Source organism: Dietzia sp. NPDC055343, assembly GCF_053645265.1.
Genome location: NZ_JBSHMJ010000030.1, coordinates 1 through 43,316, shown reverse-complemented (window position 1 = coordinate 43,316; position 43,316 = coordinate 1). Strand labels below are relative to the sequence as shown.

Annotated in this window: 39 protein-coding genes; 11 read left to right on the top strand and 28 right to left on the bottom strand. The window is 71.3% G+C overall.

What is annotated here, in order from left to right:
- The 3 genes from ACWIE7_RS14055 to ACWIE7_RS14045 all read right to left on the bottom strand — a co-directional run.
- On the bottom strand, positions 1–204 hold a 204-nt coding region (locus tag ACWIE7_RS14055), incomplete at its 3' end, for a hypothetical protein (protein WP_454069569.1).
- A gap of 462 nt (positions 205–666) precedes the next feature.
- The gene (gene holA, locus ACWIE7_RS14050) at positions 667–1,644 is read right to left on the bottom strand and encodes a DNA polymerase III subunit delta (protein WP_454057133.1); all 978 of its coding nucleotides are present in this window, start codon (positions 1,642–1,644) and stop codon (positions 667–669) included.
- Positions 1,645–1,800: 156 nt separating this feature from the next.
- On the bottom strand, positions 1,801–2,730 hold the full coding sequence (locus ACWIE7_RS14045) for an SDR family NAD(P)-dependent oxidoreductase (protein ID WP_452099392.1): 930 nt from the start codon (positions 2,728–2,730) through the stop codon (positions 1,801–1,803).
- A 202-nt stretch (positions 2,731–2,932) separates the two neighbouring features.
- Here ACWIE7_RS14045 and ACWIE7_RS14040 point away from each other — a divergent pair, with 202 nt between their 5' ends.
- Together ACWIE7_RS14040 and ACWIE7_RS14035 are read left to right on the top strand one after the other, a co-directional pair.
- A complete protein-coding gene (locus ACWIE7_RS14040; protein ID WP_454069567.1) occupies positions 2,933–3,079 on the top strand; it encodes a hypothetical protein in 147 nt (48 codons plus the stop codon).
- Between the two features lie 12 nt (positions 3,080–3,091).
- Positions 3,092–4,588: a RecQ family ATP-dependent DNA helicase gene (locus ACWIE7_RS14035; RefSeq protein WP_454069573.1), complete on the top strand. Its 1,497-nt coding sequence runs from the start codon at positions 3,092–3,094 to the stop codon at positions 4,586–4,588.
- Here ACWIE7_RS14035 and ACWIE7_RS14030 read toward each other — a convergent pair.
- The 11 genes from ACWIE7_RS14030 to ACWIE7_RS13980 form a co-directional block, all read right to left on the bottom strand.
- A complete protein-coding gene (locus tag ACWIE7_RS14030) occupies positions 4,575–6,041 on the bottom strand; it encodes a ComEC/Rec2 family competence protein (protein WP_454069565.1) in 1,467 nt (488 codons plus the stop codon). The two genes, ACWIE7_RS14035 and ACWIE7_RS14030, sit on opposite strands and share 14 nt — an antisense overlap.
- Before the next feature lie 7 nt (positions 6,042–6,048).
- Positions 6,049–7,137, bottom strand: coding sequence for a helix-hairpin-helix domain-containing protein (locus ACWIE7_RS14025; protein WP_454057137.1), 1,089 nt, complete (start codon positions 7,135–7,137; stop codon positions 6,049–6,051).
- Positions 7,138–7,188: 51 nt separating this feature from the next.
- Entirely contained in the window at positions 7,189–8,019 is an 831-nt protein-coding gene (locus ACWIE7_RS14020) for a DegV family protein (protein ID WP_452099388.1), read from the bottom strand.
- Positions 8,016–8,714: a histidine phosphatase family protein gene (locus ACWIE7_RS14015; protein ID WP_452099387.1), complete on the bottom strand. Its 699-nt coding sequence runs from the start codon at positions 8,712–8,714 to the stop codon at positions 8,016–8,018. Before ACWIE7_RS14015 ends, ACWIE7_RS14020 begins: the two co-directional genes overlap by 4 nt.
- A 6-nt stretch (positions 8,715–8,720) precedes the next feature.
- Positions 8,721–9,170, bottom strand: a complete 450-nt coding sequence (gene rsfS / locus ACWIE7_RS14010) for a ribosome silencing factor (protein WP_454069563.1) — start codon at positions 9,168–9,170, stop codon at positions 8,721–8,723.
- The gene (gene nadD / locus ACWIE7_RS14005) at positions 9,167–9,883 is read right to left on the bottom strand and encodes a nicotinate-nucleotide adenylyltransferase (RefSeq protein ID WP_230929576.1); all 717 of its coding nucleotides are present in this window, start codon (positions 9,881–9,883) and stop codon (positions 9,167–9,169) included. The genes rsfS and nadD overlap by 4 nt, the downstream gene beginning before the upstream one ends.
- 60 nt (positions 9,884–9,943) lie before the next feature.
- Positions 9,944–11,389 carry a vWA domain-containing protein gene (locus tag ACWIE7_RS14000; RefSeq protein ID WP_452099386.1) on the bottom strand — a complete coding sequence of 482 codons (1,446 nt, stop codon included), beginning with the start codon at positions 11,387–11,389 and terminating at the stop codon, positions 9,944–9,946.
- Between the two features lie 35 nt (positions 11,390–11,424).
- Positions 11,425–12,306: an AAA family ATPase gene (locus tag ACWIE7_RS13995; RefSeq protein WP_230929578.1), complete on the bottom strand. Its 882-nt coding sequence runs from the start codon at positions 12,304–12,306 to the stop codon at positions 11,425–11,427.
- Between the two features lie 66 nt (positions 12,307–12,372).
- On the bottom strand, positions 12,373–13,677 hold the full coding sequence (locus ACWIE7_RS13990; RefSeq protein WP_454069561.1) for a glutamate-5-semialdehyde dehydrogenase: 1,305 nt from the start codon (positions 13,675–13,677) through the stop codon (positions 12,373–12,375).
- A 53-nt stretch (positions 13,678–13,730) separates the two neighbouring features.
- A complete protein-coding gene (locus tag ACWIE7_RS13985) occupies positions 13,731–15,020 on the bottom strand; it encodes a DUF222 domain-containing protein (RefSeq protein ID WP_454069559.1) in 1,290 nt (429 codons plus the stop codon).
- Positions 15,021–15,103: 83 nt separating this feature from the next.
- Complete coding sequence (locus ACWIE7_RS13980) at positions 15,104–15,715, bottom strand: class I SAM-dependent DNA methyltransferase (RefSeq protein ID WP_454069557.1); 612 nt, start codon at positions 15,713–15,715, stop codon at positions 15,104–15,106.
- 128 nt (positions 15,716–15,843) lie between these two features.
- Here ACWIE7_RS13980 and ACWIE7_RS13975 point away from each other — a divergent pair, with 128 nt between their 5' ends.
- The 3 genes from ACWIE7_RS13975 (at position 15,844) to ACWIE7_RS13965 (ending at position 19,800) form a co-directional block, all read left to right on the top strand.
- A complete protein-coding gene (locus tag ACWIE7_RS13975; protein WP_454069555.1) occupies positions 15,844–18,027 on the top strand; it encodes a RecQ family ATP-dependent DNA helicase in 2,184 nt (727 codons plus the stop codon).
- A 106-nt stretch (positions 18,028–18,133) separates the two neighbouring features.
- The gene (locus ACWIE7_RS13970) at positions 18,134–18,526 is read left to right on the top strand and encodes a YciI family protein (protein ID WP_454069553.1); all 393 of its coding nucleotides are present in this window, start codon (positions 18,134–18,136) and stop codon (positions 18,524–18,526) included.
- Positions 18,523–19,800 (top strand): RNA polymerase sigma factor, encoded by a 1,278-nt coding sequence (locus ACWIE7_RS13965; RefSeq protein ID WP_454069551.1) that lies wholly within the window; start codon positions 18,523–18,525, stop codon positions 19,798–19,800. The genes ACWIE7_RS13970 and ACWIE7_RS13965 overlap by 4 nt, the downstream gene beginning before the upstream one ends.
- Before the next feature lie 146 nt (positions 19,801–19,946).
- Here the strand turns inward: ACWIE7_RS13965 and ACWIE7_RS13960 are convergent, their stop codons facing one another.
- Together ACWIE7_RS13960 and ACWIE7_RS13955 are read right to left on the bottom strand one after the other, a co-directional pair.
- Positions 19,947–21,767, bottom strand: coding sequence for an FAD-binding dehydrogenase (locus ACWIE7_RS13960; RefSeq protein WP_454069549.1), 1,821 nt, complete (start codon positions 21,765–21,767; stop codon positions 19,947–19,949).
- Positions 21,768–21,784: 17 nt separating this feature from the next.
- On the bottom strand, positions 21,785–22,516 hold the full coding sequence (locus ACWIE7_RS13955; protein ID WP_454069547.1) for an AAA family ATPase: 732 nt from the start codon (positions 22,514–22,516) through the stop codon (positions 21,785–21,787).
- Positions 22,517–22,539: 23 nt separating this feature from the next.
- Here ACWIE7_RS13955 and ACWIE7_RS13950 point away from each other — a divergent pair, with 23 nt between their 5' ends.
- The 3 genes from ACWIE7_RS13950 to ACWIE7_RS13940 are packed head-to-tail and all read left to right on the top strand — an operon-like array spanning position 22,540 to position 24,880.
- Positions 22,540–23,340 (top strand): MBL fold metallo-hydrolase, encoded by an 801-nt coding sequence (locus ACWIE7_RS13950; protein WP_454058839.1) that lies wholly within the window; start codon positions 22,540–22,542, stop codon positions 23,338–23,340.
- Positions 23,340–24,233, top strand: coding sequence for a Sir2 family NAD-dependent protein deacetylase (locus ACWIE7_RS13945; RefSeq protein ID WP_454069571.1), 894 nt, complete (start codon positions 23,340–23,342; stop codon positions 24,231–24,233). The genes ACWIE7_RS13950 and ACWIE7_RS13945 overlap by 1 nt, the downstream gene beginning before the upstream one ends.
- 23 nt (positions 24,234–24,256) lie before the next feature.
- Positions 24,257–24,880, top strand: coding sequence for a carbonic anhydrase (locus tag ACWIE7_RS13940; protein WP_452099374.1), 624 nt, complete (start codon positions 24,257–24,259; stop codon positions 24,878–24,880).
- A 2-nt stretch (positions 24,881–24,882) separates the two neighbouring features.
- On the opposite strand, the gene proB is transcribed toward ACWIE7_RS13940, so the two are convergent.
- The 12 genes from proB to ACWIE7_RS13880 form a co-directional block, all read right to left on the bottom strand.
- On the bottom strand, positions 24,883–25,995 hold the full coding sequence (gene proB, locus ACWIE7_RS13935) for a glutamate 5-kinase (protein ID WP_454058838.1): 1,113 nt from the start codon (positions 25,993–25,995) through the stop codon (positions 24,883–24,885).
- Positions 25,992–27,452 (bottom strand): GTPase ObgE, encoded by a 1,461-nt coding sequence (gene obgE, locus ACWIE7_RS13930; protein ID WP_454069545.1) that lies wholly within the window; start codon positions 27,450–27,452, stop codon positions 25,992–25,994. The genes proB and obgE overlap by 4 nt, the downstream gene beginning before the upstream one ends.
- A gap of 152 nt (positions 27,453–27,604) precedes the next feature.
- Positions 27,605–27,868, bottom strand: coding sequence for a 50S ribosomal protein L27 (gene rpmA / locus ACWIE7_RS13925; RefSeq protein WP_182633316.1), 264 nt, complete (start codon positions 27,866–27,868; stop codon positions 27,605–27,607).
- A gap of 66 nt (positions 27,869–27,934) precedes the next feature.
- Positions 27,935–28,240, bottom strand: a complete 306-nt coding sequence (rplU, locus tag ACWIE7_RS13920) for a 50S ribosomal protein L21 (RefSeq protein ID WP_230929591.1) — start codon at positions 28,238–28,240, stop codon at positions 27,935–27,937.
- A gap of 239 nt (positions 28,241–28,479) precedes the next feature.
- Positions 28,480–32,103 carry an Rne/Rng family ribonuclease gene (locus tag ACWIE7_RS13915; RefSeq protein WP_454069544.1) on the bottom strand — a complete coding sequence of 1,208 codons (3,624 nt, stop codon included), beginning with the start codon at positions 32,101–32,103 and terminating at the stop codon, positions 28,480–28,482.
- A 334-nt stretch (positions 32,104–32,437) separates the two neighbouring features.
- Complete coding sequence (gene ndk, locus ACWIE7_RS13910) at positions 32,438–32,851, bottom strand: nucleoside-diphosphate kinase (RefSeq protein WP_454069542.1); 414 nt, start codon at positions 32,849–32,851, stop codon at positions 32,438–32,440.
- Between the two features lie 30 nt (positions 32,852–32,881).
- A complete protein-coding gene (locus tag ACWIE7_RS13905) occupies positions 32,882–33,319 on the bottom strand; it encodes a DUF4233 domain-containing protein (RefSeq protein ID WP_452099369.1) in 438 nt (145 codons plus the stop codon).
- Complete coding sequence (gene folC, locus ACWIE7_RS13900; protein ID WP_452099368.1) at positions 33,316–34,914, bottom strand: bifunctional tetrahydrofolate synthase/dihydrofolate synthase; 1,599 nt, start codon at positions 34,912–34,914, stop codon at positions 33,316–33,318. Before folC ends, ACWIE7_RS13905 begins: the two co-directional genes overlap by 4 nt.
- A complete protein-coding gene (locus ACWIE7_RS13895) occupies positions 34,911–37,622 on the bottom strand; it encodes a valine--tRNA ligase (protein ID WP_452099367.1) in 2,712 nt (903 codons plus the stop codon). Before ACWIE7_RS13895 ends, folC begins: the two co-directional genes overlap by 4 nt.
- A 99-nt stretch (positions 37,623–37,721) precedes the next feature.
- The gene (locus tag ACWIE7_RS13890) at positions 37,722–38,714 is read right to left on the bottom strand and encodes a malate dehydrogenase (RefSeq protein WP_452099366.1); all 993 of its coding nucleotides are present in this window, start codon (positions 38,712–38,714) and stop codon (positions 37,722–37,724) included.
- Positions 38,715–38,819: 105 nt separating this feature from the next.
- Positions 38,820–39,449, bottom strand: coding sequence for a 3-oxoacid CoA-transferase subunit B (locus ACWIE7_RS13885; RefSeq protein ID WP_454069540.1), 630 nt, complete (start codon positions 39,447–39,449; stop codon positions 38,820–38,822).
- The gene (locus ACWIE7_RS13880; RefSeq protein WP_454058834.1) at positions 39,446–40,213 is read right to left on the bottom strand and encodes a CoA transferase subunit A; all 768 of its coding nucleotides are present in this window, start codon (positions 40,211–40,213) and stop codon (positions 39,446–39,448) included. The genes ACWIE7_RS13885 and ACWIE7_RS13880 overlap by 4 nt, the downstream gene beginning before the upstream one ends.
- Before the next feature lie 106 nt (positions 40,214–40,319).
- Between ACWIE7_RS13880 and pcaD the strand changes: the two genes are divergently transcribed.
- From pcaD to ACWIE7_RS13865, 3 genes are all read left to right on the top strand, one after another.
- On the top strand, positions 40,320–41,111 hold the full coding sequence (gene pcaD / locus ACWIE7_RS13875) for a 3-oxoadipate enol-lactonase (RefSeq protein WP_452099363.1): 792 nt from the start codon (positions 40,320–40,322) through the stop codon (positions 41,109–41,111).
- Entirely contained in the window at positions 41,108–41,965 is an 858-nt protein-coding gene (locus tag ACWIE7_RS13870) for an IclR family transcriptional regulator (RefSeq protein WP_452099362.1), read from the top strand. Before pcaD ends, ACWIE7_RS13870 begins: the two co-directional genes overlap by 4 nt.
- Before the next feature lie 66 nt (positions 41,966–42,031).
- A complete protein-coding gene (locus tag ACWIE7_RS13865; protein ID WP_454058832.1) occupies positions 42,032–43,243 on the top strand; it encodes an acetyl-CoA C-acetyltransferase in 1,212 nt (403 codons plus the stop codon).
- Positions 43,244–43,316: the final 73 nt, after the last annotated feature.

The following is a 43,316-nucleotide window of genomic DNA, read 5'->3' as shown; positions in this document are numbered from 1 at the left end:
GTGAACTTCCGCGGCGATACCCACCCCGAGGGCGATCGCCGCGCCCGCGGTGATCGTCGACGCGAATGCCTGCCCATAACGATCGAGCAGCCGTGTATACAGCCCGAACGTGCCCCCAAAGGCGGCGACGGACAGAAAGAAGATCGCGAGCACAGCCCAGAACCACCAGCTCCCGCTCATCGCCACCGTCAGTGGAGTGGTCACCCCGGGCAGAATGCGAGGAAGGACCAGATAACCGGCGCCGGCCCAGAGAAGTACGGTGAGAGCTGCGCGCACCCACGCGTCGGCCGGCATCCGGCCAGGTTCGGCCCCCGGCTTGTGGGTGGTGATGAGAGAACCGCGTGCCCGGGTCGAGAAGACCGGGCCATCGATCCACCAATTCTCCGGCCAGTACCCGGCAGCACTCCCCCGGGGGTTCCGGTTTCGCGATGGGTACGTCCATTGCAGCCTCCCGGTTCAGGCACCCGCCGGGTACCGACGTGCGCACTCGCACCGGCGGTGTGCGGCTGCATCGGTCGGGCGACGGCGCGTGCCGGGCAGGAGACCATTATTCATCCCCCGCACGGCGAATGGGGGCGTTTATGACGTCGCCGGTCCGTGTGCCGGGCGCCGGAGTGAGCCGCCGGCCCGCGTGCTGGCAGCCGGCCGGACGACATACCCGGGCCGTCAGGCGGAGCCGGCCAGCGTGCCGACCTGACGCACCGCCCGTTCCAGGGCGTACGAGGTGTCCTCGGCCATGCCCTTGACCTCGCCGTTGAGCCGCGAGACCACCTGCAGTGCGGTGCCCAGGGTGTCGATGGACCAGAACCGGGTCTGCGCCTGGACCTTCTTGACCTTCCACGGGGGCAGTCCCTGCCGCGCGAGATCCCCTGGGGCGACCCCCCGCTGGGTGCCGACCAGAGCGATGGAGTTCACCGCATCGGCCAGCGCGTCGGCCAGCACGACGTGCGGGACCCCGGTGTGCATCGCCCACTCCAGTGCTTCGATGGCCCCCGCCACGTCGCCGACCACGGCCCGCTCGGCCACGGTGAAGCCGCTGACCCCTACTACGCCGGAGTGGTACCGGCGAACGGCCTCGACGTCCACCTTGCCGCCGGTGTCGGCCACCAACTGGTCACATGCGGAGGCGAGCGAGCGCAGGTCCGTGCCGACCGCCTCGACGAGCGCCTCACACGCCTCCGGGGCCACGCGCACATTCAATCCGCGGAACTCCGACCGGACGAAACCCATCACCTCGGTGTGCCGGGTGATCTTGCCCGCCGCGTGTTCCTCGGCACCGGCCTTGCGCAGGTCCGCCGCCAGGGTCTTGGCCCTGCCCCCACCGGTGTGCTGCACGATCAGCACTGTCTCCGCCGGCAGGTCCCGGGCCGCGTCCAGCACCGCGGCGACGGCGTCCTTACCCAGCTCCGCGGCCCCGGTGATCACCACGATCCGGGCCTCACCGAACAGCGACGGGGAGAGCAGTTCGAACAACTGGGCCGCCGTGACCTCCGGGCCACCGAGCCGGGAGACCACGGGCGGGTCCTCCCCCGCAGGTGTAGCTGCCCGGACCACCGAGACGACCCCCATCGTGGCGCGCTCGGTGAGGAACTCATCCTCGCCGAGCACGAGATGAAGTGGAGCCGGTGCGGGGCCTGCCGCCATGGGGAGAACTCCTCGTCGTCGTCGTGATCGTTGTCGTCGTCGCCGACGTCACCAGTGCCGTCGTCGTCCCCGACATCACCAGTGCCGTGGTCGTCCCCGACATCGTGCCACGTCGCACCGACAGGCCCGCGGCCCCGTCGCACGCGAGCCGGCACCTCACGGCCGGCGCTCGGCGTCCTCCATCACCATCCGCTCGCGGGTGTCACCGTGGAGGGTGGTGCCCCCGGCGACCGGCTCGTGGAGGGCTCCGGAGGTGTCCGGAACCGCGGAGCCCTTCTCGATCTCTGACTCGGAGAGCGTGCCGGAGAACCTCTCGGTCAGTTCGCGGAACAGCCGGTGCGAGGCCTTCGCTGAGCGCGCTTTGGGGCCGACCGGCCGCTCCTGCTGCGGGTCGGTGCAGGCGTCGACGATCGCCTCCACCACGATGTCGGGGTCGTCCAACGCGGCCAACCGTGGCGCGTGTCCGGTGTAGTTGCCGACGTGCTCCCACCACGGCGTGTCGGCGGCCCACGGCAGGATCGTGCTGACCTTGATCGACTCACCCAGCCCGGCCAACCGCAACTCCTCGTTGAGCGAACGGCCCAGGCTGGAGATCCCCGCCTTCACGGCGGCGTAGCTGGCCTGATAGGCCAGCGGCACCTCCCCGGCGACCGACCCGACGTTGATGAGCACCCCCTCGCCACGCGCACAGAAGCGGCGCAGGGCCACGTGCGACCCGGACAGCATGCCCTTGAAGGTCACGTCGACGAGCCGGGTGTGGTCGGCGAGCGGAACCTCCCAGAACAGGCCCATGACGCCGACGCCGGCGTTGTTGATCCACACGTCGATGTGGCCGGTGAGTTCCTCGGCGCGCACGGCGAGCCGCTCGACGGCGTCCGCATCGCTGACGTCCGTGGGCACGGCCAGTGCGCTACCGCCGACCTCGGTGATCTGCGCGACCACCTCGTCGAGCAACGCGGAACGTCGGGCGGCGACGACGACGTGGGCGCCCCGCGCACCGAGCGCCAGTGACGCGCCGCGGCCGAATCCGCTCGATGCGCCCGTGATGACGATGGTCCGTCCCGCCAGGCTTCCCCGAGTGCCCACGACGCCCCCTCCCTGTCGGACCCCCGCGGGCCCGGATGTGCGCATCATGGTCCACCGCGGACGTCGACCGTGCATCCGGTACGCCCACACCCCGAGCGGCCGGGGTGTGCGCGGTGGGAGCCCCGGGGCTGTGCGCCTACGCTCGGCGGTCCGGGACCATCCCACTGCGGGTCGCCCGGCCGCGAACCGAGAGGACAGACACGTGACGACGACCCAGGGCGAGGCCACCGATCCCGGTGAGATGGCACGCCGCGTCTTCGGGTGGGACGGGTTGCGCCCGCCGCAGGCCGGGGCGATCGAGGCGGCGATCGCCGGCCGGGACGTGCTGGCGGTCTTGCCCACCGGGTAGGGGAAATCGGCGATCTATCAACTCGCCGGGATGATGGCAGAGGGGTCCTGTGTGGTGGTCTCGCCTCTCATCGCGTTGCAGACCGACCAGTGCGAAGGCCTGAACTCGCTCGCGGACCGCGCGCCCACCCGGTCGATGGCGATCAACTCCTCGCTCGGGGCCCGCCAGCAGGCTGATGCGTGGGACGAGGTCGTGGCCGGTCGCGTCGACTTCCTCTTCCTCACCCCCGAACAGCTGGCCAAACGGGAGGTCCTCGACCGGGTCCGTGAGGCCGGGCCGAGTTTTCTCGCGGTCGACGAGGCCCACTGCGTCTCCGCCTGGGGACACGATTTCCGGCCTGACTACCTGCGGCTGGGCGCCGCGCGGCACCGTATGGGGTCGCCGACCGTCATCGCCCTCACGGCGACCGCGTCGACGCCGGTGCGCGAGGAGATCGTCGACAGGCTCGCCATACCCGACGCCCTGGTGCTGGCCGGCGGGTTCGACCGGTCCGAGCTCCACCTGGCGGTGCGGCGTCATGTCGAAGACGACGACAAACAGGACGCGGTCGTGGAGCGGGCAGTCGAGTTGGCCGGCCCCGGCCTGGTCTACGCCGCGACGCGCCGGTCCACCGAGGAGTACGCCGAGCAGATCGCCGCACTCTCGACCGAGGCGGGCCGGCCGCTGAGCGTCCGCGCCTACCACGCCGGGCAGAAGGCGGCGGTGCGCGAGGAGACGCTGGGCGACTTCGTGGACGGTGGGCTCGAGGTGGTGGTGGCGACCAGTGCGTTCGGCATGGGGATCGACAAGGAGGACGTGCGGTTCGTCCTGCACGCGGACATCCCCGACTCACTCGACACCTACTACCAGGAGGTGGGGCGGGCCGGCCGGGACCGGGATCCGGCCACGATCGAGCTGCACTACCGCAGCGAGGACCTGGGCCTGCGCAGCTTCTTCTCCTCGCACAACGCGGACGAGGAGGTCATCAGGTCGGTTTTGGCCCACCTGCGCCGCGCCGATGGCCCGGTGCGGCTGACCCATCTGAAGAAGGCCCTCGACGTCGGTGCGAAGCGTGTCACGGGCGCGGTCAACCTCCTGGAGGCGGCGGGCGTGCTGACCTCCGGTCGCCGGGGGGTGGCGTTCGCGGAGGACGTGAAGACCGGGGTCGCGGTGCGCCGGGCGGAGGAGACGTCGGACACGCTCGAGCGCATCGAGCGCTCACGGATCGAGATGATGCGCGGCTACGCCGAGACCGACGGGTGTCGACGCCAGTTCCTGCTCGGCTACTTCGGCGAGGAACTCGCCGAACCGTGCGGGAACTGCGACACCTGCGACGCCGGCACAGCCGTCGACATCACCCACGACGCGGACGACTTCCCCCTGCAGTCCGCGGTGGTCCACCGAGAGTGGGGTTCCGGAATCGTCATGAGCGTCGACGACGACCGGCTCACCGTGTTCTTCGCCGAGCAGGGCTACCGCACGCTGTCACTGGACCGGGTCCGCGAGCAGGATCTGCTCACCCGGGCGTGACCGTCGGCGAGCCCGGCAGCCCCGCCGCGACGCCGGCGACCGTGTCGAGCCACCACAGGGCCGGTGCGCACGCCGCCGCGAGCAGCACCGCACCGTCCTCCCACACCGGCCCCACCGCGGCCGCCAGGGTTCCCAACACCGTCACCATCGGCACCGCCGGCGCCACGGCGATGTTCGCCGGCAGCGCCCACGGGCCGGTCTCCAGACCGGACGCGGCGAGCACCGGCAAGGTCGCCACGTGCGCCACGACGCACACCGCCAGCACATCCGCGACCCGACCCGGCATCCACGTCCGGCGGATCCGCTCCGCCACCGGGCGCGCCGCGAGCACGAGCGCCGCGGTGGCCGCCACCGACAGCACGAACCCCGCGCCGGTGGCGGTCACGGGGTCGAGCATCGCCACCAGCAGCACGATCGCCGCCAACGCCGCGAGCGGCCGGCCGGAGCGGTGGGCGGCCAGGGCAGCCAGGCCGATCGCCCCGGTCCCGGCCGCGCGCAGCACCGCGGGCTCCGGCCCGACCACCGCCACGAATGCCGCCAGCGCCAACCCGGCGGCCACGATGCGACCACGCCGACCCACCCCGACTCCCGCGGCCACGAGCAGCACCGCCCCCACGACGTAGGTCGTGTTGGCCCCGGACACCGCCGCCAGGTGGGACAGCCCGGCCGCGCGGAAGTCGTCCCTCGTCTCGGTGGACACGCCGCCCTCGTCGCCCAGGACGAACGAGGGCAACAGGCCGACCGACTCGCCCTCCAGGGCTCGCGCAGACACCTGCCGCATCCGTTGGCGCACCGCCGCCGGGATCCGCCCCGCCGCGCCCGGCTGCCCGATCACCGTCGGCGGGGTCAGGGCCCGCAGCGCCGGTGGATCGCCCGACGACAGTGGCTCGAGCACCGCCACCGAGACCCGCACCCGGGTGCCGGGCGGCAGCCCGCGCCAGCCCTCGCGGGCGAGCAGCACCACGTCGAGATCGGCCTGCCTCGCCGACCGGCCCGACCCCGTCACCTCGACCCGCACCGGCACCATCACGCCCCCGGAACGCACCGGCCGGTCGAACCCGGTCACCTCGGCCTCGATCCCGGTCCGTTCCCCCACCGCCGCCGGCAACGGGTGGGCCGCCAACGCGTGTGCCCGGGCCGCCTGCACCCCGGCCGCGACCGCCCCCACAGCGCAGACGACCGTCAGCACCCCCAGCGCAGGATGGTCCGGGCCGCGCTCGACTCCTCCGGCCACCGACCACACCGCCGCCACCACCGCGCCGACCAGCAGCACCACCGCCACCGCGAGCGCCATCGACGGCCGGACGCCGACCGTCGCAGCGGTGACGACGAAGACCGCCAGCGTCGGCGATACGAGCCGCAGGTCTCGGATCGCCGGGACCCGCGGCCCCGCTTCGCCTTCCCCGCCCGGCCGGGCCGCGCCGCCGGGTGCGGGCGGATCCGTCGCCCCCACGTCGCGGTCAGACCGTCACGAGCGGTCGGAGCTTGGCCAACGTGGCCGGGCCTATGCCGTCCACCTCCGCCAACTGGTCGACGCTCGCGAACGACCCATTCGCGGTGCGCCAGGACAGGATCGCGGACGCCGTCACCGGCCCGACTCCCGGAAGCTCGTCGAGTGCGGCGGCGTCGGCGGTGTTGAGGTTGACCGGCCCCGGGGCACCCGATGCCTGACCGCCCGCCTCTCCGGCCGGCGGCGCCCCTCCCGCCTGCGGGGTCTCGGAGCCCGGGCCCACGATGTCGCTTCGCGGGCCCCGCGGCCCGTCCGGCCCGGGTGCCACGCCGACGAGGATCTGCTCGCCGTCGACGACCTTCCGCGCCAGGTTGAGACCGTCTCTGTCACCGCCGTCCAACACCCCGCCGGCGTGGTCCAGCGCGTCGGCGACGCGCGACCCCGCCGGGAGGGTGACCAGTCCACTGCGTCCGACCATTCCGACCACCGCGACGACGACGATGCCGTCTCCTGCCTCCGGTGCGGCGGGCACCGTGGACGACGTTCCGCTCCCCGGCGCGGAGGATGCTCCCGGCTCGGTCGGCGATGCCGTGTCGTCGGCACCGACCGTGACGCCCGGTGTCGCCAGTGGGAGCTGCGGCACCGGAGCGGCCTCGGGCACGGTGGACAGCAGACGGTGGACCGAGAACGCCCCGAGTCCCACCACGAGCACCACCAGTGCGATTCCGGCCAGGCGGTCGGGCGCCCAGCGGATGCGGCGCCACCACGGCGGGTCCGCCCACGAGGACAGGTCCGGTTCGGCGGGCGGGACTCGCTCGGGGCGATCACCGTCGGGCCCGGGCGTCGCCCACGGTGCGAGAGGGGTCGCGGCCGACAGATCGGGCGGCGGGGCGACAGCGGGGAACTGCTCGGTCGGCGCAGGGCTCGCGACGTGATCCGGCATCGGCCTCGCGTCCGACGCGGCAACCGTATCCGCGGCCGGCTGCAGGGCGCCGGCCAGGCGCTGCAGGGCCGCCGCTCTCGTCGGGTCCCGTCCCGCGTCGGCGGGGGCGACGGAATCGACCGGGGTGGCGGGCCGTGCCCGGTTGTCGGATCGCATGGCGCCGACGCTAGACCGGGGTGGGCCGCGCTTCCGGCCGTGGCGGGGCGATCAGTCGGTGGCCTGTGGAGAGGGCGAGGGGATGGGGAATTCCGGGTCCTCGAGGTCCGTGACGGACACTCCCACTGTTCCGGGCCCGAGATGCCAGGCCAGCACCTCGTCAAACTCGACGATCAACACGCGCTCCGGGAACTGGGTCTCCTTGCGGATCTCGGTGGCCATCTCCTCGGCCCGATCCCCGGCCTGGTGGTGATGGACCACCACCAGGACGTCACCGCGGTCGACCTCGTCACGCAGAAGCGTCCGAAGCCGCTGATGCGCCTTGGAGGTGGTCCGGGCCTTGGCCGCGAGGTCGACCGAGCCCTTGCGCAGCACGATCACCGGGCGCATCGCCAGTGCACTACCGAAGATCGCGGCGACCGCGCTGATCCGGCCGCCCCGGCGCAGATGTTCGAGTGACTCCAACGCTGCGAAGGTCGACGCGCCCCGGCTGAGGCGCTCGGCGAGCTCGTATACGCCGGACAGTCCGAGCCCGTTCCGGGCAGCCCACGCGCACTGGGCCACAGCCGCACCGAACGCCATGCCGGCGCACCGGGAGTCCGACACCAGGACGCGGCCGCCGAACCTGGTGGCCGCGTCGACCGCGGACTCCCACGTGCGCGACAGCTCCCGGGACAGGTGCACCGAGACCACCCCTGTGCACTCCGGGTCGGCCAGCAGCCGCTCGTAGATGGTGGCCAGCTCGTCGGGGCTCACCGCCGCCGTGGACACGGCGCGCTCCTCCTCCTCGACGACGTGCAGGGGTACGACGGTGATGTCGAACGCGCGCACCCAGCTCTCGGGCAGGTCGGAGGCGGAGTCGGTGACGAGACGGATGGTCACGGGGCACCCACCGGTGGGGTGACGCCCGCATTCCACTGGTCCAGTCGCCACAGCAGGCCGCGGGCCGTGTCGGTTCCGGGGGGAACGTCGAGGTCGGCGGACGGTCCGTCGGATTCCTCGGGTCGACGGTGCGCGGAGAGTTGCACCCAGCAGGTGTTGCCCAGTCCGTTGAACATCGGGTACTGCTCCACCGGAAGCTCCAGCAGCGCGGCGGTCATCGCCGCGATGGCACCGCCGTGGGCGACGATCACCGCGGGGCGCTCGCTCCACTCCGGCTGCTGTTGGACCATCTCGTCGACGACCGCGCGGGTCCGACGCGCGACGTCGATCCGGCTCTCTCCCTCAGGTGGCGACCACCGCGGGCTGCTGCGCCACCGCAGTCGCGCATCAGGCCACTGCTCGTCGACCTCGGAATGACTCATTCCCTGCCACGTCCCCAGGTTCGTCTCGCGCAGCCGCGGGTCGGTGTGCACGTCCAGTCCCACCTCGGTGGCCAGCGCCGCCGCGGTGTCGCGGGCGCGTCGCAGGTCCGAGGAGAGGATGGTCCACGGGCGGCGCGGGGCGAGAACCCGGCCGACCGCGTGCGCCTGCCGGACACCCAGTTCGCTGAGTTCGGTGTCCAGCTGGCCCTGCATGCGGAACGACGCGTTGTAATGCGTCTGTCCGTGCCGCAGGAGAATGAGACGACGAGTCACCGCGGGTCAGAGCTCCTGATCTCGCCGCGGCTCCTCCGGTGCCAGCGCGTCCTCGGCGGCACCGGACGAGCCGGCGCCGGCCGGGCGGGTGCTGGTCTGCACGCCCTCGATCTCCACGATGGGGCAGTCCTTCCACAGGCGGTCCAGCGAGTAGTAGTCGCGCTCGTCGACGTGCTGGACGTGCACCACCAGCTCGTTGTAGTCCAGCAGTGCCCACCGCCCCTCGCGGGTGCCCTCACGACGCAGCGGCTTGTGGCCGGCCTCGCGGAGCTTGTCCTCGATCTCCTCGACGACCGCGTTGACCTGACGTTCGGTCTCCGCGGACGCCAGGACGAAGGCGTCGGTGATGACGAGTTGGCCGGAGACGTCGAGGACGACGATGTCGGTCGCCAGCTTGTCGTCTGCGGCACGGGCCGCGATGGCGGCCATGTCCAAGGCCTCGGGGCTTGCGGTCACTGGGGGATCTCCTCATGGTGGGGGTCGATGGGGACGGGCTCCCGGTGTACCGGGGCCGTCACTGCGGGGGTGCCGTCGAGGCGGGTCGAGCCCTCCGGCCGATACAGGTTGCGTTTGGCGATGTACTGCACGACCCCGTCCGGAACGAGGTACCAGACGGGCGCACCGGCGGCCGCGCGGCGGCGGCATTCGGTCGAGGAGATCGCCAGTGCCGGGATCTCCAGCAGGTGGACCCGGCCGTCGTCGATCTGGGCGAGATGCGTGTCGGACAGTTCGAATCCGGGGCGGGACACGCCGACGAAGCTCGCCAGTCCGAACATCTCCTCCCATCCGTGCCACGTGAGGATCTTCTCCAGCGCGTCGGCGCCGGTGATGAAGTACAGGTCGATGTCCGGCTGCTGGCGCAGCAGGTCCTTGAGCGTGTCGAGTGTGTAGGTGGGCCCGTCACGCTCGATATCGACGCGACTGACCGAGAAACGCGGATTGGAGGCGGTGGCGATGACCGTCATCAGATAGCGGTCCTCTGCCGGCGAGACCCGCCGGGTGTCCTTCTGCCACGGCTCGCCGGTGGGCACGAACACCACGTCGTCGAGATCGAAACGGTGGGCCACCTCGCTGGCCGCCACGAGGTGCCCGTGGTGGATCGGATCGAACGTCCCGCCCATCACTCCGATGCGGCGACGTGCGCCTGAGGCGGCCCCGGTCGTGGTCATGGTGGTCGAGTCTATCGGGCGGGTCTCACACCCGGTCGCCACCCGCACCGCCTTCACCCGTCACACCGGCAACAGGCCCGCGACGACCGCCGTGAGCTGTTCCACGTTGCGGCACTCGTGCATCGGTACGTACTGGGAGTAGAGCCTGGCCGCCGAGTCGCCCGTCCCCCATTGGCGCTTCGGTTCCGGGTTGAGCCAGTGGGTGTGCCCGACGCGCTCACTGACGAACTCGAGCGATGTCACGGACGGGTCCCGGTAGTTGTTCCGCCCGTCCCCCAGGATCAGCAGCGAGCCGGTTCTGGTGAGGGTGTGGGCGTAGCGGTCGGCGAAGCCGGACAGCGCATGCCCGTAGTCGGAGTGTCCGTCGTAGGTGACGATCTCGGCCTCGCGGACCATGCGGGCCATCGCCGACCCCAGGTCGGATCCGGTCTCGAAGAACGACGTGACCTCGTCGGTGGTATCGACGAAGGCGAACACCCGCACGCGCGAGAACTGCTCCCGCAGCGAGTGCACCAGCTGCAGGGTGAAGTGGCTGAAGCCGGCCACCGAGCCGGAGACATCACACAGCACCACGAGCTCGGGGCGGGCCGGCCGGGGTTTGCGCAGCACCAGTTCGACGGGAACGCCCCCGGTGGACATCGATCTGCGCATGGTCTTGCGCATGTCGATCGCCCCGTGCCGGTGGCGGCGGCGCCGGGCGGCGAGCCGGCTACCGAGCTGCCGCGCCAGCGGTCCGACCTTGCGTCGCAGCACCTGGAGGTCCTGATCGTTCGCCCGAAGGAAATCGACCTGCTCGGCGGCCTGCCCGACCGCGTACTGGGCAACCCGGTCGCGACCCACCGTCTCCGCTGTACGGCGGCGGGTCTCGTCGGCGACCTCGCGGAGGAAGCCGCGCACCATGTCCGCAGCGGAGTTGGCGGCGGCGGACTTCTCGGCGTGTCGCTTGGCCCCGTCCGGGTCGAAGGGGTCCGCGCCGAGAAGTCCGTCGAGGACCTTCTGCATGATCGCGCTGGTGTCGAGCGGGCTGAGCGCCTGGTACGCGGAGAAGCGTTGGCCGCCCGCCGAATCGTAGGAACCGAGCTGCTCCACGAGGAGCTCGGCCAGTGCCCGGGCCTTCGCTCGGGACTCGTCGGTGTCCTCGAGCAGCAGTGAGGCGATGAGCTCGTTGAGCGCCTCTGGGTCGACCCGGCCGTCCTCATCGGTCGGGATCTCCACCTCCAGCGTCACCGCGTCCCCCGGGGACCTGCCACCGATCGCGGCGGGGAACCACAGGTCGAAGAGCTGGTCGAACACGCCGCGGTGGGTCGGCTTGTGCAGGATCGTCGACGCGAGCGCCTCACGCAGGGCGGCACGGTCGAGCAGGTCGATGTGCACCATCGCCGACGCCGCGTCCACTGCCTCACTCGGGCCGACGGGGATCCCCTTGCGTCGCAGCGCGTCGACGAAGTCGACGAGGTGCCCGGACATCCCACCCGGTGACTTCTGGATGCTCGACGCCTCGCTCATGGTGCCCACCTCCCGATCGGCGTGTCGTGCCCGGACTAGTTGAGCCGCAGCTCGGCGGCCGCCCGCAGCTGGTCGGACTGATGCTTGAGGACCACGCCGAGGGTCTGCAGGACCACCTCGTCGTCGATGGTGTCCAGACCCAACGCCACGAGGGTGCGTCCCCAGTCGATGGTCTCGGACACGCTCGGCACCTTCTTGAGCGCCATGGCTCGCAGCACGCCCACCACACGGACGAGCTGCTCGGCCAGCCGGTCGTCCAACTCGGGGACGCGGGAGGCGAGGATCTTGCGCTCGAGCTCGGGCGTCGGGAAGTCGAGATGCAGGTAGAGGCAGCGCCGCTTGAGCGCCTCGGACAGCTCGCGGGCCGCGTTCGAGGTCAGCACGGCGAACGGGCGCCGGGTCGCCTCGATGGTCCCCAGTTCGGGGATCGTCACGGCGAAGTCGCTGAGCACCTCGAGAAGCAGGCCCTCGATCTCGATGTCGGCCTTGTCCACCTCGTCGACGAGCAGCACGGTGGGCTCGCTGCGCCGGATGGCGGTGAGCAGCGGTCGCGAGAGCAGGAACTCCTCGGAGAACACGTCGTCGCGGGTGGAGTCCCAACCCTCGCCCTGCCCTGCCTGGATCCGCAGGATCTGCTTGGCGTGGTTCCACTCGTACAGCGCGCGGGCCTCGTCGACACCCTCGTAGCACTGCAGGCGGATGAGTTCGGCCTCGGTGGCCGCGGCGACGGCCTTGGCCAGCTCGGTCTTGCCGACGCCCGCCGGCCCCTCGATCAGCAGCGGCTTGCCCAGCCGGTCGGCCAGGTAGACGACCGTCGCGGTGGAACGGTCGGCGAGGTAGCCCTGCTGTCCCAGCGCCTCGATCACGTGGTCGATGCTCTGGAACGCCGGTCGCTGGGCGGTACGGGCGCGGTCCATATGGTGGATCCTTCCGGTCGGGGGTCGTCGATGGCGGGCCGGCTGTCGGCCCGGGCGGTGCGCTCGCTACGGGCGCACGTGCCCCTTGCCGTGGGCGATCCACTTGGTGCTCGTGAGCTCCTCGAGTCCCATGGGTCCGCGGGCGTGCAGTTTCTGGGTGGAGATGCCGATCTCGGCGCCGAAGCCGAACATCTCGCCGTCGGTCCAGGCGGTGGAGGCGTTGACCATCACGGCGGCGGCGTCGACCCGGGCGCAGAAGTCCTCGGCCACGTCGATGCTGCGGGTGGCGACGGCCTCGGTGTGCCCCGAGGACCAGCGCGCGATGTGCTCGATGGCCTCCTCGACCCCGGCGACGACCTTCAGCGCGATGTCCATGCTGAGGTACTCCTCGCCCCAGTCCACGTCATCGGCGGGGATCAGGCCCTCGCGGTCTCCGTGGACGACCACGCCGGCGGCTTGTAGCGCCCCCACGACGCGATCCACGGCGGCCTCCCCCAGCGCCGAGTCGAGCAGCACCGTCTCCGTGGCATTGCACACGCTGCAGCGGCGGGTCTTGCCGTTGAGAAGCAGCTCGATCGCCTCGTCGAGATCAGCGTCACCATGGATGTAGAGGTGGCAGTTCCCGGTGCCGGTCTCGATCGCCGGTACCTTCGCGTTCTCCACCACGGCCTTGATCAGTCCGGCGCCGCCGCGGGGGATCACCACATCCACGAGTCCCCGGGCCTGGATGAGGTGGGTGACGGACGAGCGGTCCTCCGACGGCAGCAGCTGTGCCGCATCGACGGGCAGGTCGTGCTCGGCGAGCACGCCACGCAGTACCTCGACGAGCGCCTCGTTGGAGTTGCGCGCCGACCGGGATCCACGCAGCAGTGCGGCGTTTCCGGACTTGAACGCCAGCCCGAACGCGTCCACGGTGACGTTGGGTCGCCCCTCGTAGATCATGCCGACCACGCCGAGCGGGACCCGGATCTGCCGCAGCTGCAGCCCGTTGGGGCGGACCGAACCGCGGATGACTGCGCCGATCGGGTCGGCCAGCCCCGCGACCTGGCGGAGTCCGCCGGCGATGCCCTCGATCCGTTCGGGCGTCAGGCGGAGCCGGTCGAGCATGGCCTCGCCGGTACCTTCCGCGGCCTGCTCGGCGATGTCGCGGGCATTGGCCTCCAGGATCCGCGCCTCGGCGGCGACCAGCGCGTCCGCGGACGCGAGCAACAGCGCGTTCTTCCGGTCCGCGGTGAGCAGCGCCAGCTCGCGCGACGCGGCACGGGCCCGGCGGGCGGCATCGAGCACGGCCTCGCGCACCGGGTCCGCGGCGGCCTGCCCGGCGTCGGCGAGGTCGGTACGTACGGGGGCGTCGAGATGGCTGGAGGTCATGCGCCCCAGCTTACCTATGGAATATGGCGCGGCAGCGGGCGCCGCTCGACCGCTCACGCCGCCCTCGCGGGTGTGCCGGGCGGGATCCAGAGCGGTCGGCCCGGCCGGGCCGGATCAGGCACCGTCCGCCACGAGTCGGGGCCGACGCCGATCCACCCGTGATGGATCGGACACACCAGCGCCAGGTTGGGCAGGGTCGTGGGGCCGCCCTCGGACCATTCCACGACGTTGTGCGCCTGACAGCCGGCCGCGGGCCGTTCGCATCCGGGGTGAGTGCACCCGCCGTGGGCCGCGTAGAGAACGAGCCGTTGTATCGCGCTGACCAGCCGCCGGTCTCGGCCCCGGTCGATGTCGATCCGCCGCAGCTCCTCGCGCCCGTCACGCAGCGCCGACAGGAACCAGGAACGGCGGCCGGCGAGGGAGACCGCCTGCGCCGCGCTGAGCTGGGTACCGCCATCGGTCTCGACCAGCCCGCCCTGCTCGCCGGATTCCACGGAGTCGAGCTGCTCGGGGGTCAGCCGGACGACGATGGCGGCCACGCCGCGGGTCGCTCCGGGCTCGACGGCCAGCCCCAGCGAGAGCACGTGACACAGCGCGTCGTAGGCCCGCTGCCCGCTGGTGCGCGTGTCCGCCTGCGCGATCTCGTCGGGGTCGGCCGCCTCACCCGCAGCCGGGTCATCCGGCGCAGAGACGCACTGGCCCGGCGCGCCGAAGCGGGCGATCACCGCGACGAGGAGAGCCTGCAGCCGGGGCTCGCACGTGATCCCCACGGTGGCGAGCCCGTCGAGGCCGGCCCGGTGTGCACGCAGTTCGCGGCGCTTCTGCTGCTGCTCTTCGAGCCTGTCGAGTCGGCCCGGGTCGGCTGTCGCCAGCTCTCGCGCCGCTGCCGCGGCGAGCGCACGCACGCTCGCCCCGGCCTCCGCCAATGCGGTGAGGTGCCGCGAGAAGTCGCGGCGAGCCTCGTCCGGGGTGCCCTCTGGCAGCTCGGCGACCGCCTCACCGATCGCGCGTTCCTGCCCCGCGGTGATCCGGCCCCGCCGGTGCGAGGCCATGGCCGGGGAACCTTCGCGACGCCCCGCCTCGATCCGAGACCTGCACTGCCCGGCCGTCAGTCCGAGCTCCTTGCCGAGACCGGTCGCCGTTGACGAGACCGACCTCCCTTCGCGTTGGGCCCGGGCCGCCGCCTCTGCCGCCCCTGCGGCATTGATGGCATCAAGCCGGCGGGAGAGTTCCTCGAGTCGCCGCAGCACCCCGGGGAGCTCGGAGGCGTCCACCTCGGCCCAGCACACGGTTGAGAGCTCGCACACGCTCGTCGTCGTCGCCCCCACCAGGTCCTCGATCATGACCCCATACTACCGCCACGACCGAACGTCAGTTCGAACACGCGATATCGATCAGATAACCTACTTAGCTACCCTACCTGCGCTTACGCTGCCGCTGAGCGCACCAGGACGGCCACCATGAACCCACTGTCGGCGGTGAAGGGCCGCAGATCCCACGTCGACCACCGCTGCTCCACCCGCAGGCCCGCGCGCTCGGCCTCGGCATCGAACTCCTCCCGGGTCCAACCGCGGTCCAGGCCGAACCCCACGACGAGCCGTCCCGCCGCACCCTCGCCCGCCGGCGCGATCCGCGCGGCGAGGTTGGCCAGCACCGCGGGTCGGTCGGCAGGGTCGACGAACGCCAGCACATTGCCCGCCGAGACCGCCAGGTCGAACGGTCCGGCCGCCCAGCCGTCGTCGGCGAGATCGGCGACCTCCCACGTCGCGTCCGGACAGGCCTCGCGCGCCCTCTCGATGAGGTACGGATCCAGGTCCACCCCCGAGACCAGGTGGCCACGCGCGTGCAGATAGATGCCCATCCGACCCTGCCCGCACCCCACGTCGAGGATCCGGGCGCCGCGCGGGGCCATGGCGTCGACGAGCCGCGCCTCACCGTCGATGTCCACGCCCTCGGCGACCATGTCGTCCCAACGCTGCGCGTAGTTGCGCGAGTGATCGGGGTTGGCGGCCACGATGTTCTTCCAGGTCTGTGTCATGTCGCCAGTATGGACCCGCAAACGGTGCGGCGCGCTCGGGTGGGTGAGCGCGGCCGGACGAGCAACACGGGCGACGACGACAACGCCGTCCACACACCGGCCCGGCACTGTCGGAGGTCTGGGGCACGATGGGCGTCATGATCTCCACCCCCGCTTCCGTCAGCACCACCGCCCCCGACCGCGCGGCCCTGCGATCCCGGGCGGATGAGCTGCTGTCCGCCCTCGCCGGTCCGGGCGCGAGGCTGCGCGAGGACCAGTGGACGGCCATCGAGGCGCTGGTCGCGGATCGGCGTCGTGCGCTGGTCGTGCAGCGCACCGGCTGGGGCAAGTCGGCCGTCTATTTCATCGCGGCACGCCTGCTGCGCGAACTGGGCTCCGGTCCGACGGTGATCGTCTCGCCGCTGCTGGCGTTGATGCGTAACCAGGTCGAGTCCGCGGCACGGGCCGGGGTGCGGGCGGCCACCATCAACTCGGCCAACATGACCGAGTGGGACGAGGTCCGGGCGTCGGTGCGGGCCGGCGAGGTGGATGTGCTGCTCGTGAGCCCCGAGCGGCTCAACAACCCGGACTTCCGGGACACCGTCCTGCCGGCGCTGGCCGCCGATGCGGGACTCGTGGTGGTCGACGAGGCGCACTGCGTGTCGGATTGGGGTCACGATTTCCGGCCCGACTACCGGCGAATCCGGACACTGCTGGCCGACCTCCCCGAGGGCGTGCCCGTGCTGGCCACCACCGCCACGGCCAACGACCGGGTGGTGCGGGATGTCGCCCAGCAGCTGGGCGTGGGCACGCCGGGGGCCACGGGTTCGGCGGGCCACCCGGACACCCTGGTGCTCCGCGGCGGCCTCGACCGCGAGTCGCTGCACCTCTCTGTGGTCTCGATCGACGACTCGGAGAAGCGGGCCGCCTGGCTGGTGGAGAACCTCGAGACGCTGCAGGGCAGCGGGATCATCTACTGCCTGACCGTCGCGGCGGCCCAGGATATGGCCGAGCTCCTCACCTCCGCCGGACACCGGGTGAGCGCGTACACCGGACGCACCGATGCGGGCGAACGCGAAGAATTGGAGCGCGCGTTGTTGGACAACGAGGTCAAGGCGCTCGTGGCCACCTCCGCGCTGGGGATGGGCTTCGACAAACCGGACCTGGGCTTCGTGGTGCATCTGGGCGCGCCGCCGTCGCCGATCTCCTACTACCAGCAGATCGGCCGTGCCGGCCGCGCTGCGGACCGCGCCGACGTGGTGCTCATTCCTGGACCGGAGGACCGCGCGATCTGGAACCACTTCGCTTCACTGGCGTTCCCGCCCGAGGACGTCGTGCGACGGGTGCTCGACGCGCTCGCGCCGGATCGGCCGCAGTCCACGCAGGCCCTCGAACCGGCCGTGGACCTGGGCCGGACACGCCTGGAGATGGTGCTCAAGGTTCTCGACGTGGACGGCGCGGTCCGGCGGGTACGCGGTGGCTGGGTGGCCACCGGACAGCCGTGGGAGTACGACGCCGAGCGATACGCGGGCCTGGCGGAGGCACGGCGGTCCGAGCAGGTGGCGATGCTGGAGTACATCCGCACTGCCGGCTGCCGCATGGACTACCTGCGCGCTGAACTCGACGATCCCACGCTCGACCCGGCCGCCGGTGGGTGCGGACGCTGCGACAACTGCACCGGGCAGCGACGCGAGACCACCGTCGAGGAGGCCGCGCTGACCCGGGCACGGGAGGCGCTCGAACGTCCCGGCGTGGTGCTCCCACCGCGACGCCAGTGGCCCACAGGGCTGGCGAAGCTCGACATCCCGCTCAAGGGCAAGATCGCTGACGGGCCCGCCGAGGGCCGTGCGCTCGCGCGATTGACCGATCTCGGGCTCGGTCAGAAGCTGCGGGCGCTGCTCGCCGAGGCGGATCAGGACGCCCCGGAATGGCTCGTCCGGGCCTGCGTTCCGGTGCTGCGCGAGTGGGGCTGGGCTGAGCGGCCCACCGGCGTCGTCGCCCTCCGCACCGGCGAGCATCCTCTATTCGTGTCGAGCCTGGCCCGCGCGCTGTCGCAGATGGGGCGGATGACCTACCTCGGCGAGCTCACCCGCGACGAGGCACTGCCGCCGGTGACCGCCCAGAACTCGGCCTACCGGGTGGCCCAGCTCTGGGGCACGCTCGCCGGGCCGGCGGCCACCGACGATGCGGCTGGCGGCACAGCCGACGACGGGCCGGTCCTGCTGGTCACGGACGTCTTGGGAACCGGCTGGACCGTCACCGAGGCGGCGCGGCACCTGCGCGAGACCGGCGCTTCGGACGTCCTGCCCTTTGCTGTGGCCGCGGAGACCTGACCGTATCCGGAGAAAATTCTCGGCCCGGATGTCGATTTCGGGCAGAGTCGATCGTCATCATCCGAGCCGGTCGAGAGGCGACCGATCACGAGGAAGGATCACCCCCATGCGATATTCACTGATTTTCCATGCCCCGGAACTCGACGAGAGCGGGCCACGCCCCACCGACGAGCAGATCGCCGAGATGCAGCAGCTCATGAACGACTACGTCACGGCACTCACCGACGCCGGTGTTCTGATCTCCGCCGACATGCTCGAGCCGACTTCCGCGACGACCACCGTGACCCGACGGACCGGCTCGACTGTCATCGAGGACGGCCCATTCGCCGAGGTCAAGGAATCGCTGGCCGGGGTTTTCCTACTCGAGGTGGCGGGCCACGACGCCGCGTTAGCCTGGGCGGAGAAGTTCCCCGGAGGCTCCTACGGGGTTGTCGAGATCCGCCCGGTCGCAGTCTTCGCGGACCAAGATGGCTGGCAGATTCCCTGCTCCCCGGAATGATCGCGAACCTCGTCCGGAACGCCCGCCCACGGCTGCTCGCCCTCCTCGCGGCCCCGGACGGAGACCTCGCCGCGGCCGAGGACGCGTTCTCCGACGCCGTGGAGAAGGCACTTCGCGAGTGGCCGACGACCGGTGTACCCGCCAATCCCGAGGCGTGGTTGTTCACTGTGGCCCGGAACCGACGCCGCGACGGGTGGCGGGGAGCTGCACGGACGACGTGCCTCGATGACGAGGTCACTACCCCAGGCCTGGCCGGCGACCGGGGAGGGATTTCAGGAGTTCCGACAGCGCGAACCGGGACCGTCGAGGACGCCGCCCTCGAAATTCCCGATAGGCGCATGACGCTGCTGGTAGTAGCCGCACACCCTGCCATCGATCCAGTCGCCCGTACACCGCTCATGCTCAATACCGTGCTCGGGCTCAGTGCCGGACGGATCGGGGCCTTGCTCCTGGTCCCGACCGCGACCATGGCGGCACGACTGACACGGGCCAAGAAGCGGATCAAGTCGTCGGACCTCCGGTTCGAGCAACCCGGCGTCGATGAGTTGCCGGGCAGGCTCGAGGCGATTCGCGACGCGATCTATGGTGCATATTCTGTGGATTGGATGCACTCCGCCACGACGCACCCCGACGGGCTCGCGGATGAGGCTCTCTTTCTGGCCGAGCTGCTCACCGACCTGGTCCCTGACGACCCCGAATCCCACGGACTGGCCGCGTTACTCTGCCTGTCCGCCGCGCGGAGGAGGTCGCGGATTGACAAGCGCGGAGAGTTCGTACCGCTCGACCGTCAGGACACGACGACATGGGACCACGCGCTCCTCCATCGCGGCGAAGAGCATCTGAGGGCGGCGGGAACGTCGACCTCACCCGGCCCATACCGGCTTCAGGCGGCGATCCAGGCGGTTCACTGTGCACGGCGACGTACCGGGACGACCGACTGGGAGGCGATCCGTCGACTCCACTCCGGGCTTCAGGAGTCGTGGCCCTCCACAGGAGGCGCGGTGGCGCTCGCCGTGGCGACCGCGCGCTGCGACGGCCCGGAGGCGGGGCTCGCGATCCTCGATCGGATCGGCGACCGGGCCGAACGATTCCAGCCCGCCGTGGCCGCCCGCGCCGCCCTTCTCGCCGAAGTCGGTCGTCCCGGCCAGGCCGTCGAGGCCTACGCCCGAGCAATCGTCCTGACGACAGAACCGACTGCTCGGCGGCACCTCGAAGCCATTCGCGCGCGACTGGCCTCCGCTACCGGCGGCGACGCCTCTGCCCCACCCATGTGACCGTGCCGACCCACGCGAATCGGCGGACCGGAGTCCCAGGAACGCCCCCGGCGCCGAACTCGATCGGTCGACCGATGTCCGAACCGCGCACGAGCATGCCGGCCGTTATGGGTGCTGCCACAGCCTCGATCACATCGTGCAATCGCTCAGACGTCCCGTGCCATCGCGCGGCCGGCCTTGAGCCCCGAGAAGATGCAGCCGCCGAGGAACGTGCCCTCGAGCGAGTTGTAGCCGTGCACGCCGCCACCGCCGAAGCCGGCAACCTCGCCCGCCGCATAGAGGCCCGGGAACGGCTGCCCGTCCTCGGCCACGCACTGCGAATCGAGCGTGGTCTCGATCCCGCCGAGCGTCTTGCGGGTCATCAGGTGCACCTTGACCGCGATCAACGGCCCACCGGAACCCGCCGCGGACCCCTTGCCCGGCCCGGAATCGGCGAGCAGACGATGTGGCTTGGCCATCCTCGTGAGCTTGTCGGTGAGCACACGACGGGCGTTGTGGATCGCCTGGACCTGAGCGTCCTTGGCGAACGGGTTGTCCATCTGTCCGTCCATCGCCAGTACGAACTCTCGAACCCTCTCCAGATCCAGCTCGGGCTCGTCCTCGTTCACCAGCTCGTTCATCCCGGCCACGAGTTCCTCGATGGAGTCGGCCACCACCCAGTCGACCCCCTTCTCGGTGAAGTCGGCGATCGACGGCGGCAGCCCGCTCCCGGCCTTGGAGGCGAACTTCTTGAGACTCTTGTCGGTCAGCTCCGGGTTCTGCTCGGACCCCGACAGGATGAACTCCTTACCGGCGATGGACGAGTCGAGGATGAACCACGAGTAGTCGTGCCCGGCTCTGCGGATGGCCTCGATGGAGGCGGTGGTGTGGTAGCCGGGGAACAGCGGCACGGGCATGCGGTCGCCGTTGCCGTCCAGCCACAGGGTGGACGGGCCGGGGATGATCCGGATGGCGTGCGAGGGCCAGATGGGCGCGAAATGGGCCACGCCCTCCGTGTAGTGCCACATGCGGTCCCGGTTGATCAGGTTGGCGCCGGCGTCCGCGGAGATCTCGAGGATCCGCCCGTCCACGTGCTCGGGGACGCCCACGATCAGGTCCCTCGGTGCCTCGCCGAGCTTGGCGGTGGGCCAGTACTTCCGCACGAGATCCGGGTTGCCGCCGATGCCACCCGACGACAGCAGCACCGCCTTGGCGCGGAACTCGAACTCGCCGGTCTCCTCGCGGGGGGAGGCCACGCCGCGGTCGAGATCGCAGGGCACCAGCGTCGCGCCGCGCACGCCCACGGCGCGGCCGTCTTCGACCACGATCTCGTCCACCCGGTGCCGCACGGCGAACCGGACCCGACCCTCCCGGGCGGCGTCGCGGACGGGCTCCTCGAACACGCGCACCACCTCCGGACCGGTCCCCCAGGTCACGTGGAAGCGCGGGACGGAGTTGCCGTGGCCGTCGACCTCCCCGCCGCCGCGCTCCGCCCAGCCGACGGTGGGGACGATCCGCAGCCCCAGATCGTGGAGGTACCGGCGCTTCTCCCCGGCCGCGAACTCGACGTAGGCGCGCGCCCATTCGCGCGGCCGCGCGTCCTCGGGGCGGTCGAACGCGGCGGAGCCGAGCCAGTCCCGCCAGGCGAGTTCGAGGGAGTCGGAGATCCCGATCCGCCGCTGCTCGGGGGTGTCCACCATGAACAGCCCGCCGAGCGACCAGAAGGCCTGGCCACCGAGGTTCTTCTCGTTCTCCTGGTCCACCACCAGCACCTTCTTGCCCGCACGGCTCGCCTCGTAGGTGGCGACCAGACCGGCGAGTCCGTGCCCCACCACGATGATGTCCGGCTCGAACCCCGGCTCGGGCGCGGGCAGCGGGCCGGCGTTGGCCGCGCGCGACGTCGACGGCGGCTGCCACGCGGGGTAGACGGGGTGGACGGGCCTGGCCTCGCCCGTGGTCCGGCCGGGGCGGGATGCGGAATTGGTCATGGGTCCAGTGTGCCCCGTCACCCCAGCAGATACCGCAGGTATCTCTCCGGCGCCTCGAGATACCTGCGGTGGTGGTCGACTATCGCCAGGTCCTCCCAGCGGGCCCGGTGCATCCCCGAATCGGAGAGTTCGTAGACGGCGGCGCCGGGCACGGAGGCGAGGATCGGCGAGTGGGTGGCCATCAGCACCTGCGCACCCCGACGGTCGGCCAGTTCGAGCAGCAGCGCGACCAACCTGAGCTGCGCGTCGAACGACAGTCCGGCCTCGGGCTCGTCCAGGACGAACAGTCCGCCGCCATCAAAACGCGAGGTCGAGAGGATGTCCCAGAACGCCTCCCCGTGACTTCGGGCGTGGAAATCCTGCTCCGGGCCGCTGGACTGCAGGTAGGTGAACATGCCGTGCATCGTCTCGGCGCGCAGGAAGTATCCCCACTTCGACGCCGCCCCGCCCCGCACCAGTCGCAGTGACTCGTGCAGCGGCGACTCCGAGGCCCAGGTGACGTCCCTGCCGTTGACGGATCCGCCCTCGGCGCCCAGCCCGTACGCCATGGCCACGGCCTCGACGATCGTCGACTTACCGGTCCCGTTCTCGCCCACCAGCACGGTGAGGTCGTCGAGTTCCAGACCGTCGCGGAGCAGGTGCACCACGGCGGGGATCGAGTACGGCCAGCCCTCCGTCGGGCCCGCGAGACCCGGGGCTGCCGAGACGGACACGACGGGCCGGGGGTCCAGCACGGAGTCATGGCGCACGTGGCCACGGTACCGTTCCTGCCATGCGTATCCACCAGCTCAACTGCGGCACCATGGCGGGCATCTCCCCCACTCGCGTCCTGCTGGTGGAGGCGCCGGGCGGGCTGGTGCTGGTCGACTCCGGCATCGGCCTGCAGGACATCGCGGATCCGGCCGGTCGGCTGGGTCCGCTGCGGCACCTCGTGCGCCCGGCGCTGGATCCGGCGGAGACGGCTGTACACCGCATCGGGGCGCTGGGCCTGGACCCGCGCGACGTCCGACACATCGTGCTGACGCATTTCGATGTCGACCACATCGGCGGCCTGGCCGACTTCCCGGACGCGACCGTGCACGTCACCACGCAGGGTCTGACCCGGGCGGTGCGCTTGCCGCGGTTCGTCGAGCGTCGCCGATACCGGCGCGCCCAGCTGGCGCACGGGCCGAACTACGCCGAGTACGAGTTCGGGTCCGACAGGTGGGAGGGGTTCCGCATGCTGTCCCTGGACCACATCGCCGAGGGGATGATGTTCGTCGATCTGCCGGGCCACACCACGGGTCACGCCGGCGTGTTCGTGCCGGGTGGCGCGGGCGCCGGCCACGATGACGACGACGAGACACCCGTCGGCAAGGACGTCCTCCACGCGGGCGATGCCTTCTACCATCGCGGCCAGATCGACCCGTCGGTCCGGACACCTGCCGTGATCCCACTCCAGGAGCGGGCGTTCGCGCTCGAGCCGGGCGCGATCGCGATGACGCACTCCGGGCTGGCCGCGCTCGCGCGGCGACGGGCCGACACCCTGGACGTGGTGTGCGCGCACGACCCCTCGGGGCCCGGGGGCCTGTGATGGTCGGGGTCCGAGAGACCGCCTGGACCCCCGCCGAGCGCACCGCGCCGGACCGCGATCCGGCCGAGCGGGCCGCCGCTCTGGCCGGGTTGCTGCGGGGTCGCCGGGCTGTGATCGTGACCGGCGCCGGGATCTCCACGCCGTCCGGGATCCCCGACTACCGGGGGCCGGATTCCCCCGGCCGCACACCGATGACGTACCAGCAGTTCGTGGGTGATCCCGGCTTCCGCCGTCACTACTGGGCCCGCAATCACCTCGGCTGGCGCCACATGGAGGCCGCCCGCCCCAACGCGGCGCATCTGCTGCTGGCCGACTGGGAGCGTCGTGGCCTGGTCTCGGGCGTCATCACCCAGAACGTGGACCTGCTGCATCTCAAGGCGGGCAGCCGCCGGATCGTGGACCTGCACGGCACGTACGCGGTCGTCACCTGCCTGGGCTGCGGGGCCCGCCGCAGCCGGTGGGCGCTGCACGATGACCTCGAGGCCCTCAACCCGGACTTCGCCGAACGCGTCGCGTCACGCGGTGCGATCGAGGTGGCCCCCGATGCGGACGCCGTCCTGGACGACACCGCCGGCTTCCGGATGGTGGACTGCCCCGGCTGTGCGGGGATGCTCAAACCAGACATCGTCTACTTCGGCGAGAACGTCCCGGCCGCCCGCGTGCAGGAGGCGAACGCTCTTGTGGACGAATCCGACGTTGTCGTCGTCGTCGGATCGTCTCTCACCGTCCGGTCCGGATACCGGTTCGTGCGGCGGGCGGTGACCACCGGCAAGCCCGTCGCGGTTCTCAACCGCGGGCGCACCCGTGCGCACGACGAGGCGACCCTCACCATCGACGGCGACTGCGTGGAGGTACTCGAGCTCACCGATGCCGCCCTGCCGGATCCGGAGTGACCGGCGAGGAGCACACTAGGGGTATGCAGATCGCGACGACACCCGAGACAGCCCTGGCACGACTCCTCCGCGGCAACGCCCGCTACGTGGCCGGAGAGAACCTCAACGAGCACCAGGCGCCCTCGCGTCGCGCCGAGCTCGCCGGACAGCAGAACCCGTTCGCCCAGGTCTTCGGCTGCTCCGACTCGCGCGTGCCCGCCGAGGTCGTGTTCGACCAGGGGCTCGGCGACCTGTTCGTGATCCGCAACGCCGGCCACATCGTGGACCCGTCGGTGCTCGGGTCGGTCGAGTTCGGGGTCGACGCGCTGCGCATCCCGCTGACGTTGGTGCTGGGCCACACCTCGTGCGGCGCGGTCGGCGCGACGATCAAGGCGATCGACTCGCACTCCACGCCGTCGGGCTATCTGCGGGACGTCGTGGAGCGCATCGCGCCCGCCGTGTTCGAGGCGCGCCGTGACCCGGAGGCCGGGTACCAGGACATCGTCATCGAGAACGTCCGTCAGACCGTCACCGCGATCCGGGAGAAGTCCGCCGCTGTCGACCGCGCGATCACCGAGGGACGCACCGCGATCGTCGGCGCGCTCTACAACCTCGAAGAGGGCACGGTGACCCCGGTCCACACCGAGGGACAGGTCGACGGGCTCTGAAATCAGAGGGCGACGAGGTCGTCCGCGTGCACCAGGGGGCGGCCCTGCCCCGCGGCGGCGCCGGACTCCCGCTCGGCCAGCCGGGTCCGGACCTCGACCGAGTCGTACTGGGCGATGCCCCGGGCCACCGCTCGACCCGCCTGGTCGTGCATCTCGATCACGTCCCCGAAGTGGAACAGGCCCTCGACCCCGGTCACGCCGGCCAACAGCAGCGAACGGCGTGCTCCGGTGATCGCCCGCACCGCACCGTCGTCGAGCGCCACCGAGCCACTCGTGTCCGCGGCGTGACGCACCCAGAACCGGCGCGCCGACATCCGCTCGGGACGCGGCGCGAACACCGTGCCCACTCCCGGTTCGGCGGCGAGGGCCTCGGCGGCACGCTCGGCGGCCGTGAGAAGGACGGGCACCCCGGCGTCGGCCGCGAGGCGGGCCGCGGCGAGCTTCGAGGCCATCCCCCCGGTGCCCAGCGCACCGCCGGGGCCGGCGATCACGCCGTCGAGATCGCCCGCCCCGCCGACCATCGTGACGGCCCTGGCGTCGCCCTTGCGTGGATCGGAGTCGTACAGCGCATCGACGTCCGAGAGCAGGATGAGTGCGTCGGCACTGATCAGGTGTGCGACGAGGGCCGCCAACCGGTCGTTGTCCCCGAACCTGATCTCGTTGGTGGCCACGGTGTCGTTCTCATTGATCACCGGGACAGCGCTCAGCGTCCGTAACCGGTCCAGGGTCCGTTGGGCGTTGGCCGCGCTGTCGCGTCGCCCGATGTCGGCGGCGGTGAGCAGCACCTGCCCGACCACCCGGTCGTGCCTGGCGAACGAGTCACCCCACGCCCGCGCCAACTCCAGTTGGCCGACGCTGGCGGCGGCCTGCTTGGCGGACAGGGTCGTGGGGCGCGCGGGCATCCGCAGCGGGGCCATCCCTGCCCCGATCGCCCCGGAGGAGACAACGAAGACGTCCGAGCCCGCCGCCATGCGGGCCTGGCAGACGTCGGCGAGAGCGTCGAGCTCGGCACGGCGGATCCCGCCGTGGAAGCTCGTGATGGCCGAGGAGCCGATCTTCACCACCACTCGTCGGGCGGTCCCGATCCGGCGGCGAAGCTCCGACTCGACCGTCACTCGAGGGTCTCCTCGTCCGGGTCGATGAGACCGCGACGGACGTGCTTGCGGTACTTGCGTTCGGAGGCACCCACGCGATCGGTCGACTCGAAGCGCATGTCGGTACCGCGACCGATCCGCATGAGGTCCACGCCGGCCGGGGTCTGCGGCTCCCACTCGAACGAGACGTCACCGATCGTGACGGAGCAACCCTCCTCGGCTCCGGCCTTGATGAGCGCCTCTTCCACCCCCAGGCGCGCCAGGCGATCGGCGAGGAAGCCCACGGCCTCGTCGTTGGCGAAGTCGGTCTGACGGATCCATCGCTCCGGCTTGGCGCCGAGCACGATGAAGCCGTCGGGCTCGTCCGGGTCGCGCCGGATATCGAACTGGTCCGCATCGACGGCCCTGGGCCGCAGCACGATCCGCTCGGGGGCCGCGGGCGGGTTGGCCTTGCGGTGGGCCTTGACCAACTCGTACAGGCCGAACTTGAGCTCGTCGAGGCCCTTGTGGGCCACCGCCGAGATCGCGTACACGGGCCAGCCCTTGGCCTCGAAGTGGCCGCGGACCATCTCGGCCATGTCGGCGGCGTCGGGCACGTCGATCTTGTTGAGCACCACCACGCGGGGCCGGTCCGCCAGGTGGCCCATGCCGGCGTCAGTGAGCTCGGACTGGTAGGCGGCGAGCTCGGCCTCGAGGGCGTCGACGTCGGAGATCGGGTCGCGGTCGGACTCCAGGTTCGCGCAGTCCACCACGTGGGCGAGGACCGCGGTGCGCTCGATGTGGCGCAGGAAGTCGAGGCCGAGGCCGCGTCCGTCGCTGGCGCCGGGGATCAGCCCGGGAACGTCAGCGATGGTGATGGTGTCATCCCCCACCGAGACCACGCCGAGGTTGGGCGCGAGGGTGGTGAACGGGTAGTCGGCGATCTTGGGCTTGGCGGCCGAGATCACCGAGATCAGTGACGACTTGCCCGCCGACGGGAAGCCGACCAGCCCGACGTCCGCCATCGATTTGAGCTCGAGGGTGACATCGAAGACGCCGCCGGGCTCCCCCAGCAGCGCGAAGCCCGGGGCCTTACGCGAGCGCGAGGCGAGCGCGGCGTTGCCCAGGCCGCCCTTGCCGCCCTCGGCGACGACGAACCGGGTGCCGGCCCCGACCATGTCGGCGATCGGCTCGCCGTCCGAGCCGAGGACGACGGTGCCCGGCGGTACCGCCAACACGAGATCGTCACCGTTGGCGCCGTTTCGGTTCCCACCCATCCCGGGCTGGCCTTTTCCGGCACGGGCGTGGGGGCGGTAGTGGAAGTCGAGCAGCGTGTGGACCTGGGGGTCCACCACGAGCACCACGTCTCCGCCGCGGCCGCCGTTGCCGCCGTCGGGGCCGCCGAGCGGCTTGAACTTCTCACGGTGCACGGAGGTGCAGCCGTTGCCGCCGTCCCCCGCGGCGAGGTGGAGGACTACGCGGTCGATGAATCTCGACATGGTGTGGGCTCCTCCTGGTGGTGGCCGGTGGGGGTCGGGTCAGTGGATGCGTAGTCCGATACTGCCCGATAAATGCTCTCGGGGGCCGGGTGTGGAGTCATCAGACCCCGCCCGGCCCCCGAGGGCGAATCGTGACTGTGGTGGCTACCGGGTCAGGCCTCGGCGCCGGCGGGCACGATGTTCACGGTCTTGCGGCCACGCTTGGTGCCGAACTCCACCGCGCCGGCGGAGAGAGCGAACAGCGTGTCGTCTCCGCCACGGCCGACGCCCACGCCCGGGTGGAACTTGGTGCCGCGCTGGCGGACCAGGATCTCGCCGGCGTTGACCTCCTGGCCACCGAAGCGCTTCACGCCGAGGCGCTGGGCGTTGGAGTCACGACCGTTACGGGTGCTGGATGCGCCCTTCTTACTTGCCATGTCAGTCCCTCCTTAAGGGAACACGCCCGGAGGCGCTGAGCTGGTGGCCTGTACCGGCCGAGACGACTACTTGATACCGGTGATCTTGACGACCGTCAGCTTCTGACGGTGGCCCTGACGCTTGTGGTAACGGGTCTTGTTCTTGAACTTGTGGATCCGGATCTTGGGACCCTTGGTCTGCTCGACGATCTCGGCGGAGACGGTGACCTTGGTCAGCGCGTCCGCATCGGAGGTGACCGAAGCACCATCGACGACGAGGATCGGGGACAGCGACACGGAGGTACCGGCCTCGCCCTCGATCTTCTCGACCTTGACGTGGTCCCCTTCGGCGACCTTGTACTGCTTGCCGCCGGTCTTGACGATCGCGTACATGGAGGGCTTCCCCTTGCTTCTCGGGTGTGCGGCCGCGCAGGGCGACCACACCGTGTGTGCGGTGTTCTTACTTGCTCGCCGACTCTCATCGGCCAGGATCGCAGACGCCCATCCCCTGGAGGACCGGCCCGCGACTCTTCGCGCAGCGACATAGCGCCGCGACGAGCGACCTGTCAAGGTTACGGTCCGGTGGCACAGCAGGTCAAACCGACCGTGCCACCGGCTCCGCGCCCCTGCGTTCAGGCGCCCCCGGGAGCGGTCGTGGACCGGGTCGCCCGGCGGCGGGCGGGACGCTGACGCGGTTCCGCGACCACTGCTGTCGGCGCCTCTGCCAGCGCCGCTGCCTCGACCTTGGCGGCCGGGGCCCCGGGGGCGGACTCCGGCGCGGCGGCCGCAACCGCGGCACCGGCTTCGCGGCGACCGGACCGCCGTCGCGGGCGGCGCCCCGACTGTCCTTCCGACTGCGCGCCCGACGAGCCACCGTCCGCGGTTGCGCCTGCCGCGGTGCCGGCGGCACCGTCGGCGGGCGAGACCTCGGCGACCGCCTCGGCGGCCTCGGCCACCGCTGCGGTCCCCGCCTGCGGGGTCTCGGCGAGCTCTGCGGCCGCGGAGTCCCGGGCGGCGGTGGACGGCGCCGGTGCGCTCGAGGTCGACCGGCGGGTCGCTCGGCGACGGCGAGTCGGACGCGTGGCCCCCGCGGCGTCCGAGGACTCCGCGACGGACGAGTCGTCGGCCTCGTCGGCCTTCTCCGTCGCCTGAGTCGGCCCGGCCGCAGCCGCGGCCGCGGCGTCGGTAGCCGTGTCCGCGGAGCTCGTGTCCGCGGGCGTCGTCGCGGTCGCGGACGTGGCCTCGTCCACCACCGGGGTGCTGTCCGCCGTCGTGGACGCCGCGGCCGCGGGCTTCTCCGCGCGACCGTCGTCGGTCGCCGTCTCGTCAGCCTCGGGCGTCTGCCGCCCCATGGCCAGGGCGGCCGGGTGCGCGGACGGCGCCGGGCCGTCCTTGCGCGGAGCCTGCTTGGTCGCGGCAGGCTCGGAGGAGGACGACGCGGAATCGCCGCCCTTGCCGCCGCGGCGCCGGCCACGGCGGGTGCCCGGCTCGTCGGCGTTGTGCGACTCGGTGTGGATCGGGTCGGTGTGCACGATCAGGCCGCGGCCATGGCAGTGCTCACACGGGGTGGAGAAGGCCTCGACCAGGCCGGTACCGAGCTTCTTCCGGGTCAGCTGCACCAGTCCGAGCGACGTGACCTCGGAGACCTGATGACGCGTGCGGTCGCGGCCGAGGGCCTCGGTCAGGCGCCGCAGCACGAGGTCGCGGTTGCCCTCCAGCACCATGTCGATGAAGTCGATGATCACCATGCCGCCGACGTCGCGCAGCCGCAGCTGCCGCACGATCTCCTCGGCCGCCTCGAGGTTGTTCTTGGTGACGGTCTCCTCGAGGTTGCCGCCGGAACCGGTGTACTTGCCGGTGTTGACGTCGATGACCGTCATGGCCTCGGTGCGGTCGATGACCAGCGAGCCGCCGGACGGCAGCCACACCTTGCGCTCGAGCGCCTTGGCCAGCTGCTCGTCCACGCGGTGGGTGGCGAACACGTCGACCTCGGGGTTGTCGTAGCGCTCGAGCCGCTCCACCATCTCGGGAGCGACGCGGGAGACGTAGTCGTGGACGGTCTTCCACGACGTCTCGCCCTGGATGACGAGCTTGGTGAAGTCCTCGTTGAACAGGTCACGCACGACCTTGACCAGAAGGTCGGGCTCCTCGTAGAGCGCGACGGGGTTGCCGGCGCCGGAGGAGGTCCGCTTGGCGGCGTCCTCGGAGATCTCTGTCCACTGCCCGGCCAGACGCTCGACGTCGCGGCCGATCTCCTCTTCGCTGACGCCCTCGGCGGCCGTGCGGATGATCACGCCGGAGCCCTCGGGGACGACGTCCTTGAGGATCGCCTTGAGGCGACGCCGCTCGGTATCCGGGAGCTTGCGCGAGATCCCAGCGGAGTTGCCGTCCGGCACGTACACCAGGAAGCGGCCGGCCAGTGAGATCTGCGTGGACAGGCGGGCACCCTTCTGCCCGACCGGGTCCTTGGTGACCTGCACCAGAACCATGTCACCGGGCTTGAGCGCCTGCTCGATACGCCGGGCCTTGCCGCCCAGCCCGGCGGCCTCCCAGTTGACCTCCCCGGCGTACAGCACGCCGTTGCGGCCACGCCCGATGTCGACGAACGCCGCCTCCATGCTGGGCAGCACGTTCTGCACGCGGCCGAGGTAGACGTTGCCCACCATCGAGCGCGCGGACTCGGTGGTGACGAAGTGCTCGACGAGCACCTTGTCCTCGAGTACGCCGACCTGGGTCATGATCCCCTTGCCGTCGACGCGCGGCTTCTCGCGCACCACCATGACGCGGTCCACGGACTCGCGCCGGGCGAGGAACTCGGACTCGGACAGGATCGGCTGACGGCGGCGGCCGGCCTCCCGGCCGTCCCGGCGACGCTGGCGCTTGGCCTCGAGGCGGGTCGAACCGGTGATGCCCTGCACCTCGTCGGTGGAGGTGCCGGAGCCCTGTCCCCCGCGTCCGGAGCGCCGGCGGCCGTCGCGCTCGTGGATCTCGGTGTTGGGCGGGTCGTCGACCGCGCCCTGGTTGTCGTCGGAACCGGAGCCGGAGCCCCCACTGCGACGACGACGACGGCGTCGGCGACGCGAGCCCGAGGGCGACGAATCCGAGCCGTCCGAAGCGTCGTCGGAGTCGGGGTCGTTCGAGTCGGTCCCGCTGTCCGCGTCGTCGCTCGCGCCGGGCGCGGTGCTGGCGGAGCCGTCGCGTCCGGTGTTCGACTTGTCGTCCTTACCGTCGGCATCCTCGTGCCCGTCGGTGTCCGAGCCGGAGCCGGTGCCCGAGCCGTCGCCCGACTGGTCGGTGGCGTCGTCGTCGGTGTTCTGGTTCTGGTCGTCGCCACCCTCGCCACGCCCACGGCCGCGGCCACGGCGACCACGCCTGCGGCGGCGATTTCCGCCCTCGCCCTGGCTCGTCTGATCGTCGTCGTCGCGGTTGTCGTCCTTACTCGCCTGGTCGCCGCTCGCATCGCTACCGTCAGAGCCGCGAACAGAATCACCGCTGCCGGGCCGGTCGGAACCCGACGCCCGACTGCTGCGCCCCTCCGACTCGTCAGGGGACAGGAACAGCGGGGAGAACGACGGGCTGGCCGAGGACCGGCGGCGCCGATTGCCGGAGTCCGCCGAGCCGACCTCGCCGGTGACGATCGCCTCGGGAAGCGCCGGTCGCTCCGAGGACGTGGCGGGGGCCGAGGTATCAGCCTGCGGCGCCGTCGACTTCTTGGCGCTGCGCTTGCGTGCGGGGGCCTTCTTCGCGGCCGGCTCCGGCTCGGTTGTGACCTGGTCGGTCGAGCCCGTGGCGACGGTATCCGCAGCTGATCCCGCCGCAGTCGAGTCTTGCGCTGCCGGGTCCTTTGCTGCCGGGTCCTGTGACCGGGCGGACTTCCGGGCCGGGGCCTTCTTCGCGGCCGACTTCGCCGGCGCCTTCTTCGCCGCGGACTTCTTGGCAGGGGTCTTCTTCGCCGGGGCCGCAGGGGCCCCGGCCCCGGTGACAGCGCCGCTGGCAGTCTCGGGCTCGGCCGCTGCGGGCGCCGGCGCCGCAGCCGCGTCCGTCGAGCCTGCGGCACCCCGCTGACGGCCCTCGAACCAGGTGAGCAGCACCCCGCGGGTCACGCCCGACTGGGCGCTCTTGATCTCCACGCCGATCCCGGACATGGCGGCGAGGAACTCCTTGCTCGTCATGCCCACGGCCTTGGCGGCCGCGTGTGCGCGCATCCTCTCGGGCAACGCATTGAGATGGTCGATGGTCAGGTTCGGATCCGACACGTGTCTCCTCTGGCCGGACTCCGGGCGCGATCACGTCACCGATCACGGTGACCCACGCCGCCGCACGGGGTCGGGCGTTTCTGGTCTCGGCCCCGCCGAGGCGGGGCGATGTCTGTTGGTCCGCGGTACCGATCGGAACCGGCCACGGTGGCGGGCGCTCGTTCCGGGGCGGACTGGTAGACCACTCGCCAGGATGAGCTTCGGCCATTCTCCCACACCCGACGCTCAAGCGTCGCCGCGCGGGCACGACAGACGAGAACGCGCCCGCCGGTCCGGGGACCGACGGGCGCGTGAGGAGGTCGGGTCGACGCAGCGACCCGGAGGTGCGGAGCCCTCAGGCCAGGCACGGGAACCAGAGGGCGATCTCACGGGCGGCGGACTCCTCGGAATCCGAACCGTGGACGAGGTTGAGCTGCGTCTCGAGACCGAAGTCGCCACGGATCGAGCCGGGGGCGGCCTTCTCGACCGGGTCGGTCCCGCCCGCGAGCTGACGCCACGCGGCGATGGCGCGGGGGCCCTCGAGGACGCCGGCGACGACCGGGCCGGAGGTGATGAACTCGAGCAGGTCACCGTAGAAGGGACGCTCGGCATGCTCGGCGTAGTGCTCGGCCGCGGTCTCCCGCTGCACCTGTCGAAGATCCATTGCCGCGATCGTCAGGCCCTTGGCCTCGATGCGGGCGAGGATCGTGCCGGTGAGGCCACGCTCGACGCCGTCGGGCTTGATGAGGAAGAAGGTTCTCTCGGTCACGGACGCAATGCTACAAGCAGCGCCGCGGGCTCAGTCGTGCTGGCTGGGCAGATACCCGCCGGCTATCCGTCGACTCAGGTCGTACCGCAGGTACAGGATGTACGCCCACACCGCGGCGAACATCAGGCCACACACGCCCATCGACCAGTGCACGATCCACCCCGGGACCACCGCGAGTGTGGCCAGGACGATGTTCATCGGGATGGCCCACGGCCTGCGCTGCAGTCCCGCGGCCGCGATCATCGCCACGGCGAGCAGGCTGACGAACCACACCTTCCACGACTGGAAGTGGGCGCCGTCGTCGAGACGCGCGATCACCGTGAGCACGAGCCCGATCACGATGGCCTCGAGGAAGAGCGTGCCGGCCATGATGCCGCGCAGCCCCTTCCACGGATCCACCGAGGGCGCGTGTGCTGTGGTGCCGTGGAGCGCGGGGCCGGCGGAGCCGCCGGTGTCGGGGTTGCTCACTGTGCGTCCTTTCCGAACAGGCTGCGTGCGGCCCCGGCGGTCACCACGGACCCCGTGACGAGTACGCCGACGCCGGAGACGTCGTCGTCGGCGGTCGGGTCGGGGACCCCCACCAGGTCGAGCGCGGCGCTGACCGCGTCGGGGAGCGTGTCCACGACGTGGACACGCTGGGACGTGAACCGCTCCTCGGCGATCCGAGCGAGATCCTCGGGCGCCATCGCCCGGGGCGAGGCCGCCCGGGTGACGATGACGTCCTCGACGACCGGCTCGAGCGCGGCGAGGAACGCGTCCGCGTCCTTGCCGTCGAGCATCGCCACCACCGCGACCAGCCGCTTGAAGTCGAACTCCGAGGTGATGGCCTGCGCGAGAGCGCGACCACCGTGCCCGTTGTGGGCGGCGTCGACCAGGACCGTGGGGCTCGAGCTGAGTCGCTCGAGACGCCCCGGATTGTCGACCGCGGCGAACCCGGCGCGGATGAGTTCGGGGTCCAGCGTCCGCCCGGGACCGGCGCCGAAGAAGGCCTCGACCGCGGCGAGGGCGGTGGCGGCGTTCTCGGCCTGGTGTTCGCCGAACAGCGGAAGGAAGACGTCGGTGTACTCGCCCCCGAGGCCGCGCAGGGTGAGCTGCTGCCCACCGACGGCCAGGCGGCGGTCGATCACGTCGAACTCCGAGCCGAGACGGGCCACGACGGCGCCCGCCTCGACGGCCCGCCTCAGCAGGACCTCCATCGCCTCGGGCTCCTGGCGACCGATCACCGCGACCGGGTCGCGGGGCAGCAGGTCGTCGGCGGGGGCGGGCTGGATGATGCCGGCCTTCTCCCCCGCGATGGTGGCGAGGTCCTCGCCGAGATAGTCGGTGTGGTCCAGGCCGACGGGGGTGACGACGGCGACGGCCGGCCGCACCACATTGGTGGCATCCCACGTGCCGCCCATCCCGGTCTCGATCACGGCCACGTCGACGGGCGCGTCGGCGAACGCCGCGAACGCCATCGCGGTCAGCACCTCGAAGTAGCTCATGCGGGGACCACCGGCCGCCTCGGACCGCTGGTCGACGAGCTCGAGGTACGGCTGCAGTTCGCGGTAGGTGTCCACGAACAACCGGGCGGTGATCGGCTCGCCGTCGAGGGCGATGCGCTCGGTCACGGTCTGCAGGTGCGGGCTCGAGTTGCGGCCGGTGCGCTGGTGCAGTGCGCGGAGCAGGGCGTCGACCATCCGGGTGACCGAGGTCTTGCCGTTGGTGCCGGCCACATGAACGACCGGGTACGCGTGTTGGGGGTCGCCGAGGACCGAGGTCAGCTCGCTGATCCGGTCGAGGCTGGGCTCGAGGCGGGACTCGGGCCACCGGGCGGACAACTCCTCCTCGACCGCGGCCAGCTCGGCCGTGTCGGTCTGCCACTCGGGGCTGCCGACCTCGGGGATCGGGCGGGGCGGCAGATGGTCGTCGCCGTCGCCCTCCTCGTCACCGGGGAGCGGCCCGCCGAGGGAGACGCCGGCCACGAGGCCGTCCTCGCCGAGCATGTCGGCGACGTCCTCCTCGGTGGGGGTGTCCCACCCCTCCTCCGGGTCGTGCGGCGGGAGCCATTTGCGATCGCTCACGCCGATCCACTCCCGGCGGGCATTCCCTCGAGGCGGGCGCCGATGCGCTCGACCTCGGCCTCGGCCAGGTCGCGGCGGGCGCGGATCTTGTCCACCACGTGGTCGGGGGCCTTGCCGAGGAACGCCTCGTTACCGAGCTTGGCGCCCGTGGTCTCCAGCTCCTTGCGCGCGGCGGCGAGGTCCTTCTCCAACCGGCGGCGCTCGGCGGCCAGATCGATCGTCCCGGAGGTGTCGATCTCCACGCCGACCGTCGACAGGCCCAGGCGGACCTCGAGCGACGCCGTGGCGGTGAAGTCGGCCTCCGCCGGGGTCAACCGGGCCAGCGACGTGACCTGGTCGAGCAGGTCGGACGGCAGGTCCGCCTCGTCGGTCCGTGACAGGCGGGCGGGGACCCGCTGGCCGGGCTTGAGCCCCTGATCCGAGCGGAACCGGCGGATCTCGGTGACGAGCGTCTGGGCATCGCCCACGCGGCGGACCGACTCCGCGGCGTCGCCGGTGGGGACGACATCGGCGGGCCACTCGGCGACGACGAGCGACTCCCGCCCGGTCAGCGCGGTCCAGAGCGTCTCGGTCACGAACGGGATCACCGGGTGCAGCATCCGCAACACAGCGTCGAGAACGTGGCCCAGGACCAGCCTGGTGTACCCGGCCCGATCGGAGGAGCGGGCCTCGTCGTCGCCACCGAACTGGACCTTCGCCAGCTCGAGGTACCAGTCACAGACCTCGTCCCACGCGAAGTGGTAGAGCGTCTCGCACGCCTTGGAGAACTCGTAGCGTTCCAGTGCGTCGTCGACGGACACGCGCACCTCGCCGAGACGCCGGAGGATCCAGCGGTCGGCGTCGGTGAGCGCGGAGGACTCCGGCAGCGTCCCCACTGTCGCACCGTTCATCAGCGCGAAGCGGGTGGCGTTGAACAGCTTGGTCGCGAAGTTGCGCGAGGCCTGGGCCGAGTCGTCGCCCACCGACAGGTCGCCGCCGGGGTTGGCACCGCGGGCGAGAGTGAAACGCAGCGCGTCGGCACCGAAGCGGTCCACCCAGTCCAGCGGGTCGATGCCGTTGCCCTTGGACTTGGACATCTTCTGCCCGTGTTCGTCACGGACCAGGCCGTGCAGGAAGACGTCGGTGAACGGCACCCGGCCCGGGGCCGACTTATCACCGGTGAGCCGCTGCCCCACGAAGGTGCCGAACATCATCATCCGGGCCACCCAGAAGAACAGGATGTCGTAACCGGTGACCAGCACGGACGTGGGATAGAACCGCTCCAGGTCGGCGGTGCGCTCGGGCCAGCCCATCGTCGAGAACGGCCACAGCGCCGAGGAGAACCACGTGTCGAGCACGTCGGACTCCTGCGTGTAGCCGGCGGGCGCCCGGTCGTCCGGCCCGACGCAGACGACCTCCCCCTCGGGGCCGTACCAGATCGGGATCCGGTGCCCCCACCACAGCTGACGGGAGATGCACCAGTCGTGCATGTCGTCGACCCAGTCGAACCAGCGTGGCTCCTGGCTCGTCGGATGGATCACGGTGTCACCGTCGCGAACGGCGTCACCGGACATCCGCGCCAACTCCTCGACGCGGACCCACCACTGCAGTGACAGGCGCGGTTCGATCGGCTCGCCGGAGCGCTCGGAGTGGCCCACCGAGTGCAGGTACGGGCGCACCTCCTTGACGATGCGACCCTGGGCGGCGAGCTCCTCGCGGACGGCCTTGCGGGCCTCGAAGCGGTCCATCCCGTCGAAACGGGTGCCCGTGCCGGTGATATGGCCGGTGACGTCCATGATCGTGGGCATCTCGAGGCTGTGGCGCTGGCCGATCGCGAAGTCGTTCGGATCGTGCGCCGGGGTGACCTTGACGGCGCCCGTGCCGAACTCGGGGTCGACGTAGTCGTCGGCCACGACGCGCATGGTCCAGCCCTCGCGGAACGGATGCGGGATCTGCGTGCCCACCAGGTGGGCGTAGCGCTCGTCCTCCGGGTGCACCGCGATCGCGGTGTCACCGAGCATCGTCTCGAGACGGGTGGTGGCCACCACCAGATGCGGCTCCGAATCGTCCATCGAGCCGTAACGGAAGCTCACGAGCTCGCCCTCGACGTCCGCGTATTTGACCTCGATGTCCGAGATCGCGGTCTGGAGCGTGGGCGACCAGTTGACCAGGCGCTCGGCCCGGTAGATCAGGCCCTGGTCGAACAGCTCCTTGAAGATTGTCTGCACGGCGCGGGACAGTCCGTCGTCCAGCGTGAACCGCTCGCGCGACCAGTCGACGCCGTCGCCGAGTCGGCGCATCTGCTCGCCGATCGTGCCGCCGGACTCGGCCTTCCACTCCCAGACCTTGTCGATGAAGGCCTCACGGCCGATCTCGTGCCGGTCGATGCCTTCCTCGCGGAGCTTGCGATCGACGAGGGTCTGGGTGGCGATGCCGGCGTGGTCCATGCCCGGCAGCCACAGCACCTCGAAACCCTGCATGCGCTTGCGTCGGGTCAACACGTCCATCAGGGTGTGGTCGAGCGCGTGCCCCATGTGCAGGCTGCCCGTCACGTTGGGCGGCGGCAGCACCACCGAATAGGCGGGCTTGGCGCTGGCGGAATCGGCCTCGAAGTAACCGGCGTCGACCCAACGCTGATACAACTCCGCCTCCACCTCACCTGGGTTCCAGGAGGCGGGCAGGGCGTCCGCGCGGTCGGTGTTCGGGGCGGGGGAAGCTGGAGTCGTCACCCGCCCATCGTAGGCCGTGAGCGCCCGGGGCCGACACACGCCGTCGGCGCAGGCCCACCCGCACAGGCGGGCCGACCCGCGCCGATCAGCGACACCGGATCAGTCGACCAGTCCCAGGCCGTGCACCGCGTCACGTTCGGAGACCAGCTCGGCCACCGACGCGTCGATGCGCGCACGCTGGAAGTCGTCGATCTCCAGGCCCTCGACGACCTGCCACTCCCCGCCGTCACTACGGCACGGCAGGCCGGTGACCACGCCGGGGACGGTGCCGTACTCGCCCCGCGACGGCAGTGCGACGGTGGCCCAGCTCCCCTCGGGGGTACCGCGGACCCAGTCCCGCATGTGGACGATCGATGCGCCTGCCGCGGACGCTGCCGACGACGAGCCCCGGACCTCGATGATCTCCGAGCCCCGGCGCGCGACGCGGGGGATGAAATCGTCTTCGAGCCACTGCCGGTCGAGTCCGTCGGCGACGGGGACACCACCGCGGGTCAGGTAGCTGACGTCGGGGAACTGCGTGGCCGAATGGTTGCCCCACACCACCACCCGGTCCAGCTCCCCCACCGGTGCGTCCAGCCGGGCCGCGAGCTGACTCAGGGCCCGGTTGTGGTCCAGCCGCATGAGGGCGGTGAACCGCTCCGCCGGCACATCCGGGGCGTGGCGGTGGGCGATGTAGGCATTGGTGTTCGCGGGGTTGCCCACCACGAGCACACGCACGTCCTCGGCCGCGTGGTCGTTGATCGCCCGACCCTGGTCCCGGAAGATCGCGCCGTTGGCGGTGAGCAGGTCGGCGCGCTCCATGCCGGGACCGCGGGGGCGGGCACCGACCAGGACGGCGGCGCCGGCCCCGTCGAAGGCCACAGCCGGGTCGTCGGTGATGTCGATCGAGGCCAGGGCCGGGAAAGCGCAGTCCTCCAACTCCATCGCCACGCCCTCCGCCGCGCCGGTCTGCGAGGGGACCTCCAGCAACCGGAGTCTGACGGGGGTGTCCTTGCCGTAGACGCCGCCCGCCGCGAGCCGGAACAGCAGGGCGTAGGAGATCTGGCCGGCGGCGCCGGTGACGGTGACGGTGACCGGGGTGGGGATGCTCATTCGCGGAGGCCTTCCGGAGTCGACGACGGGGTCGGACCTCACACTAGTGAGGATCCGACCCCGTGTCGGGCGCTCGACGCGACGTACACCCGGCGGCCGGGCTCGTCAGGCGTGGACCAGGGCGCCCGTCTTCTCGCGGACCTCGTCGATCGTCACATCCGGGGCGAGCTCGACCAGACGGAAGCCCTCGTCGGTGATGTCGAGGACGCAGAGGTCGGTGACGACACGCTGCACGCAGGCCCGACCGGTGTAGGGCAGCGTGTTCTCGGCCATCAGCTTGATGTCGCCCTTGCGGGTGACGTGGTCCATCATCACGATGACCTTGCCGGCACCGTGGACGAGGTCCATCGCGCCGCCCATGCCCTTGACCATCGCACCGGGGATCATCCAGTTGGACAGGTCGCCGACCTGAGACACCTGCATCGCACCGAGCACGGCAACGTCGACGTTGCCGCCGCGGATCATCGCGAACGAGTCCGAGGAACCGAAGAACGCGGCGCCCGGCGCGGCCGTGATGGTCTCCTTGCCGGCGTTGATCATCTCCGGGTCCAGCTGCTCACTGGTCGGATACGGGCCCACACCGAGGATGCCGTTCTCCGAGTGGAGGGTGACCTGGACGCCCTCGGGCAAATAGTCCGGGATGAGGGTCGGCATGCCGATACCCAGGTTGACGTACTGGCCGTCGCTAAAGTCGGCGGCGATGCGGGCCGCCATCTGCTCATGGGTCCAGCTCATGACCGGTCCTCTCCCTTACTGCTGAGCTTCTCGATCTCGACACCGGTCTCCTGGCGACCGACCTCGACGAGACGCTGGACGAAGATGCCGGGCAGGTGTACGTCGGCCGGGTTGATCTCGCCGGCGGGGACGATCTCCTCCGCCTGGACGATGGTGACGCGACCCGACATGGCGGCATCCGGGTTGAAGTTGCGGGCGGTGCCGTAGAACTGCACGTTGCCGGCCGTGTCCGCCCTGCGTGCGTGCACCAGTGCGAAGTCGGTGACGATGGAGTGCTCGAGCACGTAGGGCACACCGTCGAACTCGCGGACCTCCTTGGGCTCGGAGGCCACGGCCACCCCGCCCTGGCCGTCGTAGCGCAGCGGAAGGCCACCGTCGGCGACCATCGTGCCGACACCGGCCGGGGTGTAGAAGGCAGGGATCCCGGCGCCGCCGGCGCGCATGCGCTCGGCGAGGGTGCCCTGCGGCGTGAGCTCCACCTCGAGCTCGCCGTTCAGGTACTGACGGGCGAACTCCTTGTTGGCGCCCACGTACGAGGCGGTGGTCCGGGAGATACGCCGGGCCTCGAGGAGCTTGCCGAGGCCGAATCCGTCCGTCCCGCAGTTGTTACTGACGGTGCGCAGATCGGTTGCACCCTGCTCGAGGAGCGCGTCGATGAGGACGGCGGGAATGCCGACCAGACCGAAACCTCCCACGGCGAGGGAGGCGCCGTCCGGGATATCCGCGACCGCGTCGGCGGCCGAGGCGAAGATCTTGTTGGTCATGTCACGCACCGTAGTGCGTGTTCGCGTATTGCACAAACGTTCGCAATTCGCACACATTGGACGTATCGTGGTGCCCATCACCGATCGCCCACGAAAGGACGGATGCATGCCCGCCACCCTGTCGTACGAGGTCAGCGGCCCCCGCTCACCGGAGACTCCCGTCGTGGTACTGCTCGGGTCCCTGGGATCCGACCGGCGCATGTGGGACGCGCAGGCGCGGGACCTGCGGGTCGACCACACCGTCGTGGCCGTGGACCATCGCGGTCATGGCGGCTCGGCGGTCGTTCCCGGCCCGGCCACCATCGCCGACCTCGCGGGCGACGTACTCGCACTTCTCGACTCGCTGGAGGTGGACCGATTCCACGTGACCGGCCTGTCACTGGGCGGCGCCGTGGCCCAGTGGCTCGCCGTCAACACGCCGGAGCGGATCCTCTCGGCGGCGCTGCTGTGCACCGCCGCGCGCTTCGGGGAGCCGTCCGGGTGGATCGAGCGCGCCGCGGCCGTCCGCGCGGGCGGGACGGAGGCCGTCGCCGACGCGGTGGTCGCCCGGTGGATTACCCCCGCCCGCGCCGAGGCGGAACCCGAACTGGTGGCGCGACTCCGCGAGATGGTCGTGGGGACCGCAGCCGAGGGTTACGCTGCCGCGTGCGACGCACTCTCCGGCTGGGACAACCGCGCCGACCTCGGCCGGATCAGCTGCCCGACGCTGGTCCTGGCCGGGGACGAGGACCCCTCCACCCCGCCCGACGTGCTCCGCGAGATCGCGGACGGCATCCCGGGTTCGAGGTTCGTGACGCTCTCCCCCGCCGCCCACGTCCCCACCGTCGAGATCCCCGACCGGGTCACCGAAGTGCTACGTGACCACCTCACCGCCGCCTCCGCCCCGGGCCGGGTATGACCGCCTCCAGCACCGAGAGAGCAGATGCAGTGAGTACCGACCCCGCCGCGACCACCGAGCCCACGGGCACGTCGACCGTCGAGCGGTCCGCCTCCCCCGACTTCGTCCAGTCCCTGGCGCGCGGTCTCGCCGTGATCACCGCCTTCGACGCGGACCACCCGAGGCAGACCCTCAGCGAGGTGGCCCGCGCTACCGGACTGACCCGCGCCACGGCGCGTCGATTCCTGCACACCCTGGTCGAGCTCGGCTACGTCGACACCGCCGGCACCAGCTTCTGGCTGACCCCGCGCGTGCTGGACCTGGGCTACAGCTACCTGTCCTCGATGCCGCTGTCCGAACTGGCACAGCCGCACCTGGAGAAGCTCAGCGCCCGCCTCGACGAGTCCTCGTCCGTGGCCGTGCTCGACGGGTCGGACATCGTCTACGTCGGACGCGTCCAGGTCCGGCGCATCATGAACATCGGCATCACCATCGGCACTCGATTCCCGGCGTTCGCAACCTCGATGGGCCGGGTACTGCTGGCCGCGCTGCCGGGGGACGAGCTCGACGCCTACCTGGCGGACACCGATATGCGCGCGATCACCCCGCACGGTCTCACCGACGAGGCTTCACTGCGAGCCGAGCTCGCCGTCATCTCCGCGCGCGGATGGTCACTGGTCGACCAGGAGCTCGAGCCCGGACTCCGCTCACTGGCCGCGCCGGTACGCGACCGTGACGGGCGGGTCGTCGCCGCACTCAACGTCTCGACCCACGCCGCCCGATACTCCCTGGAGCAGCTCCACGACGACCTGGTCCCCGTCATCCTGGACGCCGCGCGCGCCCTGTCCGCCGATCTCGGCACCGTCAACCGCTAGCTCGCCCGGGCCCGGAAGCGGCCGGCCCCCTTCGCCCCCAGCCCCCCTTTCCCCTGAGGAGAAACCATGCGTGACGTCGTCATCTGTGAACCCCTACGCACCCCGGTCGGCCGCTTCGGCGGCGTGTTCCGCGACCTCGACGCGGGCGCCCTCGCCACCGGGCTGCTCACCGCCCTGGTGGAACGCACCGGACTGACCAGTGCGGACGTCGACGACGTGATCCTCGGTCAGGGCTCGCCGAGTGGCGAGGGGCCCGCGATCGGCCGGATCGCCGCCCTGGACTCGCCGCTCGGCATCGACGTTCCCGGCATGCAGCTAGACCGCCGCTGCGGCTCCGGCCTGCAGGCAGTGATCACCGGCGCGCTGCAGGTCGCCTCCGGGGGCGTCGACCTGGTGGTGGCCGGCGGCGTCGAGTCCATGAGCCAGGTCGAGTTCTACGCCACCCCGTCCCCCCGCTGGGGCATCAAGGGTGACGGCGTCTCGCTCGTGGACCGTCTCGGCCGCGCCCGCACCACCGTGGGCGGCCACTCGCACGTCATCGATGGCGGCATGATCGAGACCGCCGAGAACCTCCGCCGCGAGTACGGAATCGGCCGCGAGGAGCAGGACGAGCTGGCCGTGCAGTCGCACAAGCGCGCTGTCGCCGCCCAGGAGTCCGGCGTGTTCGCCGACGAGATCGTGCCGGTGAGCGTTCCGCAGCGCAGGGGCGACGACGTCGTCGTCGACACCGATGAGCACCCCCGCGCCGACAGCACCGTCGAGACGCTCGCGGGACTCCGCCCCATTATGGGACGCACCGACCCGGATGCCACGGTGACGGCGGGCAACGCGTCAGGGCAGAACGACGGCGCGGCGATGTGCGTCGTCACCACCGCCGACAACGCGGCCGCCCTCGGCCTGACCCCGCTCGTCCGGCTCGCCTCGTGGGCCGTCGCGGGCGTAGCGCCGGAGACCATGGGAATCGGGCCCGTCCCGGCCACCGCCAAGGCTCTCGGGCGCCTCGGCCTGACGCTCGCCGACATGGGCGTCATCGAGCTCAACGAGGCGTTCGCGGCGCAGGCGCTGTCCGTCATGCGCGAGTGGGACATCGACCCGACCTCGGAGCACCTCAACCCGCACGGTTCCGGAATCTCGCTCGGCCACCCCGTCGGCGCGACCGGCGCCCGCATGCTCGCCACACTGTCGCGAGAGATGGTCCGCCGCGACGCGCAGTGGGGTCTGGAGACCATGTGCATCGGCGGCGGGCAGGGCCTGGCCGCGGTGTTCGAGCGCGTCTGACCCCTCGCGCGCAGCCGCACCCGACCCGGTGGCGGGCTGCCCTGAGACCGCTGACGTACGTCGAGGCCGGCAC

What these genes read in the sequence shown, in the direction of transcription:
- ACWIE7_RS13965 (WP_454069551.1), top strand. Translation starts at nt 18,523, where the DNA reads ATGATCGCGAACCTCGTCCGGAACGCCCGCCCACGGCTGCTCGCCCTC.
- ACWIE7_RS13970 (WP_454069553.1), top strand. Translation starts at nt 18,134, where the DNA reads ATGCGATATTCACTGATTTTCCATGCCCCGGAACTCGACGAGAGCGGG.
- ACWIE7_RS13975 (WP_454069555.1), top strand. Translation starts at nt 15,844, where the DNA reads ATGGGCGTCATGATCTCCACCCCCGCTTCCGTCAGCACCACCGCCCCC.
- ACWIE7_RS13980 (WP_454069557.1), bottom strand. Translation starts at nt 15,715, where the DNA reads ATGACACAGACCTGGAAGAACATCGTGGCCGCCAACCCCGATCACTCG.
- nadD (WP_230929576.1), bottom strand. Translation starts at nt 9,883, where the DNA reads ATGACCACGACCGGGGCCGCCTCAGGCGCACGTCGCCGCATCGGAGTG.
- ACWIE7_RS13865 (WP_454058832.1), top strand. Translation starts at nt 42,032, where the DNA reads ATGCGTGACGTCGTCATCTGTGAACCCCTACGCACCCCGGTCGGCCGC.
- ACWIE7_RS13890 (WP_452099366.1), bottom strand. Translation starts at nt 38,714, where the DNA reads ATGAGCATCCCCACCCCGGTCACCGTCACCGTCACCGGCGCCGCCGGC.
- ACWIE7_RS13885 (WP_454069540.1), bottom strand. Translation starts at nt 39,449, where the DNA reads ATGAGCTGGACCCATGAGCAGATGGCGGCCCGCATCGCCGCCGACTTT.
- ACWIE7_RS13995 (WP_230929578.1), bottom strand. Translation starts at nt 12,306, where the DNA reads ATGGACCGCGCCCGTACCGCCCAGCGACCGGCGTTCCAGAGCATCGAC.
- ACWIE7_RS13940 (WP_452099374.1), top strand. Translation starts at nt 24,257, where the DNA reads ATGCAGATCGCGACGACACCCGAGACAGCCCTGGCACGACTCCTCCGC.
- ACWIE7_RS13985 (WP_454069559.1), bottom strand. Translation starts at nt 15,020, where the DNA reads ATGATCGAGGACCTGGTGGGGGCGACGACGACGAGCGTGTGCGAGCTC.
- ACWIE7_RS13880 (WP_454058834.1), bottom strand. Translation starts at nt 40,213, where the DNA reads ATGACCAACAAGATCTTCGCCTCGGCCGCCGACGCGGTCGCGGATATC.
- ACWIE7_RS13990 (WP_454069561.1), bottom strand. Translation starts at nt 13,677, where the DNA reads ATGACCTCCAGCCATCTCGACGCCCCCGTACGTACCGACCTCGCCGAC.
- rpmA (WP_182633316.1), bottom strand. Translation starts at nt 27,868, where the DNA reads ATGGCAAGTAAGAAGGGCGCATCCAGCACCCGTAACGGTCGTGACTCC.
- rplU (WP_230929591.1), bottom strand. Translation starts at nt 28,240, where the DNA reads ATGTACGCGATCGTCAAGACCGGCGGCAAGCAGTACAAGGTCGCCGAA.
- holA (WP_454057133.1), bottom strand. Translation starts at nt 1,644, where the DNA reads ATGGCGGCAGGCCCCGCACCGGCTCCACTTCATCTCGTGCTCGGCGAG.
- ACWIE7_RS13870 (WP_452099362.1), top strand. Translation starts at nt 41,108, where the DNA reads ATGACCGCCTCCAGCACCGAGAGAGCAGATGCAGTGAGTACCGACCCC.
- pcaD (WP_452099363.1), top strand. Translation starts at nt 40,320, where the DNA reads ATGCCCGCCACCCTGTCGTACGAGGTCAGCGGCCCCCGCTCACCGGAG.
- ACWIE7_RS13950 (WP_454058839.1), top strand. Translation starts at nt 22,540, where the DNA reads ATGCGTATCCACCAGCTCAACTGCGGCACCATGGCGGGCATCTCCCCC.
- ACWIE7_RS13945 (WP_454069571.1), top strand. Translation starts at nt 23,340, where the DNA reads ATGGTCGGGGTCCGAGAGACCGCCTGGACCCCCGCCGAGCGCACCGCG.
- ACWIE7_RS14000 (WP_452099386.1), bottom strand. Translation starts at nt 11,389, where the DNA reads ATGAGCGAGGCGTCGAGCATCCAGAAGTCACCGGGTGGGATGTCCGGG.
- obgE (WP_454069545.1), bottom strand. Translation starts at nt 27,452, where the DNA reads ATGTCGAGATTCATCGACCGCGTAGTCCTCCACCTCGCCGCGGGGGAC.
- ACWIE7_RS13960 (WP_454069549.1), bottom strand. Translation starts at nt 21,767, where the DNA reads ATGACCAATTCCGCATCCCGCCCCGGCCGGACCACGGGCGAGGCCAGG.
- ACWIE7_RS14025 (WP_454057137.1), bottom strand. Translation starts at nt 7,137, where the DNA reads ATGCGATCCGACAACCGGGCACGGCCCGCCACCCCGGTCGATTCCGTC.